The sequence below is a fragment of the Bacteroidota bacterium genome (genome assembly GCA_039111535.1).
GTDB lineage: Bacteria > Bacteroidota > Rhodothermia > Rhodothermales > JAHQVL01 > JBCCIM01.
On sequence record JBCCIM010000026.1, the window covers coordinates 1 to 43,552 of the forward strand.

The 43,552-nt window shown below is 51.2% G+C and carries 39 protein-coding genes; 23 read left to right on the top strand and 16 right to left on the bottom strand.

Going from position 1 to position 43,552, the window contains the following annotated elements; all coding sequences use genetic code 11:
• Positions 1-418: 418 nt before the first annotated feature.
• Positions 419-1,780, bottom strand: a complete 1,362-nt coding sequence (gene radA / locus AAF564_06355; protein MEM8485151.1) for a DNA repair protein RadA — start codon at positions 1,778-1,780, stop codon at positions 419-421.
• Between the two features lie 262 nt (positions 1,781-2,042).
• Between radA and AAF564_06360 the strand changes: the two genes are divergently transcribed.
• The 6 genes from AAF564_06360 (at position 2,043) to AAF564_06385 (ending at position 7,053) form a co-directional block, all read left to right on the top strand.
• Entirely contained in the window at positions 2,043-2,804 is a 762-nt protein-coding gene (locus AAF564_06360) for an ABC transporter permease (protein MEM8485152.1), read from the top strand.
• Between the two features lies 1 nt (position 2,805).
• Positions 2,806-3,582: an ABC transporter ATP-binding protein gene (locus tag AAF564_06365; protein ID MEM8485153.1), complete on the top strand. Its 777-nt coding sequence runs from the start codon at positions 2,806-2,808 to the stop codon at positions 3,580-3,582.
• A gap of 11 nt (positions 3,583-3,593) precedes the next feature.
• Positions 3,594-4,523, top strand: coding sequence for an MlaD family protein (locus AAF564_06370; GenBank protein MEM8485154.1), 930 nt, complete (start codon positions 3,594-3,596; stop codon positions 4,521-4,523).
• A gap of 80 nt (positions 4,524-4,603) precedes the next feature.
• Positions 4,604-5,125: a DinB family protein gene (locus AAF564_06375; GenBank protein MEM8485155.1), complete on the top strand. Its 522-nt coding sequence runs from the start codon at positions 4,604-4,606 to the stop codon at positions 5,123-5,125.
• A gap of 103 nt (positions 5,126-5,228) precedes the next feature.
• Positions 5,229-5,780: an HD domain-containing protein gene (locus tag AAF564_06380; GenBank protein MEM8485156.1), complete on the top strand. Its 552-nt coding sequence runs from the start codon at positions 5,229-5,231 to the stop codon at positions 5,778-5,780.
• A gap of 43 nt (positions 5,781-5,823) precedes the next feature.
• Complete coding sequence (locus AAF564_06385) at positions 5,824-7,053, top strand: DUF445 family protein (GenBank protein ID MEM8485157.1); 1,230 nt, start codon at positions 5,824-5,826, stop codon at positions 7,051-7,053.
• Positions 7,054-7,082: 29 nt separating this feature from the next.
• On the opposite strand, the gene dusB is transcribed toward AAF564_06385, so the two are convergent.
• The gene (gene dusB / locus AAF564_06390; GenBank protein ID MEM8485158.1) at positions 7,083-8,141 is read right to left on the bottom strand and encodes a tRNA dihydrouridine synthase DusB; all 1,059 of its coding nucleotides are present in this window, start codon (positions 8,139-8,141) and stop codon (positions 7,083-7,085) included.
• Between the two features lie 234 nt (positions 8,142-8,375).
• Between dusB and AAF564_06395 the strand changes: the two genes are divergently transcribed.
• The 6 genes from AAF564_06395 (at position 8,376) to AAF564_06420 (ending at position 15,808) form a co-directional block, all read left to right on the top strand.
• On the top strand, positions 8,376-8,654 hold the full coding sequence (locus AAF564_06395) for a PLD nuclease N-terminal domain-containing protein (GenBank protein ID MEM8485159.1): 279 nt from the start codon (positions 8,376-8,378) through the stop codon (positions 8,652-8,654).
• Positions 8,655-8,742: 88 nt separating this feature from the next.
• Positions 8,743-10,002, top strand: a complete 1,260-nt coding sequence (locus tag AAF564_06400) for an ectonucleotide pyrophosphatase/phosphodiesterase (GenBank protein MEM8485160.1) — start codon at positions 8,743-8,745, stop codon at positions 10,000-10,002.
• 291 nt (positions 10,003-10,293) lie between these two features.
• The gene (locus AAF564_06405) at positions 10,294-12,771 is read left to right on the top strand and encodes a T9SS type A sorting domain-containing protein (protein MEM8485161.1); all 2,478 of its coding nucleotides are present in this window, start codon (positions 10,294-10,296) and stop codon (positions 12,769-12,771) included.
• Positions 12,772-13,262: 491 nt separating this feature from the next.
• Entirely contained in the window at positions 13,263-14,627 is a 1,365-nt protein-coding gene (locus AAF564_06410; protein ID MEM8485162.1) for an N-acetylmuramoyl-L-alanine amidase, read from the top strand.
• Positions 14,628-14,714: 87 nt separating this feature from the next.
• On the top strand, positions 14,715-15,233 hold the full coding sequence (locus tag AAF564_06415; protein MEM8485163.1) for an adenine phosphoribosyltransferase: 519 nt from the start codon (positions 14,715-14,717) through the stop codon (positions 15,231-15,233).
• Positions 15,233-15,808: a hypothetical protein gene (locus tag AAF564_06420; GenBank protein MEM8485164.1), complete on the top strand. Its 576-nt coding sequence runs from the start codon at positions 15,233-15,235 to the stop codon at positions 15,806-15,808. Before AAF564_06415 ends, AAF564_06420 begins: the two co-directional genes overlap by 1 nt.
• Here the strand turns inward: AAF564_06420 and AAF564_06425 are convergent.
• Positions 15,805-16,182 (bottom strand): RidA family protein, encoded by a 378-nt coding sequence (locus AAF564_06425; GenBank protein MEM8485165.1) that lies wholly within the window; start codon positions 16,180-16,182, stop codon positions 15,805-15,807. The two genes, AAF564_06420 and AAF564_06425, sit on opposite strands and share 4 nt — an antisense overlap.
• A gap of 134 nt (positions 16,183-16,316) precedes the next feature.
• On the opposite strand from AAF564_06425, the gene AAF564_06430 reads away from it, so the two are divergent.
• The 4 genes from AAF564_06430 to AAF564_06445 are packed head-to-tail and all read left to right on the top strand — an operon-like array spanning position 16,317 to position 19,560.
• Complete coding sequence (locus AAF564_06430) at positions 16,317-17,132, top strand: SDR family oxidoreductase (protein MEM8485166.1); 816 nt, start codon at positions 16,317-16,319, stop codon at positions 17,130-17,132.
• A 29-nt stretch (positions 17,133-17,161) separates the two neighbouring features.
• Complete coding sequence (locus AAF564_06435) at positions 17,162-17,704, top strand: hypothetical protein (protein MEM8485167.1); 543 nt, start codon at positions 17,162-17,164, stop codon at positions 17,702-17,704.
• A gap of 56 nt (positions 17,705-17,760) precedes the next feature.
• The gene (locus tag AAF564_06440; protein ID MEM8485168.1) at positions 17,761-18,924 is read left to right on the top strand and encodes a peptidoglycan recognition family protein; all 1,164 of its coding nucleotides are present in this window, start codon (positions 17,761-17,763) and stop codon (positions 18,922-18,924) included.
• A gap of 33 nt (positions 18,925-18,957) precedes the next feature.
• Positions 18,958-19,560, top strand: a complete 603-nt coding sequence (locus AAF564_06445; GenBank protein MEM8485169.1) for a hypothetical protein — start codon at positions 18,958-18,960, stop codon at positions 19,558-19,560.
• 227 nt (positions 19,561-19,787) lie between these two features.
• On the opposite strand, the gene AAF564_06450 is transcribed toward AAF564_06445, so the two are convergent.
• The 9 genes from AAF564_06450 to AAF564_06490 form a co-directional block, all read right to left on the bottom strand.
• On the bottom strand, positions 19,788-20,957 hold the full coding sequence (locus tag AAF564_06450; GenBank protein MEM8485170.1) for a VWA domain-containing protein: 1,170 nt from the start codon (positions 20,955-20,957) through the stop codon (positions 19,788-19,790).
• Positions 20,957-21,946, bottom strand: a complete 990-nt coding sequence (gene moaA, locus AAF564_06455; GenBank protein MEM8485171.1) for a GTP 3',8-cyclase MoaA — start codon at positions 21,944-21,946, stop codon at positions 20,957-20,959. The genes AAF564_06450 and moaA overlap by 1 nt, the downstream gene beginning before the upstream one ends.
• 138 nt (positions 21,947-22,084) lie before the next feature.
• Positions 22,085-22,999, bottom strand: coding sequence for a MoxR family ATPase (locus AAF564_06460; GenBank protein MEM8485172.1), 915 nt, complete (start codon positions 22,997-22,999; stop codon positions 22,085-22,087).
• Positions 23,000-23,152: 153 nt separating this feature from the next.
• Positions 23,153-24,019 carry a xanthine dehydrogenase family protein subunit M gene (locus AAF564_06465; GenBank protein ID MEM8485173.1) on the bottom strand — a complete coding sequence of 289 codons (867 nt, stop codon included), beginning with the start codon at positions 24,017-24,019 and terminating at the stop codon, positions 23,153-23,155.
• Positions 24,020-24,073: 54 nt separating this feature from the next.
• Complete coding sequence (locus AAF564_06470) at positions 24,074-26,422, bottom strand: xanthine dehydrogenase family protein molybdopterin-binding subunit (GenBank protein ID MEM8485174.1); 2,349 nt, start codon at positions 26,420-26,422, stop codon at positions 24,074-24,076.
• A gap of 55 nt (positions 26,423-26,477) precedes the next feature.
• On the bottom strand, positions 26,478-26,942 hold the full coding sequence (locus tag AAF564_06475) for a (2Fe-2S)-binding protein (protein MEM8485175.1): 465 nt from the start codon (positions 26,940-26,942) through the stop codon (positions 26,478-26,480).
• Between the two features lie 196 nt (positions 26,943-27,138).
• The gene (locus tag AAF564_06480) at positions 27,139-27,987 is read right to left on the bottom strand and encodes a sulfurtransferase (protein MEM8485176.1); all 849 of its coding nucleotides are present in this window, start codon (positions 27,985-27,987) and stop codon (positions 27,139-27,141) included.
• A gap of 24 nt (positions 27,988-28,011) precedes the next feature.
• Entirely contained in the window at positions 28,012-28,455 is a 444-nt protein-coding gene (locus AAF564_06485) for a carbon monoxide dehydrogenase subunit G (protein MEM8485177.1), read from the bottom strand.
• A 96-nt stretch (positions 28,456-28,551) separates the two neighbouring features.
• Complete coding sequence (locus AAF564_06490) at positions 28,552-29,730, bottom strand: XdhC family protein (GenBank protein ID MEM8485178.1); 1,179 nt, start codon at positions 29,728-29,730, stop codon at positions 28,552-28,554.
• Positions 29,731-29,830: 100 nt separating this feature from the next.
• Between AAF564_06490 and AAF564_06495 the strand changes: the two genes are divergently transcribed.
• From AAF564_06495 to AAF564_06505, 3 genes are all read left to right on the top strand, one after another.
• Positions 29,831-30,472: a nucleotidyltransferase family protein gene (locus AAF564_06495; protein ID MEM8485179.1), complete on the top strand. Its 642-nt coding sequence runs from the start codon at positions 29,831-29,833 to the stop codon at positions 30,470-30,472.
• A 159-nt stretch (positions 30,473-30,631) separates the two neighbouring features.
• Positions 30,632-32,047: a Glu/Leu/Phe/Val dehydrogenase gene (locus tag AAF564_06500; protein MEM8485180.1), complete on the top strand. Its 1,416-nt coding sequence runs from the start codon at positions 30,632-30,634 to the stop codon at positions 32,045-32,047.
• Positions 32,048-32,260: 213 nt separating this feature from the next.
• On the top strand, positions 32,261-33,316 hold the full coding sequence (locus tag AAF564_06505; GenBank protein MEM8485181.1) for a DMT family transporter: 1,056 nt from the start codon (positions 32,261-32,263) through the stop codon (positions 33,314-33,316).
• A 174-nt stretch (positions 33,317-33,490) separates the two neighbouring features.
• Here the strand turns inward: AAF564_06505 and AAF564_06510 are convergent, their stop codons facing one another.
• Both AAF564_06510 and AAF564_06515 read right to left on the bottom strand, forming a co-directional pair.
• Entirely contained in the window at positions 33,491-35,056 is a 1,566-nt protein-coding gene (locus AAF564_06510) for a right-handed parallel beta-helix repeat-containing protein (protein MEM8485182.1), read from the bottom strand.
• A 222-nt stretch (positions 35,057-35,278) separates the two neighbouring features.
• Positions 35,279-35,767 (bottom strand): rhodanese-like domain-containing protein, encoded by a 489-nt coding sequence (locus AAF564_06515; GenBank protein ID MEM8485183.1) that lies wholly within the window; start codon positions 35,765-35,767, stop codon positions 35,279-35,281.
• 129 nt (positions 35,768-35,896) lie between these two features.
• On the opposite strand from AAF564_06515, the gene mnmA reads away from it, so the two are divergent.
• Positions 35,897-37,027, top strand: a complete 1,131-nt coding sequence (gene mnmA, locus AAF564_06520; GenBank protein ID MEM8485184.1) for a tRNA 2-thiouridine(34) synthase MnmA — start codon at positions 35,897-35,899, stop codon at positions 37,025-37,027.
• 12 nt (positions 37,028-37,039) lie between these two features.
• Complete coding sequence (locus AAF564_06525; GenBank protein ID MEM8485185.1) at positions 37,040-37,378, top strand: hypothetical protein; 339 nt, start codon at positions 37,040-37,042, stop codon at positions 37,376-37,378.
• A gap of 98 nt (positions 37,379-37,476) precedes the next feature.
• On the opposite strand, the gene AAF564_06530 is transcribed toward AAF564_06525, so the two are convergent.
• On the bottom strand, positions 37,477-39,720 hold the full coding sequence (locus tag AAF564_06530; GenBank protein MEM8485186.1) for a PIG-L family deacetylase: 2,244 nt from the start codon (positions 39,718-39,720) through the stop codon (positions 37,477-37,479).
• Positions 39,721-39,830: 110 nt separating this feature from the next.
• Here AAF564_06530 and AAF564_06535 point away from each other — a divergent pair, with 110 nt between their 5' ends.
• Positions 39,831-40,925: a M42 family metallopeptidase gene (locus AAF564_06535; GenBank protein MEM8485187.1), complete on the top strand. Its 1,095-nt coding sequence runs from the start codon at positions 39,831-39,833 to the stop codon at positions 40,923-40,925.
• A 214-nt stretch (positions 40,926-41,139) separates the two neighbouring features.
• On the opposite strand, the gene AAF564_06540 is transcribed toward AAF564_06535, so the two are convergent.
• Positions 41,140-42,543, bottom strand: a complete 1,404-nt coding sequence (locus AAF564_06540; GenBank protein ID MEM8485188.1) for a 3-deoxy-7-phosphoheptulonate synthase class II — start codon at positions 42,541-42,543, stop codon at positions 41,140-41,142.
• 226 nt (positions 42,544-42,769) lie between these two features.
• Between AAF564_06540 and AAF564_06545 the strand changes: the two genes are divergently transcribed.
• Complete coding sequence (locus AAF564_06545) at positions 42,770-43,504, top strand: response regulator transcription factor (protein ID MEM8485189.1); 735 nt, start codon at positions 42,770-42,772, stop codon at positions 43,502-43,504.
• Positions 43,505-43,552 lie beyond the last annotated feature (48 nt).

Consider the following 43,552-nt stretch of genomic DNA (forward strand, 5'->3'; position numbering starts at 1 on the left):
AACGCTTTTAGTTGATGGGCACCCTTGGAGGCTTTTTGACCGTGCTAAAGGTTATACGCAATAGTGGATTGCAAGCTACTGCCCTGCATTAAAGACCGCGTACGATCATTTCTTTTACCCAAAACAAAACAGGGCCCCAAAAGAAACGAACCAAAGAAAAGGGCACCACCAAATAAAGGCACGCTTTTATCCCCTCACGCACAGGCCCTCCTGAATTGTATTCAGGAAAACGCTTCGATAAAAGCCCCCATCGCACATCACCACGCATTTGGTGGACATCCACGCACTAAATTGCTAAAAACGTACTGATCTCTGCCAGCTACTTTTTTTCTGAACACCCCTGACACCGAACAAGGAATGTTGGATGTCGAAGTACAACAAAGAATCTTCACCTTTAAACATAAAACCTTCAACCAATCTACAGGACAAGATCCAGCACTTTGCTGAGTTTATCTGCCCCCGTGACCTCCAGTCCTTTTGGTATCGTCGTCCCTTTGATATTGTTTGCCGGGATAATGGCGCGTTCGAAGCCAAGCTTTGCGGCTTCGTTCAGGCGCGGTTCGATCTGGCTTACAGTTCGGATTTCACCCCCCAGGCCAACTTCGCCAATCAAGACAGTGCCGGTGTCTGTCGGGATATCGCGAAAAGATGACGCAATGGCCATGATGACGCCGAGGTCAACAGCCGGCTCGTCGAGCCGCACGCCGCCGGCTACGTTGACAAACACATCTTGTCCGGATAAGCGTAGCCCTTCCCGCTTTTCCAGCACAGCAAGGAGCATCTGAATGCGGCGTGCATCCAATCCGGTTGCGTTGCGCTGCGGCGTGCTGTAAGACGTTGAGGTGACCAGCGCTTGAATTTCTACAAGAATAGGGCGGGTGCCTTCAAGAGAGCATACCACGGTAGAGCCGCTTGCGCCGTAGCTGCGCTCAGAAAGAAAAATCTCACTCGGGTTGGTCACTTCAAGCAGGCCGTTTGCCCGCATTTCAAAGACACCAATCTCATTGGTTGATCCAAACCTGTTTTTAACAGCGCGCAGGATGCGAAAGGCGTGGTGGCGGTCGCCCTCAAAATAGAGCACCGTGTCAACCATGTGCTCAAGGATACGCGGGCCGGCAATTGCCCCTTCTTTGGTAACGTGGCCGACCAAAAAGGTCGGCGTTTCAAAAGACTTGGAAAACTGCAGGAGGGCCGCAGCAGATTCCCTAACCTGGCTCACGGAGCCCGGGGCACTCTGGATATCAGGTCGGAAGGTTGTCTGGATGGAGTCTACAATCAGAATATCCGGCTCAATATCCTGCGCTGCATCAATAATACGCTCAACGTTGGTTTCTGAAAACAGGTACATGTTTTCGCTATTCACGCCCAGCCGCTCGGCACGAATTTTTACCTGACGCGGCGACTCCTCTCCGGTGACGTACAGCACCTTGCTTTGGGGCAGGTACTTGGCCATTTCGGTCATCAGGGTACTTTTGCCTATGCCAGGGTCGCCGGCAATCAGTACAAACGAGCCGCTCATGATGCCGCCGCCCATTACCCTGTCAAATTCATTTACACCGGTAACTACGCGGCTTTCGCTGGCGAGGGTAATTTCTTTGAGTGCCTGGGGCCGGCTAACCCGTGTATTCCGGGCTTTGGGGGCTACTTTGGCTTTGACCTTCGTTGGTAGCAGTTCTTCTACATAAGAATTCCATGCTTCGCAACTGGGACACTTCCCTAGCCATTTGAAAGACGTGTTGCCACATACCTGGCAAACAAACTGGGTTTTGCTTTTAGCCATTCCCGAATTAAATTTTGACTGACGCGCAGTGATATATTGCGTTTTGTGTGATGTATTGCCTGCCTGTTCTGATACAAAAAACGTATCAAGTGCAATGCTTTTGGAAAATTAAGAATGGCCTATGACAGCCCGTCGTCACTGCAAAGTCGGAACTATATGTGAGGATGAACATATCGGTTTTTTTGGTTTTATCCTACCATTTTATATAAAACCTGGTCTTTAGCAGGAGGCGTCGGGGCAGCCCGTCTGAAGCACATTATCTATGTCTGCAGTTGAAGCGTACATGCTGTTTCCCATCCGCGCGCTGGGCCGATACAGTTTGCTCATGACGCAAGCCTTTGGTTCGCTGCACGAGGTAAATGTATATCGGAAAAACCTCTTTGACCAGTGTGTCAAGATTGGCATTGAGTCTATTCCCATTGTTGCACTGGCAGCTGCCTTCTCTGGCGCAGTAACCACCGTGCAAACAGCCTATCAGTTAACGTCACCGCTCTATCCTAAATCGATTATTGGTGCCATCGTCGCGCCTTCCATGATTCTTGAGTTGGGCGCTGTGGTAACCGGGTTTATTCTGACGGGCAGGGTCGGGGCGCGTATAGCTGCTGAACTGGGGACCATGCGGGTAACCGAGCAGATCGATGCCCTGGAGGCGATGGGGTTGAATTCAATTGGCTATCTGATTATCCCCCGTGTACTGGCCGGCGTTTTCATGTTTCCTGTCTTGTATATGGCGGCCGTATTTGTTGGTGTTGGCGGCGGTATTTTTGTTGCTGATGCCGGCGGCTGGCTTGCTGCCGGTGAGTTTATCGACGGCGCACGCGAATTTTTTAATCCGTTTGATCCCGTATTTGGTGTGATCAAGTCCCTCGTATTTGGCTTTCTTATTACGTCTATATCCTGTTATAAGGGATATTACACAGGCGGCGGTGCAGAAGGAGTGGGCCGGAGTACAACGCAGGCTGCAGTAACCAGTTGTGTGTACATCCTGCTGGCGGACCTGCTGCTGGCCATTACGCTGTTATGATATGATCCAGACCGAAAATCTACATAAGAGCTTCCACGATAACCACGTGTTAAAGGGGATTGACCTGGAAATCCAGGACGGTGAAACCTTTGCCATCATCGGGCGATCCGGTTCGGGCAAAAGCGTTTTGATGAAACACCTCATTGGCCTCATCAAACCAGATTCTGGCCGGGTGCTCATTGACGGGCTGGATATCAACAACCTCGCGTACAAAGAGCTGCGCAAGGTGCGGCAGCAATTTGGTGTACTGTTTCAGGGGGGCGCATTGTTTGACTCCATGTCAGCGTTCGACAATGTGGCCTTCCCGCTGCGTACGTTTACGCGCCGTTCGGAAAGTGAAATCAAGCGGGAAGTGCTTGAATGCCTAGAAATGGTTGAACTTCCGGAAGTTGGTCCTTTGATGCCATCTGAATTGTCGGGTGGGATGAAAAAACGTGTTGCGCTGGCCCGTGCGATTGCACTCCGGCCGCACTACATTTTCTACGATGAGCCCAATACGGGCCTCGACCCAGAGACATCCAATACCATCGATGACTTGATCACAGGACTCCGGAAACGCCTCAATATCACCAGTATTGTAGTCACGCACGATATGCACTCTGTGCTGACCATTGCTGACCGCGCTGGCTTCATCCACCAGGGACACCTGCATTGGGTGGGTACGGTGGAAGAGCTGCACAACAGCGACGATAAAACGCTGCTGGATTTTGTGAAAGCAAACGAATACCAGATTGGCCGCTCAGATGCGCGCTCAATTTCAAAATCACCATCATACTGATAGATTAGTCTGTGAACTACTCGAATGAATTAAAAGTAGGGATTGCTATTGTGGTCTCCCTGCTCATTTTCTTTCTCGGTACCCGGTTCTTTGAAGATATTCCGTTGTTCAAAGGCACCTATACGTTGAATACAGAATTCAGCGATGCACGTGGCATGATCACGGGCAATGCTGTTCGTATTAGCGGTGTGAAAATTGGCAGTGTGCTCGATGTCAATCTGAACCCCGAAACCAACCGGGTGGGTATTGAGATGCGGATTAACTCAAAATTTCGCGTCCCGGAAGGCTCTACTACAGAGATTACCGGTATTGATGCCCTTGGCGCTGTGCAACTTGTCATTAATCCGGGGCCCATCGAAAATGACGCTGTGCCCGACGGTGGCTTTATAGAAGGAAAGGAGGAGGAAGACATCTTCACCAGCCTTACTGATAAAGCACCGCAGCTCATCGGTCAGGTTGACAGCGTGTTAACGGGTCTGGATCAGACACTGGGTAATGCAGATCTGCTCATGGAGCCGGGCGGAGATTTGCAGGTGATGCTGCACTCCCTGAAAAACAGTGCTGCTTCCGTCGAGCATCTTTTGCGCACGGAGCGTAGCCGGCTCAGTAGCGTGCTGGCCAATGTAGATACCCTTACAACAGAACTTAGCGGCCTTTCTGGCACCGCCAGCGATTCACTCGCCCTGATCACGGGCAACATGAACGCGTTGATGGAAGAACTTTCATACAGCCTTGATTCCATCGATTCAACCCTGCATAGCCTCGATTCCGTTCTTGGTAAAATAGACAGGGGAGATGGAACGCTTGGATTACTTGTTAATGACCCCAACCTGTACTACCGAATCGATTCGACCGTTACCAATATGAATGCCCTGTTAGTAGATTTGAAAGAGAATCCTGTCAGGTACATGCGGGCCCTGCGGTTGGTTGATATATTTTAACTGGTATTTATTTGACCCACACCGTACCTTAATACATAAGGTACACATATATTCTGAATAGTCACCAAAAGGACATAGTAATGTTAAAACGCTTTAGTTTTATCGCTGTACTTGCATTCGCATTTACGATTAATGCTTCTGCACAGTCTACCTTCCACTCCACATTTTTGAGCAGCTACGACGCAGCAACTGGCAAAATTATGCAGCTTGCTGATGCTTTTTCTGATGAGCAGTACGACTGGCGCCCTGCAGAAGGTGTTCGCTCTGTCTCTGAAGCAATGATGCACGTTGCTAGCGCAAACTTCTTTTTTGCTTCCATGCTTGGCGCAGAAATGCCAGAAGGTATTAATCCGCAAGAATTTGAAGCAAAAATCAAAACCAAAGCTGAAGCCAGCAAAATGCTGAAAAAGTCTATCAACCTTGCCCGCAAGGCTGTTGAGAATACTTCGCTCGAAGCGATGGAAGAAGAGATTGACCTCTTTGGCAACCAGACGCAGCGTATGCGTCTGGTGTTGCTGGTTGGTGATCACGCCAATGAGCATCTTGGCCAGTTGATTGCCTATGCACGCTCTGCAGGTGTTGTACCACCATGGAGCAACTAACATGGCGCAACTAAGCCGGGATCCTATCTCTGTTTAGCTAAGTTTGGGGCGTGTGGCTTTGGTCACACGCCCTTTTTATTGTCACCTATCTTATTAGAGATCCATGCCGACTTACGACGAATCCCTGGCTCTTTTTCATGAATGGACGCAGACCGAAAGCCTGCGTAAACATGCCTATGCTGTGGAGGCCGGCATGGCATTCTATGCCAACCACTTTGGCGAAGACCCCGAGCTCTGGCGAATGACTGGCCTTTTACACGACATGGACTATGAAAAGCATCAAACGCCGGAAGAACACCCCTTTGTCGGCGTGAAAGTCTTACGCGGTCTGGGCTATCCGGAAATTATGCTTGAGGCAATTCTTGGGCATGCAACGTACAGCGGAGTTGCCCGTACGACGAAACTGGCTAAAACGCTATTTGCAGTAGATGAACTCGCTGGGTTTATTACTGCAGTGGCCTACGTTCGCCCGGATGGATTAAATGGTATGAAACCAAAATCTGTGAAAAAGAAGCTGAAAGACAAGCGTTTTGCAGCTGCTGTTAGCCGGGAAGATATCCATGAAGGCGTAGCGGACCTTGGCCTTGAACTGGATACCCACATTGCAAATGTGATTGCCGGCATGCAGGCAAGCGCTGAAAGGCTAGGCTTTTAAGCCTTGCGCCTTCATACGGGATTAGCTGAAAGCAAAACGTTATATGGCAGAAAATAAAGCGGATAAAGCGTCCAATGGGGACATGGCGCCGGCAGAAGACGCCGGGCGTCCTGGTGAGGTGGTTGTTGAAACCCTGCCCGCCGTCCGAAATACGACGCGGGAGCGGGCAATAGACCTGAAAAACCTGTTTAGTAAATATATCCGCAGGTATATGCCTGAGCGTGTTGGAGAGGAATCTTCATTCCCGGAGCCGCCGCGCATGGTGGGTTCTTATGCGCAGTTGCTGCCGTTGATGCGTCTTATCCCATGGATTCTTGCAGCCTTTTTTGTGGTCTCTGCATTTTGGGATTTTGATGGCATCACCTTTACGTTGTTTGGGCAAACGTTGCAGCTGGAGGGGTTGGTGCGCATCATTTCTGTTAGTGGGATGATTGGTTTTCTGACCAATTGGCTTGCCATCACGATGCTTTTTAATCCGCGTGAACGCCGGCCGTTGTTGGGGCAGGGCTTGATTCCCGAGCAACGTGAGCGCGTAATTTATCGGATGGCATCAACCATTTCCGAGGAGTTGATCAACGCCGACATCATTAAACAGAAAATTGAGGAAAGCGGCATCATCCCCAAATACCGGGAAATGGCCCTGTCGGTTACCAAGAGCGTGATTGACGACCCTGATTTTCGGGAAGAGCTTAAAGGGATCATCTCAAACTATGTCGATGAAGTAGTCGGCTCTGAAGACGTACGCAGCCGGCTTGTTGAGTTTATTGTCGGTAAAATTGAGGAGTATGCAGGGGAGGGGCTGGGCGGTTTTGCCCTGCGTACCTACCGCATGATCAATGAAGGCGATTTCCAACGCCGCATTGAAGACGCTGTTGAGCAACTGCCTTCTTCTGTGGATACGTTCCTGGACGAAATGGACCACCTGCTCGACGCTGTACCTGAAAAAATAGAGGCGCGTTCGCAGGATATTGAACAAGCTGCTTCTGCGATGATTACCACGTTTGTTGATAACATCGACTTGTACAGCATGATTGAGAGCAACATGCAGCGGTACGATGACCGCAAGCTTGAAGAATTACTCAAGCGGGCAACAAACGAACAACTCAATTACATCAAATACCTTGGCGGTGTGCTTGGATGTATTGGTGGCCTGGTTATCTGGCAGCCAACCCTCTCGCTGATTGCTTTTGGTATCATTGGCAGCATCCTGTACGGGATAGATGAACTGCTTTACCGTCGCCAAAAAAGATTGCAGCCGGCAGAAGAGAACTAAGCCGGCAAAAGACTATTAAGCCGGCAGCCCTAGGCTGCTACATGGGGCGGGGGAAGTTCTACTTTCTTAACGCCCGTGATCGGCTTTGGCATTTTGAAACGCGAGATTTTCAACTCGTGCTCATTTTCAGCAAAATTGAGCAGGACTTCGAGTACGCCTTCCAGCGTAGACTCTTCCATGATGCAGGCACGCAGCATGCTGGCATTTCTGAAGCCTTTGAAGTAGCCGCCATACATACGCCGCATTTCCAGCACGCCTTTCCGTTCTCCTAGCCACTCACATTTTAGCGTAAGATGCTCAGCAACCACCTGTACGCGTTCTTCCCATGATGGCGGTGGTAATATTTCCCCCGTTTCGAGAAACGCCTTCGCTTGTTTGAAAATCCAGGGATTGCCGATGGCGCCTCGACCAATCATAACGGCATCCACGCCCGTGATGTCGAACATGGCTTTGACTTTCTCCGGAGAGGTTGCATCGCCGTTTCCAATCAGCGGCATGGAAATGCCACTCTCTTCGCGAATTTTCTTGAGCCACTGCCAGCGTGCTTCCCCTTTGTACATCTGCTGCCGGGTGCGCGCGTGTACTGCCAGCGCCGCCACGCCAACAGATTCAAGCATCTGTGCGACCTCGACAATCTTGATGGTTTGATCGTTCCAGCCAAGCCGCGTTTTTACAGTAACCGGACGGGTAGCTCCTTCGATCACGGCCTCCGTAATGGCTTTCATTTTGGGCAGGTTGCGTAAAATGCCGGCGCCGCCATCTTTGCACACTACCTTTTTAACCGGGCAACCAAAGTTGATGTCAATCAGATCTGGGCCCACAGCATCAACAATTTTAGTCGCTTCCCGGACCTGTTCGATGTTACCCCCAAAGATCTGGATACCAACGGGCCGCTCTTTCTCGTAGATGTCTAGCTTCTTTAGTGAGTCGCGTGCATCGTAGATCAGGCCGCCTGAAGAAATGAATTCTGTATACAGCATATCAGCCCCGAGCCTCTTGCAAATGAGGCGAAAGGGAGGATCGCTCACATCTTCCATGGGGGCGAGGAAGAGGGGACGCTCTCCAAAATCGATAGAACCTATTTTCATGGGATACGCTGGATAACGGGTTGAGAAACCAGGTGCTCTGTCAGTAAAGCACAACCCAAATATGCATCTGAATAGCTCCTGAAACACCTGCTGTTAGGGGGCTGTTCCTTGAAGGTCAATGCGTTTACCACTAAATTTTGTGTAAAAACACAACCTTTTTCTAAATCCCCGTATACCTGAACCAAAGCAGCTTTTAAATCGCTAACCGTATTTCTTTATCATTCCTCTGGAACCATGCTTACGCAAAAAAGAGCTATCGTACCGTTTCTGATTCTTGCTGGCTTGACCCTTTTTATTTCAGGTTGCGGTGGTCCGAACCTGTTTGATTCGCTCTTCAACTTTGGCAGCTACGGCATTTGTTGGGCCATCGTTGTAATCCTCGATATTATTGCCCTGGTCGAAGTATCAGGCAGCTCACGCAGTACAGGTGACAAGCTTGTCTGGGCAGCGTTGATCATCTTCTTCCCGTTCCTCGGTTGCTTGTTGTATTACCTGGTGGCGCGGAAAAAATAATAGTAGCATAACGTGCAAGGATAAATACCGGATAATTTCCAAATTATCCGGTATTTTTTTACCCCTACGCTAACGAGGTTCAATGCCAATGAAACGGGTCCTGATTACCATTATCCTCATTTTTTTTGTGCTTATGCTGTTCAACTGGTTGATGCCGGCCACTGAATCGAACCGCATGGCCGCGGAGGATCCCATTGTCATCCTTGTGTCTATAGACGGGTATCGCGCTGATTATCTCGATCAATATCCTTCTCCAAACATCAGCGCCTTGGCTGCACGCGGCGTACGTGCGGAAGGGATGATAGCTGCTCACCCCACAAAAACATTCCCGAACCACTATACCATTGTAACCGGGCGTTATCCTTCAAATCATGGGATTGTCGCAAATGTGATGTATGACCCCGTTTTTGATGAGACGTTTACCATGTCCAAACGCCATGAAGTAGAAAACCCGAGATGGTGGGAGGGCGAGCCGCTATGGGTGACAGCTGAGTTACAGGGCGTGAAATCGGGGACTTATTTCTGGCCTGGTTCAGAGGCGCCGATTAAAGATGTTAGGCCTTCTTTTTGGAAACGATATGACGGCTCGGTACCGGGCAATCGTCGGGTAGACGAAATTCTTTCATGGCTTGATCTGGACCCCGCTGAGCGGCCGCGGTTCATTACACTCTATTTCAGCGACGTCGACGCTCAGGGACACCGCCACGGGCCTGCTTCTGGAGAGGTTGAGGAGGCCATCGATCGGGTTGATGGCTATATCGGCCGGCTATTGGATGGCATCACCTCACGGGGCCTTAATTCCGCTGTAAATGTGATTGTTGTCTCTGATCACGGCATGGCGCAGACCAGTCCTGATAAAGTCATTTTTATCGATGAATACATCGACGTTGATGATGTAAAAATTATCGAAACGACGCCGGCCTTGATGATAAATCCAGTAGAAGGGCAAACCGAAAATGTGTATCGCGCCCTGCAGAACGCACATCCTGCACTAGACGCGCATCGTGTTGGGGCTTACCCGGTAGATTGGCACTGGGAAGGACATCGCCGCATTCCGCAATTGGTGGCATTGGCTGACGAAGGCTGGTCGATTGTTACGAACCGGGCAGCCTTTGAAAGCGGAGAAACGATGCTTTCGGAAGGGGTACACGGGTATGACCGGCAACTTCCTTCAATGCACGCACTCTTTGTCGCAGATGGGCCCGCTTTTGCCAACGGTAAACAGGTGCCCCCTTTTGAGAATATCCACGTGTATCCGCTAGTCGCACACATCCTTTCGCTCACACCAACCGAAGTAGATGGTCGACTGGATGCTGTTTGGCACCTGCTGGAATCAACTTCAGAGTAAGCCCAAGGGGCTATTGCGCATCTTTTTAGCGCAATTTTGCATATTCTCGCGTCTTCTGTAGAAATAGTTACGTGGCTGTGCCTCTCTGGCGCAGTTTTTGAGATCCATTTTCGCCTATCTAATATTCGCTTTATCCCCCTTTCCCCACTCGGGGCACCAACCAAGCTTATCAAATAAAGCAGGTCTGCCTGCGGTATGCTGCTAGTTAATATGAAAATGAGTATCAACAGTATTTTATTCGAGCCCCCAGCACGTTCTTCTTTTATTCGCCGATTGGGCCGAAATTTTTTGATGATGGCTCTTTTGTCGTTGTTCATCGGGACTCAAAATGCACATGCCCAATCCGGTGCTCCTGTATGGGACGATCAGTTTGCGGCTTATGGCGTCGACGGTATTGTGCTTTCAGCAGTCGTAGATAATGGCGGCGTATTGTACATCGGGGGTGAATTCTCTCGCGCCGGCGGTATTGCTGCAGATGGTATTGCCCGATGGGATGGCTCAGCCTGGGCCACCCTGGGTGGTGGACTCGGGGCCGGCTTCTCCGGCGTTGTTCACGCCATGGTTATGGCTTCTGACGGGAGCCTGTTTATTGGTGGCGAATTTGCCGAAGTTTTTCAGGGCAACGGTAATCTGACCGAGGCATTTAATGTTGCCCGCTGGACAGGCTCTAGCTGGGAGCCACTGGGTACCGGGGTTGACGGACCTGTGTACTCGCTTGCTGAGGCGCCGGACGGTGTCATCTATATCGGTGGCGAATTTGGTATGGATGGTTCGGGTGAGTTTGAGCTTAGTAAAATTGCTGCCTGGGATGGTGCAAATCTCTCTTCCGTAGGAAACGGATTAGGAACGTTTAGTGGTGTCCAGGTTCGGGCGCTCGCGTTTGACAGCCAAGGGGACCTGTTTGCAGGCGGTGCTGAATTGGCTGGTGGAATTTTTAAGTGGGATGGTAGTGCCTGGGCAACCATCGGCGCGCGCCATCAGGGTGTTGTGAATACCCTCGCGTTTGATAGCAACGATGCCCTGTATGCCGGCGGTGACTTTCAGGCAGTCATTCAATCAGATGACGCAGAATTGCAAGCCAATCGTATAGCGCGCTGGAACGGTGCCTCCTGGGAAACGCTTGGTACCGGATTCGATGGCGAAATTACGGCGATGGGATTTGATATGGGTGGCATGCTCCACGTAACCGGATTGTTTGGTGCACGCGGAGATGGCGCACTGTTGCGCAACTTGGCCCGATGGAATGGCGACTGGGAGGCCGTTGGTAACAGTGATGACGAAAATTTATTCGAAAGCCTGAATGCGCTGGCTTTTACCCCTGCAGGTGGCCTGTACGCCTTGGGTGACGTTCAGCACTTGGGAGGAACGCTTGTGAATGGCGTTGGCTACTGGGATGGACAGCGCTGGCAGGGTACGGGTGGTATGGGACTGGATGATGCTGTCAAAGCGCTGGCTTTTGATAGCAGTGGCATCCTCTATGCCGGCGGCAGCTTTGCATATAGCGGACCTCGCCACGCCGGCCACGTTGCCGCATGGATTGATAACGCCTGGGCACCGCTTGGAGAAGGGGTACAGGGGATTGAGATTCGTGCCCTCACCAGTGGCACCAACCGGAAAATGTATGTCGGTGGCGATTTTGCCATGGTCCTACAAAATGGTGGTACGGGGCTCGTGGCCTACAATTTTGCAATTTGGGATGCCGTAACACAAAGCTGGTCTACGCCAGGAACGGGTGTGAATGGTGACGTGCACGCTATTGCGGAAGACGCAAATGGCAATGTATATATCGGAGGTGCCTTTACCCAGGATGGTAGTGAGCAAGAGGCGCGCAATTTTATAGCGATGTGGGATGGGACTGCATGGTCAACGCCTGGGGGTGGGATGGATGGCCCAGTTTATGCCCTGGCTGTGAACAATGCCGGCGAAGTAATCGCTGGCGGTGCCTTTACACAGGCAGGTACAGTGGGTAACACGGCATACCTCGCTAAATGGGATGGTGCAGCATGGGCTCCGCTCTCCGATAACACTGTGCTGGATGCTACCGTTCATGCGCTGCATGTCGATGCTGCCGGTGGTGTATATGTAGGCGGTGAGTTTACGCAGGTAGGCACCGCAACCGAAGCCAATTATATCGCGCGCTGGGCTGATGATGCGTGGGCGCCGCTGGGTTCACCAAATAGCAACGGCTTAAGCGGTTGCTGTGTCTATGCGATTTCCGGAGCGACGGGTGAGGCAATTACGGTTGGTGGAGACTTTGAAGGTGTGCGTAACCCGGTAGGGCCAGATCAACAAGCAAACCGCGTTGCCATATGGCAGCCTGCGGGCGGCTGGTCACCGCTGGATTCCGGCGTTGACGACCGGGTACTCGCGCTTGCTTCAAATGGTGAAGATGTATTGGTAGGCGGGGACTTCAGGGTAGCAGGCGGACTGGCATCTTCCTTTGTTGGGCGCTGGAGCAGCAATGAAATGCTTGTCTCAACCGAAGAGGTTGCCGGATTACCCGAAGCCCCAACTGTATTAGATATTTATCCTAACCCTGCGGCAAGCCGGGCGCGGCTTAATGTAGCCGTGAACAGGGCACAGGAAGTACGTGTTACGCTGTTTGATATGCTGGGTCGGCGTGTTGAAGAGGCTTTTTCAGGTTATTTGGCTGCTGATGAGAAACACGTAATCGAACTGAATGCATCTCGCCTGTCCGCCGGGATGTATATGGTTCGCATCCAGGGCGATTCATTCACGGAATCTCGTTCCCTGGTTTTGGTCAAATAGGCTAGACACAGCGCCCTGACATAACCCGGTTACGCAATCGATAGGCAGTATCGGAGTGAAAATTACGCCTGATCGGTCACAATTGTGACTGATCAGGCCGTTGTTTGTAAAGTCTGGTACGAAACTTGGCCTATACAAGCTTGTATTACTTAAAGTTTTACTTTAAGTTAGTGTATGCATCTGTATTGCCGGCAATTCCTGACCGGAAAAAAGCAGGTCGAAAATAGGGGGCTGGCTCTGGCCTTGCCTGTTTTTGATTGAAAATGCGCAGAATTAAGCAGTGAAATTGCAATACTTTACGGATGAAATCCGTTTTGCAATGAATTTAATTGTGATTCTGAGTGGAATTGACGCGCCCGTTTCTTTGGATAAGGTGCGTACACAAAACTGTTTAACCGTGTAATAAAGAGGACATTTGTAGTTACCAGATGAAAACGGTTGTTACAAATAGTAAAATATATAGATTGACACAGCGCCTGACATTTGTTTTGATGATCGCTTTGCTGGGATTTACGCCATTCCAGCAACCTGAATCGCAAACTGAAATCAGAAGAGTTTCGTTTGCCTCCCGTTCAGATGGGCAGGGGATTGTGATCCGTTTGCATGCAAAAGCGCCTTTAAACGCGTATAGCGAACCGCGTTTTGATGACAACAACCAGATCGAAGTCATCCTCTTTAACGCAAAACTGGCGCCTACCTACAAGTCTGATTCGCCATTTGAGCCAGTTGTCGATTTTGACGTGAACGAGCGAAATGGACACCTCGTGTTCAAATTCTCGCTGGAAGACACAATTTCTGTACAGACAGCAGCGTATCCTGATCAGGGTACAAACGATTTGCTAGTGGGTGTTACGAAGGTTGCTGATCAGCACCAGATACCTGTTGCAGCTGTTTCAGACTCAGCAGATCGTGGGAAAAAATTACCAGACATGTCGGTCAAGAAAGTGACCACCAAGCCAGTAGCAACGACTAAAGATGCTGATCTTTCTACTGCTGGTGTAGACCGTAAAACGCTGCCAACCAATACATTGAAAAATGAGGCAATTGCGAAGGCTGTTGCCAAAGAATCTGACGTCAGGGATGTAAAAGCTGTTGAATCGATGCCCATCAGTTCCGTCGCGCTCACTACGGAAGAGAAGGCAGAGAAGTGGACCCTTGATACTGTTGTAATAGACGCCGGCCACGGAGGGCATGACTCTGGCGCTGTTGCAAACGGTATCATGGAAAAAGACGTCAACCTTGCTGTTGCCTTGAAGCTGGGGGCCTACCTCAAACGCTTCCTCAAAGTCAACGTTGTATACACCCGTACCAATGACAGCTTTGTTGAGCTCCAGGAGCGCGGTCACATTGCAAATGAAGCCGGCGCTAAGCTGTTTATTTCCATCCACGCCAACTCAGCACCTTACTCTAACAAGGTCAGTGGCACCGAAACCTACATTCTTGGCCTGCACCGTACCGAGAAGGCCAAAGACGTGATGGAGCGTGAAAACGCGGTTGTAAGCATGGAAGCCAATCCGGACCAGTACAATGCGTTTTACCAAAACAGCATTTTACGGACGCTGGCGCTAAGTGCCAACCTGCGCATGAGTGAAAAACTGGCAGGTGAAATTGAAAGCCAGTTTGCAAATCGTGCCAATCGCCAGAGCCGCGGTGTGAAGCAGGCAGGCCTGATTGTACTATGGGCTGCATCCATGCCGGCTGTGCTGGTGGAACTCGGATATCTCACAAACCGCTTCGAAGCGGCATATCTCAATAGCAACCAGGGGCAAGATTACCTCGCAAGTGCTATATTCAGGGCTGTTCGCGATTTCAAACAGGAGTACGAAAAAGGGCTCAACCTGCCGGCTGCCAATTAAGCAGCGGTGTAACTGGCGGTAAGGCCTTGTACAACCCGGAAGTCGATTCATAAACCGGGCCCTGGCCCTTAACACGAAAGCCCCCTGATGGCCAACGACCAATTGCTTGGTGCCATTCGCACTGTACCTGATTTTCCCAAACCCGGGATTCAATTCAAGGATATTACGCCCATTCTCAAAGACGTTGAATTGCTGCGTCAGGCCGTTAAGTCGCTTGCCGCACCCTTTGAGCAGGCAAATATTGATAAAGTTGTAGGGATGGAGTCACGTGGATTTATTCTGGGCGCCATGCTTGCCGACCACCTTGGCGCAGGATTTGTACCCGTAAGGAAAAAAGGGAAACTGCCTTACCAGACCATCGCTGAAACCTACGCGCTCGAGTATGGCACAGATGAACTGGAGATGCATATTGATGCGCTTACGCCAGGCGAACGGGTACTGATTCACGACGATGTGATCGCTACCGGTGGCACAGCCGCCGCAACCGCTAACCTTGTAAAACGGTCTCAGGGGCACATTTTAGGGTATAGTTTCCTGATTGAACTGGCTTTCCTTAATGGCAAAGCAAAACTATCTGAAACTGTTCACGCTGTCCTTACCTACTGATGCAAGCAACATACAAACCAACCCACAACCCTCGCGTCCGGGCGTCCTTCAAACGCTACACCGTTGTATATCTTGTTCTACTGTTGCTATCTAGTGCATGTGACAGCCTTGAAGCTGTGCCCGGCGGTGAAGGCATTATCCTGAATACCTCACGTGTCCTTTGCTTTGAATTCAACGGCCTCACAAACGGCGAAAGCAAGTCCGTTGAATCTACCGATATGCTTGATCTGGATAACTTTCTCGCTAACGAGGGATTTGCTACAGATGAAGTGTTGCGTGCCGAAGTAACGGATGTGTCGATTCGCCTGCGTTTTCCGGGGTCTGAAAACCTGTCTGTATTTGATGAGGTAGATCTCCGCCTGTCTGGAACGGGTAGCAACACCCGTGTTGCAGGTGCTAATGATCTGGGCACAGGCCGAACGCTGGTCCTTTCTTCCACTGGCAGCAATGTCGGCAACATCGTACGAACTGGAAGTTTTCAGGGGATATTAGATGTGGTTGGTGCAACCTCCTCTTCGGAAGACTTTCTTGCTGAGGTAGAGCTCAACTTTACGGTAGAAGTAGAAGGAATTTAGCGCACCGCAATACAGGAGATCTCAACGCGGGCACCACGAGGGAGTGCCTGCACGGCCACCGTTTCACGCGCCGGCGGGTCTTCTCTGAAGTAGCGGGCATACACTTCATTTACCACCGCATAATCGTTCATGTCGGTCAGATATACGGTGCAGCGCACCACGTTATCGAAGGACATCTGAACGGAACGCAATACTGCCCCCAGATTCTCCAGTACCAACTCAGTTTCTGCCTCAATCGAGGAAGTTACCAGCGTGCCCGTTTCTGGCTCAATGGCGATTTGGCCAGAGCAATAGAGGGTATCATTTGCCAGGATTGCCTGACTGTAAGGGCCAATTGCAGCAGGGGCCTGATCAGTTCTAACGGTAGAACGCATAAATAAAAGACGTTAAATTGGTACTGCACACACGTCATGAAGGAATATGGGACGCCAGACGTGACTTGTCATGTATGATACCTTAACTTCGGTGGGAAGAGGCATATTATAAACGAAGATTACTCAAAGAATTTATGGATTTAGGTCTAAAGAACCGGATTGCCCTTGTTGCCGGCGCAAGCGATGGTCTTGGCTATGCAACCGCTGCTGCGCTACTGGGGGAAGGATGTCGGGTGGTAATTTGCTCGCGAAGTAAAGAAAGAATTGATGCTGCTGCCGCACGTATGGCCGCGGCGTGTGGGGTACCGTCCGATCAGATATTGCCTATAGTTTGCGACGTGACAGATGAAGACAGCATTATGCGAATGCTGTTCGAAACTACGGAGCAGTGGGGAGGACTGGATATCCTGGTGACAAATGCCGGCGGACCACCGGCCGGATACATCGATAATTTCTCTGCAGACCAATGGCGAAGCGCACTTGAACTGAATCTGATCAGTACCATCAACCTGTGCCGGCACGCGCTGCCGCTGTTGAAAAAAGCAGCAGCCAGCCCCGACCCGGTTGCACGTATCCTCATGGTGACCTCTGTTTCTGCTCGTCAGCCCATTCCCAATCTCTACCTCTCTAATACGTCCCGCGCCGGCGTGCAAGGGTTTGCAAAGAGCCTTTCCCTGGAACTGGGGCCGCTTGGCATCACAGTGAATACCATCATGCCAGGCTATACAAAAACGGCGCGTCTAAACGACCTGTCGAAAGCCATCCAGTCGCAAACAGGTCAGTCGGAAGCGGAAATTGAAGCGGGATGGGCCGAAGACAACGCGTTAAAACGATTGGGTGAACCTGAAGAATTTGCAGCAGCAGCAGCATTTTTAGTGAGTAAACCCGCGGCATACATTACCGGCATCGGTATGGTGGTAGATGGCGGACGGGTCAAAAACTTGCTTTAACGATGTATTCCCAATCCCTCAGGTGCTTTATGCAAAGGTTTTTATTAAAAATACGTAAGCGGTATAGATACCTGTTTTCAGGGCTCGCTGTTTGCTTGCTGGTGTCGCCGATTTGCGCTTTTGCCCAACAACTGGCCTCGCCATGTACGGCTGACGAAGCTTATACGGCATTTGATTTCTGGATAGGGGAATGGATAGTTGAAACCGCAGATGGCAATAAAGCCGGAGAAAACAGCATTACCCGCGAGGTAAGTGGCTGTATGTTGCAGGAGCGGTGGACTTCTGCTCGCGGTTCTTCAGGGCAAAGCATCAATTATTATGATCCATCTGATGGGCTATGGCACCAGGTATGGACCGACGTTGCTGGTAATATTGGATATTTTGAAGGCGGACTTGAAAACGGTAGTATGGTGCTTAAAGGCAGATGGGTCAATCCGGATGGTAGCAGTTATCTGCTGAATGGCACATGGAGCCAGCTTGAAGATGGCCGCGTGCGGCAGCATTTTGAGCAATCCACAGACGACGGAAAAACGTGGTCCACGTGGTTTGACGGGTACTACAGAAAAAAATAAAAACCCACGCCATCCTGTTAAGTCCCCACTTGCTGGATGTATCCTACAGAGAAAATATGCTTGAAGAAGGCAGTTTCAGGCTCATAATGCTGTTGCTTAGTACAGCACTTGGGCTTTCGTTTTTGATAGAGCGGCTTTTGGAGTTTCTCAATGGTCTGTTTAAAAAGCTGGCGTTCTCGGATCTCGACTGGTTTGAACAAAAAGGACAACTTCCTGCTGTTTTGCAACGCGAGGTAAGAGATGAGGATCTGACGGAAGCCGACTTTAATGAGCAATACGAACCGGTGTTGTTCACGATGAAAGCCATGGAGGCGCGCAATACATTTGAAACGGCGCAACGCTTCTGGTTGCAACTCATCGGTGTGCTGGCTGGCATTGCCGTTTGTTGGATTGCGAAATTTGGCTTGTTTGGTCCGCTCGCTGCCTTTGATGGGTTGCAGGGGGGCATGGACTGGGTTTTGACCGGCATCCTGATTGGAGGAGGTTCTCAGCCTATCCATTTCTTAATCAAATTCCTTAATCAGCGCCGTGTAGTTGAAGCCGGCCCGCCGGAAGTACTTCCCGTGGTCTCACCATCTGGTGTAATTGTGGATCTTGGCAACGATCCAGATCCCTTCTTCAAAATCCTCGATGTCCCTTACAACGGCGGGTATCGCCCAGAAACGTTGGAAAACAGAAACATCAGACCCGCACCGCCGGACTTGATCGTATACCATCATACTGCGCTGCATAGTGATGCTTCATTTTTTGATGTGGTACGGGAAATTGTTGAAGTAAAAGGCTGGTCTACCGGATACCACAGCGTGATTGCTGATGATGGCGTAATCAACAACTTTTGCCGATGGGATCGCACGGGGGTTCACGCACTTGGCGTCAACAGCCGTTCACTCGGTATTGCCCTGAACGGTAATTTCCATTCGCAGCCCGGTGACCCGTTTAGCAATGATAGCGGACAGTTTGGCAATTTACGCCCGACGGATATCCAGTTGCTTTCTGCTGCCAAAGTTGTTGCGCTTTGGTGCCATCTGTACAACATTCCAGTCAAATTTGGCGAGACCATTGTTTCGCACCGCGATGTGCGGCCTACAGCCTGTTCGGGATCGAATTTCCCGTATGACGCCTTTGAGGCGTTGGTAAAAAACTGTTTTGAAGCATGGCAATCCCACGACGCGCAAACTGAACTGATTTTTTACAAGCAGAAACAGCTTATTTACGCCTGATTTTTACACCACATAGTCTATCTAAAAAAGACCATGGAAACGATACTTACGATTACCTACCTCTACATGCTGGTATTGCTGATGGCCCTGCTGATTGAGCGGGTGATGGAGGTTATCATGACAATTTGGAATGTTGTGGAAGTCCGATTGCAGGCGCATCATTTCTGGAATCAGCGGACAGAAACGTTAATGAAGCGTTTTGCTGCGCAAGTTGAATCTAAACGAGCCAGAAATGCGCTGCATTCGCTTGGCCTGAGCCGGCGTATTCGTCAGTATACAGACATCGAACAGGAAATTCGGCCCGGGCAATCCATTGAGTTTTCCAGCGAAGCCGTACGCTATGCCTTTGTCCGCACGTTTGCTTTTTTTGCAACCTCCGCTATGGGCATTGGTCTGTGTCTTCTGGCTGATGTAAACCTCATCGCTATCATCAAGCAGGCGCTTGCGCCGCAATCGATTCCTGTGTTGGATGCCCTGGGTGAACCGCTGCAGCATCTGGTAAGCGGATTGGTCATTGGCCTTGGTGCTGAGCCAGTCCACCGTGTAATTAAAGGCCTCGAAGCGGCAAGGGATTGGCTCGACAAACGTAACCGCCTCAACAACGCGCTTTCTGAGTCAATCCAGATTCGGGGGTGAGTTTGGTGGCGTTTTGGAAACTGGTATTTAGCCAATTTTTAGGAACGACGCTATAGCAGAATTATAGCACAATAAAAGTCACGCGGTATGCCATGCAAAAACACCCGTTGGGTCTTCAAGACCCGACGGGTGTTTCACAAAAGACGTATTTCGCTACAAAAACGCACCTTCTTCTTCGATAAAATCCCAAATAAATACTACTTCATGTAGCGTGGATCAATCGTATGCTACCTGATCTGTGCAAGCACCTTTGTCAGCTGCTCGAGAGAGACCAGGTTGTGCACGGGTAACAAGTGGTCTACGTAGGGGAGGGCGGCTTGCATGCCCTGGGTGAGGGGTTCGTAATTGCTATACCCCATGAGCGGATTGAGCCAGATAAGCTGGTGGCAACTGCGACGCAGGCGCTGCATTTCTGATGAAAGTACGGTCGTATCTCCCCGGTCCCACCCATCGCTGATGATGAGTACGACACTGTTGCTTTTCATAACACGACGCAGCCAGGTGAAGTTGAACGTTTTAATTGCATCGCCAATTTTAGTCCCTCCGGCCCAGTCTAGCACTTCTTTAGAAACAGCCGCAAGGGCTGCATCTACATCCTGGTGTTTCAAGTGGTGGGTGATGCGAGTTATACGAGTCCCAAAGACAAAGCTTTCTACGCTTCGTTTGTCTGCCGTAAGCAGGTGCATGAAGTGGAGGAGCATCTGTGCATACCGCTCCATGGATCCACTGATATCGCAGATGAGCACAACCGGACGCGGTTTTTTCTTTTTTGCAAGATGGGCCAGACGCAGTAATTCCCCTGCATGCCGGCTGCTGTCTCTTACCGTGGCGCGGAAATCGAGTTTAATGCCGCGAGACGCAGGCAGCAGCCTCCTCGAGGCGTAGGGCGGAATCGGCCACTTGAAACGTGCCACGTATTGCTTGGCAGTTGCGATATCTGCATTGGTAAACGCAGCAAAGTCTTTTTGTCGAAGGATCTCTGTCTGGCTGTAGGTTACAATTTGCTCGAGCTCAATTTCCGTTGCTGAGGTCTGTTCGCTTCGTTTTTTAGGCTTGGGTTTCTGGTGCTCTCTCAGCGCTTCCTGGATGCGGTGGTAGCCGCCGGCGCTGGCATTTACCGGAATTTGTGTTTGCTGAAGCAGCCATTGCATCACCTTGGGGAATTTGGTTGGTGCTTTCCAGAAAAGCTTGAAGGCCAAGTCAAAAAGTTCGCGTTCTTCGTGGCGACTAACAAGGCAGGCATGCAGCGCATTTTTGACATCTTCTTTCTCTGATACGCCCACATGCGCAACAGCTTCAAGTGCCACCATCATTTGTGCCGGGCCAATGGCAAAGCCAAGCCGGCGCAACACCCGGCCAAAAGCAACAACGTGATCTGAAAACGAATGCGCTTCCATTAGCCGCCAATAAGGATCATGGGGCGGTTTTCCATGTCTTTCAGGTTGTACATACCGGCATGAGCGGCTTTTTTTCGTTGTACAGCCGCCTGGATAATGGTACCCAGTTCTTCATCAGATGCGCCAGTGCGCATCGCATCACGCAAACTCACTTCAGCATTGCCAAAGAGACATACTTTCAGGTTGCCATCCGCAGTAAGGCGCAACCGGTTACACGATCCACAAAACTGCTCACTCATCGAAGTGATGAAGCCTACCTGGCCCGCATAACCCGGTACCTTGTATGTTTTTGAGGTGTCATTCGGCCCATCCTCACACCGCGCAAGTGTTGGGTGCTCCTGCTCGATAATCGAAATCATATCTTTGTAGGAGAGGAATTGGGTATCATTCCAGCCGTTGCCGCCAAACGGCATATACTCGATAAACCGCACTTCAATTTGCTTGTCGCGTGTAAGGGATACGAAGTCGGCAAGCTCGTTCTCATTGAAGTTTTTCATCACCACGCAATTGACCTTTACTGGTGCGTAGCCATATTCAAGGGCTAGGTCAATGGCCTGCATGACCAGGTCAAAGCCTTTCCTCCGGGTGATGAACTCAAACTTTTTAGGATTCAGCGTATCCAGGCTGATGTTCATCAAATTGATGCCTGCTGCGTGCATCATTTTAATTTTCTTGGGGACGAGCAAGCCATTGGTCGTAATGGCAAAGGTCTCAATACCTTCAATTTTCCCGAGCCTGGCAAGCAACTTGTCGACATCCTTTCTAACAAGGGGCTCACCACCGGTAAGCCGGATTTTGTTTACGCCGGCTGCAGCAAAAAGCCGGACAAGCCGCTCGATTTCCTCGAACGTCATGATGTGATCTTGTGGCTGCAGTTGTACCCCTTCTTCCGGCATACAATACTGGCACCTGAGATTACAGCGTTCTGTGAGCGAAATACGCAGGTAGCTGTGAAAACGGCCAAAGGTGTCTGTAAGTATTTCTGACATCCTGAATTACGTATCCAACGTTTAGCAAAAAAGGCGAACGGAGTGCCCGAAAGTTGTCGGGGGAAGCACAAGGATCCGGCTGATGAGACCGCGCCATAAAAGTTGCGTTACGGCAATTCCTAATATACATCATAGGTGTTAGTGCTGCATGTCAGCGAGCCTTACACGGGCTTGCTCAAGAAGCGTGGTCGCCTGCGATCCTGACACCTTGCTGATGTCGTCGCGATATTTCAGGAGTGTACCCAGCGTATCGTCAACAACCTCAGCGTTCAGTTCATTTTGTCCAAGGAGCATGAGTGCACGGGACCAGTCGATGGTTTCAGCAACGCCTGGCTGTTTATACAAATCAGTTGTACGAAGTTCGTGTAAGAAAGCCACAACTTGTTTCGCAAGGCTCTCGGCAAGCCCCGGGACCCGTGTGCGGATAATGGCGAGCTCCTTTTCGAATGCAGGATAATCAACCCAATGGTACAGACACCGGCGTTTCAGCGCATCATGTATTTCACGGGTTCGGTTTGAGGTGATAACTACGTGCGGGGGGATGGTTGCTTTGATGGTCCCTATTTCTGGTATGGTGATCTGGAAGTCAGAGAGGAGTTCAAGCAGGAACGCCTCAAATTCTTCATCAGCCCGGTCGAGTTCATCGATCAGTAGCACGATGGGCACTTCCTTTGTGCCAGCTTCAAGTGCATTCAAGAGGGGGCGTTTGATCAGGTAGGACTCCCCAAAGATCTCTTGCTGGATAACGGAGCGATCCTGGCCCTGCTCTGCTTCGAGCATACGGATTTGCAGGATCTGACGGGCGTAATTCCATTCGTATACTGCAGTGTTTACATCCAGTCCCTCGTAACACTGTAGCCTGATGAGTTGTCCGCCCAGCATGGTTGCCAGCACTTTGGCAACTTCGGTTTTGCCGACGCCGGCTTCTCCCTCAAGAAAAAGCGGGCGCTGCATGTTCAGGGCCAGAAACAGTGCGGTCGCGAGGCTACGGTCTGCAATATAATCGTGGGCACGCAACCCTTCCTGAACAGCTTCGATGCTGGCGTACGGCATAGTGTGACTACTGAAGGTGGAAAAACAACAAATATCTCCGGGAATAACGACCCAAGTATAAACTTCGTTGCATGTTGGTGGCCCAAGATGTCTTCAGCTTACAAACAGATCATTAAGCCCAAAGATATTTGTCTACTAACCAGTATGGCAGCATTATCCGCGAGCTTGTTTTGCCGCAGCCATAATTGCACGGCGAGCCATTACACCACACAAATGTGCGCGGTATGCGGCGCTGCCACTGAGGTCGCTCAGCATATCATCTTCATCCGGTTTATGCTGACAGGCTGCTGCAATGCTTTCGCCGTCCAGTGCCGTGCCTTTAAGCGCATCTTCCATAGCTGTTGCCCGGAAGGCGCAGGGTGCAGCACCTGTAATGCCAATGCGAGCATCAACGCAGCGGCTGCCATCCATAGTGATGTGTGCTGCAACGCCGACAACTGCAAAGCGGGATGCCGGATTGGGAAACTTGGCATATGCCGTACCACTGCTTGCGCCGCCGGCAGGGAAGGAGACGCGGGTAATGATTTCTGCATCGTCCAGGGCAGTGTCAAACATACCCGTGAAAAAGTCATCTGCGGAAATATTGCGCGCACCATTGGGGCCATGCACGGCAATTGTTGCATTTAGCGCGAGTACAATCGCCGGATAATCAGCGGCCGGGTCGGCATGGGCAAGGCTGCCGCCGATGGTGCCTTTGTTACGCACCTGCGGATCGCCAATACCCGACGCCGTCTCTGCTACAGCCGAACAGTGTTGCTTCACTATATCCGACATCTCAACGGAGCGGTGCGTGGCCATTGCACCAATGTGTACCTGATTGCCAGAGGCTTCAATGCCATCAAGCCCAGAAATCCCACTGAGATCAACAAGCATGGTTGGTGCATTGAGGCGGAGCTTCATTGTGGGAATGAGGCTGTGTCCACCTGCCAGCAACTTGGCTTCGTCTCCGTGGGACTGTAATTGCGCAACTGCTTCTTCTATGGAGCCGGCGCGCTGGTATTCAAATGAATTGGGAGTCATAATATGGGATAAGAAATTTGGTCTTTGCTGGAAAAAGGAAATCACACGGGTTGGTTATGACTTCCCGTTTTGCAGAGCCTGCCAGACACGCTCTGGTGTCATTGGCATGTCGAGGTCGCGAATGCCGTGGCTGTAGAGCGCGTCGATCACAGCGTTGGCAACACAGGCGGTTGCTGCGATAGCGCCGGCTTCCCCAACGCCCTTGGCACCCAGTGGATTGTGCGGGCAAGGCGTAACGGTCCGGTCTGTTTCAAACTGCGGGAAATTATCTGCTTTAGGCAGGTTGTAATCCATAAATGAACCGGTGACCAACTGGCCGGCGTCGTCGTAGTGCGCGCCTTCAAAGAGGGCCTGGCCGATGCCTTGCGCAAGGCCACCGTGTACCTGGCCGTCTACAATCATCGGGTTGATGACGTTACCCACATCATCCACACAAACATATCGGAGGAGGTCAACTTTGCCCGTTTCGGGGTCGATCTCAACCACCGAAATGTGCGAGCCGAAGGGGAAGGTGAAGTTGACCGGATCGTAAAATCCGTTTTCTTCGAGCCCCGGTTCAAGGCCTTCCGGATAATCGTGGGGGATGTAGGCGGTTAGCGCAACATCACCAAAAGAAACGGAGCGGTCTGTACCTTTTACAGTGAAATTACCGTCTGAAAAGTCCAGGTCGTCTTCTGAGGCTTCCAGCTTGTGGGCAGCTATTTTACGGGCTTTGGCTTTTACTTTGTCGAGTGCTTTTACGATAGCGCTGCCACCCACTGCAAGGCTACGCGAGCCGTAGGTGCCCATCCCAAACGGAATCTGCGCTGTGTCGCCGTGTACCACTTCGACGTCGCCCATATCTACCCCTAACTCAGAAGCCACAATTTGGGCGAACGTCGTTTCGTGGCCCTGGCCGTGTGAATGGGATCCGGTGTACACCTGTACCTTTCCAGTAGGATGAACCCGAATCGAGGCACTTTCATAGAGGCCGGCGCGGCCACCGAGTAAGCCTACAACTTTGGAGGGTGCAATACCGCAAGCTTCAATAAAAGCGGAGAAGCCAATGCCAAGCAGCCGGCCTTCAGCCCGCGCTTTTTTCTGTTCTTCACGGAGTGCTTTATAATCAATGATTTCAAGCGACTTATCCAGCGCACCTTCATAGTTGCCGCTGTCATATTGAAGGGCAACCGGGGTGTCGTAAGGGAAGGCGTCGGGGGGAATGAAATTCTGCCGGCGGAGTTCTGCCGGATCTCTACCCATTTCGTGCGCAGCGAGGTCTACCAGCCGTTCTACAAGATAGGTTGCTTCGGGGCGGCCAGCGCCGCGGTAGGCGTCTACCGGCACGGTGTGCGTCATCACTCCCAGTACATTCACATAGATGTTGGGGGTCCGATACTGGCCGGCGAGCAACGTGCCGTAGAGGTATGTTGGTACGGCGCCTGAGAAAGTCGAGAGGTAGGCGCCAAGGTTGGCGAGGGTCTTCACGCGCAGGGCAACCATGTTGCCGTCTGCATCAAACGCCATTTCAGCATCGGACTGGTGGTCGCGGCCATGGGCGTCTGTGATAAAGCTTTCGCTTCTTACAGCGGTCCATTTAACGGGCCGGCCGATTTTTCTGGTTGTCCATGCGCAAATGGCTTCTTCCGGGTAATGGAAAATCTTGCTACCAAATCCACCCCCAACATCAGGCGAAACCACGCGCACTTTGTGCTCTGGCAGACCGAGGACGAACGCACACATCAACAGGCGGATGAGGTGAGGGTTTTGAGAACTGGTGTAAAGCGTGAGCTCGTCGCGTGCACTGTTGTAGTCACCTATGGCAGAACGCGGTTCAATGGCATTGGCCACCAGGCGCTGGTTTTTGAAACTCAGGCTGGTCACGTGGTGCGCGCTTGCTATCGCTGCATCGGTTGCTTCTTTGTCGCCTAATTCCCAGTTAAACGACGTGTTGTTGGGTGCGCCGTCGTGTACTTGCGGTGCATCGCTTTTGAGTGCTGCAGAAGAATCTGTAACAGCCGGCAGGACGCCGTAATCAACAAACACATGCTCGGCTGCTTCAATTGCCTGGGCTTTGGTTTCTGCAATCAGGACTGCAATGCTGTCTCCTACATGCCGCGCTTTGTCGGGCGCAAGCGGGTAGTGGGGGGGCTCCTTCTGATCCTCGCCAATCGCCCAGCCATTGGGTAGCGACAGCACGCCGTCGTCTACCATATCTTTGCCTGTGAAAAATGCCACCACACCCGGCATTTTCATGGCTTCGCTGGCATCAATCGAATTGATGGTGGCGTGTGCATGTGGGCTGCGTATGATATACGCGTATGTCATCTTTGGCAGTACGATATCGTCTGTATACTGCCCTTGACCTGTTACAAACCGCTTGTCCTCAACTCTTTTGACCGCTGATCCAATATATCCTAACATAATGTCGATTAATTCTGGAAGTTCGATAAATAGCGATGTGATGCAGACATGAGGACTACATGTTTGCTGCTGCCGTTTGGATGGCCTTTACGATATTTTGGTAGCCTGTGCACCGACAGTAATTCCCTTCCAGCGCATGCCTGATTTCACCTTCGGATGGATCAGGATTGTGTTTGAGGAGGTCGGCTGCAGCCATAATGACGCCTGGGGTACAGAAGCCGCATTGCAAGCCATGCTCTTGTTTAAAGCCCGCCTGCAGCGGATGCAAGGTGCCATTGGTGGCCATGCCTTCGATTGTGGTCACTTCGCTACCATCTGCCTGAACGGCAAACATGGTACAAGATTTTACCGAAGTGCCGTTGACGTGAACAGTGCAGGCACCGCATTGGCTTGTGTCGCAGCCAACATGGGTACCGGTCAGAGAGAGGTGCTCTCTCAGAAAATCTACAAGCAGGGTACGAGGTTCGACCTCCGCGGCATGCTCAACGCCATTCACGGAGACTTTGATGGATTGCGTCATACTTCAGGGAATTTTGCGAAAAAGTTGAAGGGATAACGGGGGTGCTTTACCCGGAGTCAGACACGTACTGAAGGGAAGTCTGCATCCGGCAATCTATGCGTGTGAAGGTAGTGCGAAGAAAGCGGTTTCTGTAAATAGGTAATCTAGCCCAACATGTCAAGAGACTGGCATATTTTGCTGGTACGGAAAACCGATCTTAGGTATCAGATTTGGCGATTTTGTGGTGCGAATCGGTTATCCATGCACTCCACGATCCGTGGTAGAGCCGGGGGGAAGGGAGGCCGGCATGTGCAATGGCCAGCAGATTGTGCGCAGCAGTTACACCGGATCCACAGTAGCTGATGCTGTTGCCGGTATCCACAGCCGCAAAGCGGGTCCGTAGTTCGTCTGCAGATCGGAAGTGCCCATCAGGCCCAAGATTGTCAGCCCAGGGAAAAGAAAGAGCAGACGGTATATGGCCAGCTACAGGGTCAATGGGCTCGTGCTCGCCGGCATATCGGGCAGCAGCCCGTGCATCTAGCAGGCAGATGTTATCATTTGTAGTGGCCTGCTCAACTGCTTCCGTATTTGCAAGCATCGCCTTCTGCGTTGTGGGGGTGAAGACAGTTGGAGTAATTGCAGGCGTGTCTGATTCGGAAGGGAGGTCTGCTGCAAGCCAGGCCGGCCAGCCGCCGTCGAGCACGGCAACGTTGTTGTGTCCGAGCCAGCGTAGCATAATCCACAACCGCGCGGCAATAGCACCGCCCATGTCGTCGTATGCAATCACTTGTGTATCTGTGCGAATACCCCAGCTGCCAAGTTTGGCTGCAAATTGCGCCGGCTCAGGGAATGGGTGTCGGCCGGTTTGTCCGGGAATAATAGAGCCAGACAAGTCATCGTCCAGATGCGCATACCGTGCACCGGGGATGTGCCCTTCGGAGTAAGCGCGCCGGCCTTGTTCGGTGTCTTTTAGGGAAAACCTGCAGTCCACGACAATCCAGTTTGGATTGGTAAGATTTTGTCCAAGGGCTTGCACCGAAACCAGGGTTTGATAAGATGAGGGCATGGCTGGGGGGAGTGAGAATGCCGGCTACAGGCTATTTTCAATTTCGGTTTTAAGCGCTTTGAATCCTTGTTTGATGATGATTTTTGCGCCGGATTCTACAAGGCGCTGTCCGATACTTGCAATTTTACCGCCGACCGTTGCTTCGCCCGTGTAGGTAAGGCGCGTCCCTTCTGCTTCTTCTGAAAGAGATATTTTAGTGTACCCCTGCACAAAGCCTCCCGGGCCCTGGCCGTCTATCTTCAATTGGTAGCTGTGGGGTGGATTGCGATCGCTTAGTTTGAATTTGGCTTTGTAAGTACTGGAAATTGGACCCAGCTTCGCTTTGATGACACCTTCGAACGTGTCGTCGTCTATGCGGTTGAGGGTATCGCAGCCTGGCATTACAGCCGCGAGCACTTCGGGGTCTTGCAGCAGGTCGTAAACTTGTGTCGGTGTGCCCGACAATAACTGATCACCGTTTAGATCCACGTCTGTATCAGGTCTGGTTTGAAGGAGCAGTTGCTGAGCTATTGGCCAAAGGTAAAAAGCGCGCCAAACATATCCTACTCTGTCGAGCGTTCCTACTCATGAAGAGACTTGCAGCGGAGAGCGTGTACTATGAATGGGGCTGTTGCGCTGGCGCAGCGAAGCGCCGGCCCGTTTGTGTAGTACCGCCTGTATTTCAGAAATAGCTGAGAGCGCAATTTCTTCTGGTGTTTCAGTACCAATATCAAGGCCAACCGGCCCAAATATCCTGTCCTGATCTTCTTCCGAAGGCGTAAGAAAGGCTTCATCAGCCGTCAACATATCTTGTGTTCTTTCACGGGGCCCCAACATGCCTATGTAGGGAATGTTGGTTTGCAGCAAATGGTGCATTATGGCCCGATCGCGGCTGTACGTGTGATTCATCACAAGGGCAGCGCAGCGCAGGTCTGTTTGAATATTGGCTGCCACATCTTCTGGATGCATGAGAAATTTCCAGTCGGTAGCCAACTGAAACCGGTCTTTTAATACATCTACCGGTTTGCGGCCAACAATTACAACTTCCCAGCCCATCAGGGCACCTTGAGCGACAACGGCATGTACGTCGTATCCTTCGCCAAAAATGAAGAGCTTTGCCGGAGGACGCACAAATTCAAACAACACTTGGTAAGTACAATCTGGTGTGATAAACTTCCGCGTATGCCACAAATACATTTGTGGATTGGACAGTTCCGCTTCGAGAAAACCGTTGCTCTCCAATGCCACTGCGTGTTTAATGGATACCCCCAGGTTTGAAGGGCCCACGTGGTTACTTTCATCTATCAGCAGGTGATCGCCGAGCCCGGGATCATTTGCCGCAGTTGTTGAGGACGCTGCTTCAATGATGGTTGCCATCACGCTCGTGCGTCTGTGATAAACTGCGTGTTGCAGGGCATCAATCACCGTGTTGGTGGCTGCCGGTTCCAGGGGTTGGATGAGGACATGCACAACCCCGTTGCAGCCTGTTCCAAATCCAAGCACTATATCATCCTCTGCAAGGTTGAAAGGGATAAGGCGCGGATGCCCGGAGGCCATAACTTCAAGGGCCTGTTGTGCTACTTCGCCTTCCAGGCAACCCCCGCTTAAAGCGCCCCAACGTTCGCCAGACGCAGAGATGAGCATACGGGCGCCCGGACGTCGGTAGGTTGAGCCGCCAATTTTTACGACGGTAGCAAGGGCAAATTTCTGACCCGCATCAGCCAATTGGCCGGCTTTATGCAGGATTTGTAGTAATTCTCTCATGTGATGCCGGCACCTGTTTCAGCCTGAAAACTCAGCGGAGTCACTGTTTTTTGTGTATCCTGTTTAATAACAAATTAATCTGAATGATTCAGGATAAATTTTGAGCAGGCAGGGAGATAAATCGGAGCAGGGGGTAACGGCCATTGTACTTGCAGCCGGCATATCACGCCGGATGGGTGCTGACAACAAGCTCCTGTTACCGTTTAAAGGCCAGCCGCTTGTATTCCGTGTGGTTTCAGCCGTGTGTAAAGCTGATATCGCGCGTTGCATTGTTGTGCTCGGCCACGAAGCGGCGCGCGTCAAAGCTGCCTTGCAGGGCCTGCCCGTAGAGTTTGTGGTCAATGAAGCGTTTGCCGAAGGTATGGGGACGTCAATCAGCGTCGGTGTTAAAAAAGCGGGTGTGGCAACTGCAGGATTTCTCGTGTGTCTGTCTGATATGCCGTTGATTACAACCGAAGAATACAACGCCATTATCCACCAGTTTGAAACAAGTGTTGCCAGAAATCCAGCGGTAATAGTGCGGCCAAACCATGCTGGTCAACCCGGGAATCCGGTATTGCTGGCTTCTGAACACCGGGTTGCAATGGAAGAGCAACGGGGTGCAGCCGGCTGCAAACCTATCGTGCAGCAGCACATCGATCAGGTCGTTTACGTCGAAACATCAACTGACCATGTTTTACAAGATGCAGATACTCCGGAAGCTTATGCTGCGATGCGGATCAATAGTAAAAAAGCGGGTTGACCCCATGACCAATTAATGCTATCATTCTGCCTGGAAAAGCGGTTTTTTCAATCTGAAAATAAAAGAGATCAAATTGAAGGCTTGGCCGTATTGCTAAAGTCTGGGAGCCCTTCTAACTTCCAGCAAATTTACAGATCAAACACTCCCATCTACTGAATAATGGCAAATAAAATTTCTTTCTTTGATCAGGTTAGTCAGTATCTGTACAAAGCAGCTGCATACACGGATTACCCTGAAGGGTTGATCGAGCAAATACGCATTTGTAACAGTGTCTACCTTATCCAATTTCCGCTTAAACGAGATGATGGGAGTATTGAAGTCATCGAAGCCTGGCGGGCAGAGCATAGCCATCACCGTCAACCTGTAAAAGGTGGCATTCGGTATAGTCCACATGCAGATATGGATGAAGTGAAAGCGCTGGCGGCCTTGATGACGTATAAATGTGCCATGGTTGACGTGCCATTTGGTGGTGGGAAAGGGGCGGTGAAAGTCGATCCGAAGAACTACTCCGATGCAGAAATTGAACGCATTACGCGCCGTTATGCATTTGAACTGGTACAAAAGAAATTTATTGGACCCGGGATTGATGTGCCGGCGCCGGATTATGGCACTGGCGCACGAGAGATGGCGTGGATTGTAGATACCTACTCCTCGATGGCCAATTCTGAGCTTGATTCACTAGGTTGTGTTACGGGCAAGCCGGTAGAGCAGGGGGGGATTCGAGGCAGGGTGGAAGCAACGGGCCGCGGTGTTGCGTATGGCATTCGCGAAGCCTGCAAAGTCTCATCTGATATGAAAAGGCTGGGGTTAAGCACCGGCCTGGGTGACAAAACAGTTGTTATACAGGGCCTTGGAAATGTTGGCTATCACTCAGCCAAATTCCTGATCGAAGAGGGCGCTACCATTATTGCAATTGCAGAATACGACGGCGCCATTTTTAATCCGGACGGGATTGATGTTGATGATGTGCTTGCACATCGTAAAGCGCACGGCTCCTTCGAGGGATATGCAAAAGCGAAACATCTGGATACACGAGAGGAAGCGCTGGAGCTGGCTTGCGATATCCTGGTGCCGGCGGCGCTCGAGAATCAAATAACGATGGATAATGTTGACCGGATCAAGGCCAAAATCATTGGTGAAGCGGCCAATGGACCTGTGACTGCTGATGCTGCTGAGAAGCTGTTAGAGCGAGGCACCCTGATCCTCCCCGACATTTACCTGAATTCAGGGGGTGTAACCGTGTCGTATTTCGAATGGCTGAAAAATCTTTCGCATGTCAGGTTTGGACGTCTACAGAAACGGTTTGTTGAGCGCAGCAACACCAAGATGTTGAAGAAGCTCGAAGAGTTCACGGGCCGAAAAGTGACAGAAGAGGAAGCGCATTATATCGCTGATGGCCCCAGTGAAGCCGACCTTGTTTATTCCGGGCTTGAAGACACGATGGTCAATGCATACCAGCAAATGCTTACAGTTCGCACCAAGCACGACGAGAAAATTGACTTGCGTACAGCCGCCTTTATATCTGCGCTACACAAAGTGGCGACTTCGTACGAATTACGGGGTATTTTCCCTTGATTCTTAGCAAGGCCGGCGCTCGCTGATGCGCGGTTAGGAGCACCTTGCCTGGCATTTGATGCGTAAATTATTTTACCTGCTTTTTACGAATCAGCTGCATCCGAAGCGGGGTAGTGTAACGAATACAATACGAATTGGGGATTCATGCCGCTTTTGCGTCTTAGTCAGTAACCCATAACAGGTTACTTTAGCCTACTGACTTTTACGCAGAACATGACAGGTACTCCTTTATCTATAGAAAACCCAACGGCTGCTCAATTAGAGTTTCGGACCGCAGAAGTTGTGATCAACAAGGTTCAGGAATTTAATACCACGCTATCAGCTGGTGCCGCATCGGTGCCTGCTGTATTGCCACGCACCCACCACAGTTTGTTGGTACTGTTCACGATTATGTGGGCCGGCAACTTTGTATTGGCCGAAGTAGCACTTCACGAACTATCTCCCATTTCTTTCAGTGTATCCCGGTTTTTGATGGCCGGGATTGTGCTGCTGCTAATTCTTTTTGTACAAAGCCGGCGCACCGGCCATAGGAGCCCAATGTTCCCCCGCGTTTCTCGGACAGATTGGCCACGACTTGTTGTTGTATCGCTGATTGGTGCCGCGTTTGCCCCGTGGCTTGGCATCGAAGGGTTAAACCTGACTTCAGGTGGACGTGCGTCGCTGTGGCTTGCGCTGTGTCCTGTCCTGAGCGCCAGCCTCGGGTACTTTATGAAAACGGAGTCGCTCGGTCGATACGGTGTGGTCGGATTGGTGATTGCCGGCGTCGGCACTTTTGGCCTGGCTGCAGACGGTCTCGGGACAAGCAACCAGTACTGGCTCGGTGACTTGCTGCTCATTACCGCAATGGCCTGCACCATCCTCGAATTACACCTGATTAAGCCGCTTGTTAACACCTATGGCCCAACGGGCATGGTAACAGCACGTACACTGATTGGTGGTTGCTGCTATCTGTTGCTGGCATCCTCTTCGCTGGTACAGCAAAACTGGCTCGACCTGAGTGGCTGGACCTGGATTGCCATCATCATCGGGGGTGGCATTGGGGTTGGCATCGGTCAGTGGGTAAAAGTACGGGCTTTGCGTACGCTGGGGCCGACGCGCGTTGTGCTGTATGGCAACCTCGTCCCACCTGTAACACTATTGCTTGCCTGGATCACACTGGGGAATGAACCCAGTATGCTGGAGATCCTGGCCGGCACCCTCATCATTCTAGGTGCGCTGTGTATTCAGGTAGTTGATCAACGCCGGATCGACGCACAAACTGTAAACTAATGCGAATTAAGGGTTGAAAGCGTGATCTAGTTTTTTTCGTGTTTTCGTCTTTCTGTTTTGCACGATTGCGGCAGAGGCAGCGATGCTATTGCGGGCGGCTTTTACAAAAAAACAGCATCCGGCACTCGAAAATCGGCATTAATCGCAACCCCTGAATTCGCATCACGGTCCCTATTACTTCGCCAACACCACCGCACGGGTTTGGGCAGTTGTGGGCGTAACAATTCGATAGTAGTACAGCCCATTGGGTAACTGGTTACCGTCAAAAGACACGGCATGGGTACCGGCCGGCTGTTCCGCGTCCACCAGCGTTGTGATGTGCTGTCCGATGCTATTAAAGATTTCAACCCGTACAACCTCGGGTCGGGATAACGCATAGGTGATTTCTGTACGGTTGCTGAATGGATTGGGATAGCTCGAGATGGGCATCTCATCTGCATTCGGCATGCCTTTGTCGTCATTTGCGGTTGCAGAAGCACCGTCGCGCTCAAAGGCGCCAATGTCTACTTTGCCTGATTCACGGGCCACGTAGTTGATATCGCAGAACGACACGATGAGGTCGCTGCCGGCGTCGATGGCAGGGCTGTTCTGACGCAAAGTGAAATCAGCATCGCCGGGATTGCGGAATAAGGGATCAACCCCGAGCAGGTTATTGGCGAGGTCGGCTTCTGTAACGGAAGTCCCGCTGAAGTTAACCGAGATGTCGCCAGCTGAACCGCTGTATGAAATGTTGTTTTCCCAAATCATGTCTTCGGAGCGCGCAATCAGAATTCCCCGATTCCATGCCAGGATGCCTTGCCCGGGGTTTGCATAACCAATATTGTTGCGCCAGACGGTATTCTTGGAATACACAAGGCTCAACTCAGCGCGCCATGTGCCGGTGTTCTGCGTGTCGGTGTTATTGTGGTACACGGTGTTGTTGAAAACATCGACGTTATCACTTTTGAAGAGATGGAGTCCTTTGCCGCCGTTGTTGTAACTGAGGTTGTTCTCAATCAGCGTGCGATGGGGATAATTTACATTTGTTGACCCTTCATTCTGGAAATTGTCGACAATAATGCCGTTGCCATCGCTGGTGCCAATCGGCCGGCCCGACAATACGAGGTTGATGTTGTTGTAGCTGCGGTTATTTCTAATAACAATGTGGTATCCTGGCGCGTCATCCACGGCGCGGGCCTGAAACATGCCAATGCCACTGGATTGTACCGGATTGTATTTTGCGTTGTTGTAGACCACGTTATTCTCTACAAGCACGTGGTCAAATCGACCTAACTGGATGCCGGCGCCCCCACAGTCGTGTAACCTGTTATTCAGAATGTTGACGTGATGATTCTCCCAAACCGTTATGCAATTCCCATGGCTGGCTGTATTGAGGTTGGGGTCATAGATTTCGAATCCATCTACCGTGATGTAGTTGGCTGCAATTTTAATCCCGTCCGTTTGGCCAGACTCAGCAACTTCGACCTTCGCGCCCCACTTGTTGATGGACTTGAGGACGACATAGTTATCGGGTGTGCCAGAGCGCGTGATAATCACTTTCTCGCGGTATATGCCGTCTCCTACAAACACGGTATCGCCAGGGGATACCTTGGTTACGGCAAAAGATATATTTCGCCAGGGTTGCGCAGCAGTGCCGGGGTTGCTGTTGTTGCCGGAGGTGGCTACGTAAAATGTATCGGCGATTGACACGGCTGGAAAGCACAGCCACGCCATGATCAGAAAGAGCTTGAGCGTTGACATCGTATATGGTAAAGGACAGAAATTGCATGCAAACCTGCATGTAAATTGCTGGTTTGCGTCAATCCACTTCGTCCGAATGGTCGCAGGTAGGTGAGATCAGCTAGTTAATATATAAAGTAATGGGGAGCTGTATCGGCAATGAACGGCATAGCCGCCCGTCTTGTTCTTCTAACAACGTGGCCAGGCCTTGTCTCTGTTTGATTTCGATTCTTCAGACAACCCCTAGTTGAAGCTTCTGAGTTCTTTGTTGAGCAGCATACCCCATACCCGGTTGTATGGGTGCACCGCTTTCACTTCCTCTTCGCCGCGCATCACGGTGTGTCCTTCATTGGCCCAGGTAAATATAGATCCTTCCAGATTGGACACGTTGGTAAAGCCGGCTTTTTCAAGTTTCTCGGCCATTTTGGATGAGCGGTAGCCCACCGAGCAGTAGACAACAATGGGTGCATCTTTATCAACACCTTTTAGGGCTTTGAACCGCCGGGTGTCCGGATCCATGTGGATGGCGCCGGCGAGGTGACTCACCTCGTACTCTTTTTTCTCCCGGATATCTATCAGCAGCGGCTGGGGGGCATCCGATGTTGTTAACCATTGTGCGAGCGAATCTGTTGAAAGTTGTACTACGTTCGGATGCTGCTTCCGGACGTCCTGCAATATTTCTGACCAGGCCAGTTCCTGGCTACAACCGATCTGTATAAAAGAAAAAGACATCAGTAAAGTGGCTAATGATGTGTAGAATATCTTGGCCATGGGTATAATTTGTTTGCGGATGGATACCTTCGGAACGCTCAAATCGTGATTCCGTTCAAGATGCAATCATTCAATCAATTTATCAAACCTATGAGTGCTAAAGGACGTGTTCTTGTTGCAATGAGCGGTGGGGTGGATTCATCCGTAGCTGCAGTATTGTTGCGTGAGCAAGGATACGAAGTGATCGGCATTACCATGAAGACGTGGGATTACCAGTCCAGTGGCGGCCGTAAAAGTGGCAAAGAAGTCGGGTGTTGCACCCTTGAGTCGATGAACGATGCCCGTTCGATTGCACTCAAACACGACTTCACCCACTTTATTGTGGATATCCGCGAAGAATTTGGCGACTGGGTGATTGAGAAATTTACCGCAGAATACCTCGCCGGCCGTACCCCCAATCCGTGTGTGCTTTGCAATACACACATCAAGTGGGCATCGCTGCTCAAGCGGGCTGATGACCTCGATTGTGAGTTCATCGCAACGGGCCATTATGCGCGTCTACGCCACGACAAGGCCTTGAACAGGCATGTGCTGATGAAGGGCCTCGACAACAACAAAGATCAGAGCTACGCGCTTTGGGGGCTGCCGCAGCATCATTTGGCGCGCTCCATTTTCCCGCTCGGGGAGTATACGAAGCCGGCAATACGGCAGATGGCTGCCGATTTTGAGCTCTTGCGGGTGGCTGACAAACCAGACTCCTACGAAATTTGCTTCGTCCCTGACAATGACTACCGCCGTTTTCTTAAAGACCGCGTGCCGGGCTTGAAAGAAAAAGTGGAAGGGGGCAATTTTGTGTCAACCGATGGTACGGTAATTGGTCAGCATCAGGGCTATCCATTTTACACTATCGGCCAGCGGCACGGACTTGGGCTTGCCCTTGGGCATCCGGCGTATGTAACGCATATCAACCCGGAGACCAACACCATTACGATTGGCCAGAAAGAGGACCTGATGCAGCAAACGCTCACAGCGAAGCAGCTCAACATGATCAAATACGCGTCGATCCCTGAAGAAATGCCGGCGGTTGCCAAAGTCCGCTACAAAGACGCCGGCGGCCCATGTCTCGTATGGGAATCAGGTGACGATGAATTGACTGTCGCGTTCGCTGAGACGCGTAAAGCCATTACGCCCGGACAATCCCTCGTTTTATACGAAGGAGAAGACGTGCTGGCTGGGGGCTGGATTCAAACTGTCGGAGAACCTGTACCTGCTAAATCTTAACCAGGAAGCTGTATGCGTGTATTTGTGTTTGTTTTGATATTGGGAATTGCCGGCATCGGGTGCAAATCCGCTAAACCTGAAGCACCTGCTTCGGCGCAGGAAGGCGATGACAAAATGGAAGAGGTAATGATGGAAAATGGCATTCATGCAACGGTCCGGTTTATCGAACTCGAAGGCGGCTTTTACGGCATCGAAAGTGACGCCGGCGATAGCTATCTGCCGATCAACCTTGCTGAGGAATACAAAGAAGACGGACTGCGCATTGTGTTCACGATGAAAAGTCGGCCCGACATCATGACCACCAAAATGTGGGGCAAGACCATCGAGATTACGGAGATTCAGAAGCAGTAGGGTCGTGACTTCGGTTATTCGTGCTTCCGGGTTTTCGAATTCAGTTACGAAGATAATCGTAAGCCAGAAAAATCCGGAAGCACGAAATCACGTGCTCATCATGGAGACGCTACCTGCCCATCAACCAGCGGCTGGCTAATCAAGTTGGCGAAGAAGGCGTAGACGCCCGGGTGGTATACTTTCAGTTGCCGATACCAGCCCAGCGCGGTATACATGTAGGTGCCGGCGCCGTAAGGCGTCACAAGCGTTGAACTGCGCAGCGATCCTTCTCCGGGGTCGTTCATCTCAAACAACTCTTTGTACTGCGTATCATATTCGCCGGGAAAATAGAGGCCGCGCTCCTGGACCCAGCCGTCCCACAAAGTTGCATCAATGACATTGGGCTGGTTGAATAGCGGCAATTCCGGCGCTAACACGGATACCGGGGAGTCTTCCGTTGTAACCCTGTTTCGGCTCAACGTGATCGGGTAAGGTGGGAAATTACCGAGGTTTTTGACTTCCCGGTCAAACGGATCGGGATAGCCTTCATTCCACTCAAACGTCTTCTGGTAATTCACCACCAGTTGGCCGCCATTTTCAACCCAGTCGAGTAAAGATGCGTTGTAGGTACGCAGGTCCTGCCGAACGAGGTATGCGCGGATGTCAACCAGGATGGTATGCAGACCGTCAAGCTGGTTGTTGGCAAGTGCCATGGAGTCGAGCAGCACGTAGTCCACGTCTAGTTCGCTGAGGGCCCGTGCAAGGGTATTATCGTAGCTTTCGATAACGCCTACTTTGAGGCCTTCCACAACATCAACAGAGAAAATGCGGCCATCTACAAAAGCAATTGCGGGCTCCACTTCCGTTACCGCAGCGCTGGGCAAGCCGGTAATGGAAATGGTATAGTTGCCGTCTTGAATGGCTGCCGGCAGGTTGAATGCCAGCTTCTCAGCCAAAATGGTTGTCTCTGCAAAGGAAAACGTAAACGGTTTCTGGAAAACTACGGTACGGTTGTCATCACGGGTAACAGCGAGCTGTACATCCAGAACTTCTGCTTTTGCGTCAAACTGCGAAAGCAGTACGTCAATTTCGTTTTTTCCGGGCCGGAGGCGAATCACATCCTCAATAGTAGTAATCACTACCTGCGGTGCAATGTGCAGCCGCAAGTAATCCGCTGCCAGCAATTCCCCGGTTTCAGCGTTGCTAACGGCATATACAACAGGCGGACTGCTCAAAAATCGGTTGTATTGGTAAGTTGGTTTGGGGATGGAGGCTTGTGCGTTTGATAGGACGCGCACGGCAGACTCCTGGTATGCATTACCAGAGACGGCGAGCATGGTGTCAATGGGGCCACTGAGCGTCACATGCACGGGGACGTCAAACATTGACGCATCCGCCCGTAATTTTAGGGACTGGCCGGCTACAACCACTTCGTCGTTTGGCAGCAGGAAGCCTTCTGGCGGCTTGGGTAGCCGTTGCGAGTCGAGCCAGTAGCGTACGTTAGGATTGTTTGCTGTGTTGGGCGGGAGGTTGCCGGCAAGATCGGTTGAATCGAGCGCTGCTTCGGTAGCGGAGTGCAGGAGAGAGAAATACGTATTGTCTTGCATCCGGCGAAAGCTCGCGAACATCCCCATACCTTGAGAAGCGTGTTCGCCGAGCGCTTCGGTTGCAATTTTGCTGTAAGACTTGCCCGCGGTCTCATCGATGTCTGTAACTGGGATAACAACATCGTGCTGTTCTTCGCCGCCGCGCCAGCGCCGCAGAAACAGTCGCTTTGGTTGCCACAGGTCAACCCCCGGCTCTTCCAACTGCTCTGGATGATATGATGCATCCGCTGCGAGCGTAAAGGCATCATAGGCCGAAATACCAACCGCCTGGTGTTGTCCGTGCTGGACGCGGGGGCCAACGGTCAGCGTATCGTGGTTGGTGAAAATGACATCGGGCTTGAGCTTCCTGACGAGGTAAACAAGCCGCGAGGTCACCTGGTCCTGGCCGCCCCAGAAGGCAAACGCTTCGCTGGCCTTTTTTGAATACCCGAAGTCTTTGAAGTTCAAGAAATAGGTTTGCGTGCCCAGAATACGTGCCGCGCGCTCTGTTTCGTCCGTCCGGATAGCGCCGAGGTCCTCATACAGTTCAGGGCCAATTTCATTCTGCCCGCCTTCACCGCGCGTATAAATTACGCTGTAGGCAATGGCGTTTTTGGCCCGCCGATAATACGTGAGGGTCCGTCCGTCTTCGTCATCAGGATGCGCAGCGAGGTTCATAACAACCAGTGGCGCGGCTTCCTGACCCTGGGCCGGCTGCGCGGTCCCGATCAACAAGATGAACAATACGAGGCTTAATGAATTAAGAGAGCACTTCATTAGTAATCTATATCTGAACACGGATGGTTTGGTGGTGGCTACAGAACCTATGTTTGTAGCATCCTTCGTGTTGTTACAGTGATACGTTGAGTGTAATAAATACTGATGTAATGAAAAAGAGCGAAAAACAATTCCTTTTTGATCTCCTCAACACCCCAAGTCCTTCAGGGTTTGAAGCAGAAGGCCAACGAAAATGGGCCGGCTATGTTCGCTCCTATGTGGATCAGGTGGGTAACGATCACTATGGTAATACTTGGGGAGTCCTGGAAGGCTCCGCAAAGGGAAAAGGTCCCCGCATTATGCTGGAGGCCCATGCAGATGAGATTGGCTTTATGGTAAGCTACATTGCCGAAAATGGTTACCTGCGCGTAACACGCATCGGCGGATCAGATCGTGCCATTGTACGCGGCCGAATTGTCCGCATTTTGGGGGATAAAGGCGAGGTGAAAGGGGTAATTGGGAATACAGCCATTCACCTGCGCGAAGCATCTGACGTTAAAATTCCCAAATGGGAAGATGTATTTATTGATGTTGGCGCCAAAGACAAAGCCGGCGTAGAAAAAATGGGTATCCGGGTTGGGCACCCGGCCGTCTTTGCAGAGTCGGCGCAAGAAGTAGGTAAAAATCGCCTGGTTGGTCGTGCGCTGGATAACCGGATCGGGGGCTATATCATCGCCCGGGTGATGGCGCGATTGGCGGCAGCCAGGAAGAAGTCGCGCAAGAAACTGCAGGGGAGTGTGTACGCTGTGAATGCGGTGCAGGAAGAAATTGGTGGCAATGGTGCGCGTATGGTCACGTACCGGCTTGAACCAACGGTAGCTGTTGTATTGGATGTAACCCACGCAACAGATTCACCGGGTATCTCCGCGAGCAAACATGGTGACGTAAAACTGGGTGGAGGCCCGAGCCTGACACACGGCACCGCCAATCACCCGGCTGTTGTTAAGCGATTGATGGAAGTGGCTGCAAAACAAAAGATCAGCATCCAGCACGAAGCCTCGTCACGCTATACGGGCACTGATACAGACGACGTATTTGTCTCCCGCGCCGGCGTCCCAAGCGCGCTCGTTTCCCTGCCGATGCGCTACATGCACTCAACCGTAGAAATGGTAGACCATGCCGACATCGAATCCGTGATTAAGCTGCTGACTGGCTTCTGTCAGTCGGTCAAAGCCGGCGACAAGTTTAGCGCTGAGATTGTGTAGCAGGAGTGCTGCGTGCAGAATGGTAAAGGTATAGCGCCATGCCCCGCCCTTGTCTTTCTGAGCCCTGCGAAGAATCTGGGCGAGCAGCCTCTCTTGCATCAATTGAGCTTACAGCGCGAGCAAGCTGGGCCCGGGATGACGTAGGGTGTTGGGGGCGGTTGAATTTTACCACCCCAATCAGCCTTAAACTTTCAACCAGCAACCTTCAACCTGTTCACCCCATTTTACGCCATTTGCGCACGATGCTCATCGCAATCTCTAACGCCTGTTCAGCGTTGAGTCGCGGGTCTACCTGCGAGGTATAGGCGCGTTCGAGGTCGGCATCGGCGAGGCCGCGGGCGCCGCCCGTGCATTCGGTGACGTCTTCGCCCGTCATCTCAAAGTGCACACCACCCAGGTGTGAACCGAGCTGTGCGTGGATATCGAGGGATTGTTCGAGCTCAGACAAAATGTTCTCGAAGGGCCGCGTTTTGATGCCTTTTTCCGTTTTAACGGTATTACCATGCATCGGATCGCAAGACCAAACCACAATCTTGTTGGCCTTTTTGACCGCCTCAATCATTGGTGGCAGATGATCTTCGATGTTGTTGTGGCCAAAGCGGGCAATCAACGTGAGCCGGCCCGGGTCGTTTTTCGGGTTCAAGATGTCGATCAACTTGATCAAATCTTTGGGCGCAAGTCCAGGTCCCACTTTCATGCCAATAGGATTGGCAATGCCGCGCATGTATTCAATGTGCGCGCTATCGGGAAACGCCGTCCGCATACCAATCCACGGCATGTGGGTTGATAGATTGAAGGTACCCGGATTATGGGGTACTGCACGGGTTTGCGATTCTTCGTACGGCAGAAATAGCGCCTCATGGCTCGTATAGAAATTTGTGCGGCTAAACGGAGCATCTGATACATCGCCAAACGCCTTCATAAAGCTAACTGCTTCACTGATGTAATCTACAATCGACCTATACTCAGCGGCGCGGGAAGAATGTTGTACAAAGTCGAGGTCCCAGTATTCCGGATTATGCAGATCTGCAAAGCCACCATCTACAAGGGCGCGCACAAAGTTGAGTGTCATCGCAGAGCGGCTGTGTGCCAGGAGCAAGCGCTGTGGGGAAGGGGTGCGCTCGTTGGGATTAAACCCCAGCCCGTTGATCATGTCGCCTTTGTAGGTTGGCAGGGTAACGCCATCTACGGTCTCTTCGTCGGCTGAACGCGGTTTTGCATACTGGCCGGCAAATCGGCCGACGCGAACAACAGGCAGCTTGAGTCCGTAGATGAGCACCAGGCTCATCTGAAGGATGACTTTGAGCCGGCGGGTAATGATATCTGAGGTACATTCGTTGAAGCTTTCAGCACAATCACCGCCTTGCAGCAAGAAGCGTTTGCCAAGTGCAGCTTCGCCGAGTTGTTTGCGCAGCGACTGGATTTCCCAGGATGTGACCAGCGGGGTGAGGCCGGAAAGCTGCTTCAGCGTTGCGTCAAGTTCTTCCTGGTTGGGGTATACCGGCTGATGCAATGCCTTTTTTGATCGCCACGATGCCGGCGTCCAATCGGATGGGGCAGGATGGGTCTCTTGATCTGCTGCTCCGTTCTGGGCCACTTGTTCGCTCACGTCGGACATCTTCTCTTCGTTTTTTGTTATTATTTTGTGATGAAGCCGGTCTGGGAAAGCTTTTTATTCTATACCGACCCTGAATTGGTTTCAGATTGCAAAATTCATGCGTACTGATATCAGCTTTTTCTTGCTGATGGGACTACATGTAACGTGCAACGCGAACCGTGCACCGAAGCAATAGTACGTCCGAATGCAGTTCGATTCAGAAATATTCGACCTAAACATACAATACATGGGCACGTCTTATCCTGAAGCGTCTTCTATACTAATCGTTGAAGACGACCCCGATCTCGCAAAGTTGTTGCAAATTCATCTTTCTGACCTGGGTTACGAAGTCGAAATCGCCGCTGATGGCCAAACTGGGCTGAATAAAGCGCTTACAGGCAGTTTCTCTTTGATCATCCTGGACATCATGCTGCCTGTATTGGATGGTTTTGAAGTCTGCAAACGCGTACGCAACGAAAACCGTTCGCTGCCAATCTTAATGCTGACCTCCAAGGCAGAAGAGCTGGATAAGGTGCTTGGGCTCGAGCTGGGTGCTGACGACTACATGACAAAGCCGTTCAGTATTCGGGAATTGATTGCCAGGGTAAAGGCGATATTTCGCCGCATTGAGGTTGTGCAGACGGAGAAAAAGGTTGATGACCGGAAAATGCTTGAGTATGGTGATCTGGTTGTAAATCTGGAAAAACGAAAAGTATTGCTTCGCGGTCAGATGCTGGAATTGACTGCGAAGGAATTTGATTTGCTCGTACTGTTTGCTGAAAACCCGGGCCGCGCGTACAGTCGGCAGGAGTTACTCGACCTCGTTTGGGGGTACCAGTACAGCGGATACAGCCATACGGTGAATTCCCACATTAACCGTCTGCGCAATAAAATAGAAACTGATCCAGCTACACCACGCTACATCAAAACCGTTTGGGGGCATGGCTACCGCTTTGCTGAACCGGAGGAATTACTTACCTGATGTCTTTTCTGAAAACTTTTTACGCTAAAATCTTTGCGATTTTCCTTG

Bases quoted from the DNA above. Each gene is read 5' to 3' on its own strand.
- radA (MEM8485151.1), bottom strand. From the start codon at position 1,780: ATGGCTAAAAGCAAAACCCAGTTTGTTTGCCAGGTATGTGGCAACACG.
- AAF564_06360 (MEM8485152.1), top strand. From the start codon at position 2,043: ATGTCTGCAGTTGAAGCGTACATGCTGTTTCCCATCCGCGCGCTGGGC.
- AAF564_06365 (MEM8485153.1), top strand. From the start codon at position 2,806: ATGATCCAGACCGAAAATCTACATAAGAGCTTCCACGATAACCACGTG.
- AAF564_06375 (MEM8485155.1), top strand. From the start codon at position 4,604: ATGTTAAAACGCTTTAGTTTTATCGCTGTACTTGCATTCGCATTTACG.
- AAF564_06380 (MEM8485156.1), top strand. From the start codon at position 5,229: ATGCCGACTTACGACGAATCCCTGGCTCTTTTTCATGAATGGACGCAG.
- AAF564_06385 (MEM8485157.1), top strand. From the start codon at position 5,824: ATGGCAGAAAATAAAGCGGATAAAGCGTCCAATGGGGACATGGCGCCG.
- dusB (MEM8485158.1), bottom strand. From the start codon at position 8,141: ATGAAAATAGGTTCTATCGATTTTGGAGAGCGTCCCCTCTTCCTCGCC.
- AAF564_06395 (MEM8485159.1), top strand. From the start codon at position 8,376: ATGCTTACGCAAAAAAGAGCTATCGTACCGTTTCTGATTCTTGCTGGC.
- AAF564_06400 (MEM8485160.1), top strand. From the start codon at position 8,743: ATGAAACGGGTCCTGATTACCATTATCCTCATTTTTTTTGTGCTTATG.
- AAF564_06405 (MEM8485161.1), top strand. From the start codon at position 10,294: ATGATGGCTCTTTTGTCGTTGTTCATCGGGACTCAAAATGCACATGCC.
- AAF564_06410 (MEM8485162.1), top strand. From the start codon at position 13,263: ATGATCGCTTTGCTGGGATTTACGCCATTCCAGCAACCTGAATCGCAA.
- AAF564_06415 (MEM8485163.1), top strand. From the start codon at position 14,715: ATGGCCAACGACCAATTGCTTGGTGCCATTCGCACTGTACCTGATTTT.
- AAF564_06420 (MEM8485164.1), top strand. From the start codon at position 15,233: ATGCAAGCAACATACAAACCAACCCACAACCCTCGCGTCCGGGCGTCC.
- AAF564_06425 (MEM8485165.1), bottom strand. From the start codon at position 16,182: ATGCGTTCTACCGTTAGAACTGATCAGGCCCCTGCTGCAATTGGCCCT.
- AAF564_06430 (MEM8485166.1), top strand. From the start codon at position 16,317: ATGGATTTAGGTCTAAAGAACCGGATTGCCCTTGTTGCCGGCGCAAGC.
- AAF564_06435 (MEM8485167.1), top strand. From the start codon at position 17,162: ATGCAAAGGTTTTTATTAAAAATACGTAAGCGGTATAGATACCTGTTT.
- AAF564_06440 (MEM8485168.1), top strand. From the start codon at position 17,761: ATGCTTGAAGAAGGCAGTTTCAGGCTCATAATGCTGTTGCTTAGTACA.
- AAF564_06445 (MEM8485169.1), top strand. From the start codon at position 18,958: ATGGAAACGATACTTACGATTACCTACCTCTACATGCTGGTATTGCTG.
- AAF564_06450 (MEM8485170.1), bottom strand. From the start codon at position 20,957: ATGGAAGCGCATTCGTTTTCAGATCACGTTGTTGCTTTTGGCCGGGTG.
- moaA (MEM8485171.1), bottom strand. From the start codon at position 21,946: ATGTCAGAAATACTTACAGACACCTTTGGCCGTTTTCACAGCTACCTG.
- AAF564_06460 (MEM8485172.1), bottom strand. From the start codon at position 22,999: ATGCCGTACGCCAGCATCGAAGCTGTTCAGGAAGGGTTGCGTGCCCAC.
- AAF564_06465 (MEM8485173.1), bottom strand. From the start codon at position 24,019: ATGACTCCCAATTCATTTGAATACCAGCGCGCCGGCTCCATAGAAGAA.
- AAF564_06470 (MEM8485174.1), bottom strand. From the start codon at position 26,422: ATGTTAGGATATATTGGATCAGCGGTCAAAAGAGTTGAGGACAAGCGG.
- AAF564_06475 (MEM8485175.1), bottom strand. From the start codon at position 26,942: ATGACGCAATCCATCAAAGTCTCCGTGAATGGCGTTGAGCATGCCGCG.
- AAF564_06480 (MEM8485176.1), bottom strand. From the start codon at position 27,987: ATGCCCTCATCTTATCAAACCCTGGTTTCGGTGCAAGCCCTTGGACAA.
- AAF564_06490 (MEM8485178.1), bottom strand. From the start codon at position 29,730: ATGAGAGAATTACTACAAATCCTGCATAAAGCCGGCCAATTGGCTGAT.
- AAF564_06500 (MEM8485180.1), top strand. From the start codon at position 30,632: ATGGCAAATAAAATTTCTTTCTTTGATCAGGTTAGTCAGTATCTGTAC.
- AAF564_06505 (MEM8485181.1), top strand. From the start codon at position 32,261: ATGACAGGTACTCCTTTATCTATAGAAAACCCAACGGCTGCTCAATTA.
- AAF564_06510 (MEM8485182.1), bottom strand. From the start codon at position 35,056: ATGTCAACGCTCAAGCTCTTTCTGATCATGGCGTGGCTGTGCTTTCCA.
- AAF564_06515 (MEM8485183.1), bottom strand. From the start codon at position 35,767: ATGTCTTTTTCTTTTATACAGATCGGTTGTAGCCAGGAACTGGCCTGG.
- mnmA (MEM8485184.1), top strand. From the start codon at position 35,897: ATGAGTGCTAAAGGACGTGTTCTTGTTGCAATGAGCGGTGGGGTGGAT.
- AAF564_06525 (MEM8485185.1), top strand. From the start codon at position 37,040: ATGCGTGTATTTGTGTTTGTTTTGATATTGGGAATTGCCGGCATCGGG.
- AAF564_06530 (MEM8485186.1), bottom strand. From the start codon at position 39,720: ATGAAGTGCTCTCTTAATTCATTAAGCCTCGTATTGTTCATCTTGTTG.
- AAF564_06535 (MEM8485187.1), top strand. From the start codon at position 39,831: ATGAAAAAGAGCGAAAAACAATTCCTTTTTGATCTCCTCAACACCCCA.
- AAF564_06540 (MEM8485188.1), bottom strand. From the start codon at position 42,543: ATGTCCGACGTGAGCGAACAAGTGGCCCAGAACGGAGCAGCAGATCAA.
- AAF564_06545 (MEM8485189.1), top strand. From the start codon at position 42,770: ATGGGCACGTCTTATCCTGAAGCGTCTTCTATACTAATCGTTGAAGAC.